This is a genomic window from Vibrio litoralis DSM 17657 (genome assembly GCF_000426765.1).
Classification (GTDB): domain Bacteria; phylum Pseudomonadota; class Gammaproteobacteria; order Enterobacterales; family Vibrionaceae; genus Vibrio; species Vibrio litoralis.
On record NZ_AUFZ01000005.1, the window covers coordinates 1 to 57,671 of the forward strand.

At 40.0% G+C, this 57,671-nt stretch carries 61 protein-coding genes and 1 pseudogene (1 of these 62 running past the window's edge); 39 read left to right on the forward strand and 23 right to left on the reverse strand.

Translation table 11 applies throughout. The annotated features are described in order from the left end of the window. Positions 1–256 (reverse strand): annotated as a pseudogene (locus tag K358_RS0101995) (IS110 family transposase); the annotation flags it as partial. 90 nt (positions 257–346) lie between these two features. Between K358_RS0101995 and K358_RS17900 the strand changes: the two are divergent. From K358_RS17900 to K358_RS0102015, 4 genes are all read left to right on the forward strand, one after another. Continuing rightward, a complete protein-coding gene (locus tag K358_RS17900; RefSeq protein WP_051241136.1) occupies positions 347–1,039 on the forward strand; it encodes a hypothetical protein in 693 nt (230 codons plus the stop codon). A 73-nt stretch (positions 1,040–1,112) separates the two neighbouring features. After that, complete coding sequence (locus K358_RS0102005; RefSeq protein ID WP_027695259.1) at positions 1,113–1,604, forward strand: gamma-glutamylcyclotransferase family protein; 492 nt, start codon at positions 1,113–1,115, stop codon at positions 1,602–1,604. A 123-nt stretch (positions 1,605–1,727) separates the two neighbouring features. Then, positions 1,728–2,555, forward strand: coding sequence for a restriction endonuclease (locus tag K358_RS0102010; protein WP_027695260.1), 828 nt, complete (start codon positions 1,728–1,730; stop codon positions 2,553–2,555). Between the two features lie 273 nt (positions 2,556–2,828). Then, complete coding sequence (locus tag K358_RS0102015; protein ID WP_027695261.1) at positions 2,829–3,230, forward strand: hypothetical protein; 402 nt, start codon at positions 2,829–2,831, stop codon at positions 3,228–3,230. A 391-nt stretch (positions 3,231–3,621) separates the two neighbouring features. Here the strand turns inward: K358_RS0102015 and K358_RS0102020 are convergent, their stop codons facing one another. Continuing rightward, a complete protein-coding gene (locus tag K358_RS0102020; protein WP_027695262.1) occupies positions 3,622–4,773 on the reverse strand; it encodes an IS110 family RNA-guided transposase in 1,152 nt (383 codons plus the stop codon). Between the two features lie 118 nt (positions 4,774–4,891). Between K358_RS0102020 and K358_RS0102025 the strand changes: the two genes are divergently transcribed. From K358_RS0102025 to K358_RS19170, 3 genes are all read left to right on the forward strand, one after another. Continuing rightward, positions 4,892–5,356, forward strand: a complete 465-nt coding sequence (locus K358_RS0102025; protein WP_027695263.1) for a GNAT family N-acetyltransferase — start codon at positions 4,892–4,894, stop codon at positions 5,354–5,356. Between the two features lie 200 nt (positions 5,357–5,556). Further along, positions 5,557–6,552: an endonuclease/exonuclease/phosphatase family protein gene (locus tag K358_RS0102030; RefSeq protein WP_211232224.1), complete on the forward strand. Its 996-nt coding sequence runs from the start codon at positions 5,557–5,559 to the stop codon at positions 6,550–6,552. Positions 6,553–6,645: 93 nt separating this feature from the next. After that, complete coding sequence (locus tag K358_RS19170) at positions 6,646–6,819, forward strand: membrane lipoprotein lipid attachment site-containing protein (protein ID WP_156888671.1); 174 nt, start codon at positions 6,646–6,648, stop codon at positions 6,817–6,819. A 125-nt stretch (positions 6,820–6,944) separates the two neighbouring features. Here K358_RS19170 and K358_RS17905 read toward each other — a convergent pair whose 3' ends face one another. Then, a complete protein-coding gene (locus K358_RS17905; protein ID WP_051241137.1) occupies positions 6,945–9,566 on the reverse strand; it encodes an MMPL family transporter in 2,622 nt (873 codons plus the stop codon). 139 nt (positions 9,567–9,705) lie between these two features. Here K358_RS17905 and K358_RS0102045 point away from each other — a divergent pair, with 139 nt between their 5' ends. Then, positions 9,706–10,398: an aspartate/glutamate racemase family protein gene (locus K358_RS0102045; protein WP_027695265.1), complete on the forward strand. Its 693-nt coding sequence runs from the start codon at positions 9,706–9,708 to the stop codon at positions 10,396–10,398. A gap of 133 nt (positions 10,399–10,531) precedes the next feature. On the opposite strand, the gene K358_RS0102050 is transcribed toward K358_RS0102045, so the two are convergent. Continuing rightward, positions 10,532–10,990, reverse strand: a complete 459-nt coding sequence (locus tag K358_RS0102050; RefSeq protein WP_027695266.1) for a DUF3069 domain-containing protein — start codon at positions 10,988–10,990, stop codon at positions 10,532–10,534. Positions 10,991–11,051: 61 nt separating this feature from the next. Then, the gene (locus tag K358_RS0102055) at positions 11,052–12,503 is read right to left on the reverse strand and encodes a protein adenylyltransferase SelO (protein WP_027695267.1); all 1,452 of its coding nucleotides are present in this window, start codon (positions 12,501–12,503) and stop codon (positions 11,052–11,054) included. Between the two features lie 124 nt (positions 12,504–12,627). Between K358_RS0102055 and K358_RS17910 the strand changes: the two genes are divergently transcribed. From K358_RS17910 to K358_RS0102085, 6 genes are all read left to right on the forward strand, one after another. Beyond that, on the forward strand, positions 12,628–13,614 hold the full coding sequence (locus tag K358_RS17910) for a Solitary outer membrane autotransporter beta-barrel domain (protein ID WP_051241138.1): 987 nt from the start codon (positions 12,628–12,630) through the stop codon (positions 13,612–13,614). Positions 13,615–13,718: 104 nt separating this feature from the next. Continuing rightward, positions 13,719–13,994, forward strand: a complete 276-nt coding sequence (locus K358_RS0102065) for an HlyU family transcriptional regulator (protein WP_027695268.1) — start codon at positions 13,719–13,721, stop codon at positions 13,992–13,994. A 310-nt stretch (positions 13,995–14,304) separates the two neighbouring features. Then, entirely contained in the window at positions 14,305–15,858 is a 1,554-nt protein-coding gene (pntA, locus tag K358_RS0102070) for a Re/Si-specific NAD(P)(+) transhydrogenase subunit alpha (RefSeq protein WP_027695269.1), read from the forward strand. A gap of 9 nt (positions 15,859–15,867) precedes the next feature. After that, positions 15,868–17,250 carry a Re/Si-specific NAD(P)(+) transhydrogenase subunit beta gene (pntB, locus tag K358_RS0102075; protein WP_027695270.1) on the forward strand — a complete coding sequence of 461 codons (1,383 nt, stop codon included), beginning with the start codon at positions 15,868–15,870 and terminating at the stop codon, positions 17,248–17,250. Positions 17,251–17,524: 274 nt separating this feature from the next. Continuing rightward, positions 17,525–19,168, forward strand: a complete 1,644-nt coding sequence (locus K358_RS17915; protein WP_051241146.1) for an ATP-binding protein — start codon at positions 17,525–17,527, stop codon at positions 19,166–19,168. A gap of 9 nt (positions 19,169–19,177) precedes the next feature. Then, on the forward strand, positions 19,178–19,879 hold the full coding sequence (locus tag K358_RS0102085) for a response regulator (RefSeq protein ID WP_027695271.1): 702 nt from the start codon (positions 19,178–19,180) through the stop codon (positions 19,877–19,879). A 118-nt stretch (positions 19,880–19,997) separates the two neighbouring features. Here K358_RS0102085 and K358_RS0102090 read toward each other — a convergent pair whose 3' ends face one another. The 3 genes from K358_RS0102090 to K358_RS0102100 form a co-directional block, all read right to left on the reverse strand. Continuing rightward, positions 19,998–21,527, reverse strand: coding sequence for a tripartite tricarboxylate transporter permease (locus K358_RS0102090; RefSeq protein ID WP_027695272.1), 1,530 nt, complete (start codon positions 21,525–21,527; stop codon positions 19,998–20,000). A gap of 10 nt (positions 21,528–21,537) precedes the next feature. Beyond that, on the reverse strand, positions 21,538–22,008 hold the full coding sequence (locus K358_RS0102095) for a tripartite tricarboxylate transporter TctB family protein (protein ID WP_027695273.1): 471 nt from the start codon (positions 22,006–22,008) through the stop codon (positions 21,538–21,540). A 169-nt stretch (positions 22,009–22,177) separates the two neighbouring features. Then, positions 22,178–23,146, reverse strand: coding sequence for a tripartite tricarboxylate transporter substrate binding protein (locus K358_RS0102100; protein WP_027695274.1), 969 nt, complete (start codon positions 23,144–23,146; stop codon positions 22,178–22,180). Positions 23,147–23,510: 364 nt separating this feature from the next. Between K358_RS0102100 and vxrA the strand changes: the two genes are divergently transcribed. The 4 genes from vxrA to K358_RS18935 are packed head-to-tail and all read left to right on the forward strand — an operon-like array spanning position 23,511 to position 26,633. After that, positions 23,511–24,926 (forward strand): sensor histidine kinase VxrA, encoded by a 1,416-nt coding sequence (gene vxrA / locus K358_RS0102105; protein ID WP_038149535.1) that lies wholly within the window; start codon positions 23,511–23,513, stop codon positions 24,924–24,926. Continuing rightward, a complete protein-coding gene (gene vxrB, locus K358_RS0102110) occupies positions 24,901–25,557 on the forward strand; it encodes a response regulator transcription factor VxrB (protein WP_027695276.1) in 657 nt (218 codons plus the stop codon). Before vxrA ends, vxrB begins: the two co-directional genes overlap by 26 nt. 28 nt (positions 25,558–25,585) lie before the next feature. After that, positions 25,586–26,446, forward strand: coding sequence for a DUF2861 family protein (locus tag K358_RS0102115; protein ID WP_038149515.1), 861 nt, complete (start codon positions 25,586–25,588; stop codon positions 26,444–26,446). A 34-nt stretch (positions 26,447–26,480) separates the two neighbouring features. Beyond that, complete coding sequence (locus K358_RS18935; protein WP_083962729.1) at positions 26,481–26,633, forward strand: YoaH family protein; 153 nt, start codon at positions 26,481–26,483, stop codon at positions 26,631–26,633. An 83-nt stretch (positions 26,634–26,716) separates the two neighbouring features. Here K358_RS18935 and K358_RS19175 read toward each other — a convergent pair whose 3' ends face one another. Together K358_RS19175 and hdfR are read right to left on the reverse strand one after the other, a co-directional pair. Then, positions 26,717–26,893, reverse strand: coding sequence for a hypothetical protein (locus K358_RS19175; protein ID WP_156888673.1), 177 nt, complete (start codon positions 26,891–26,893; stop codon positions 26,717–26,719). 109 nt (positions 26,894–27,002) lie between these two features. Beyond that, entirely contained in the window at positions 27,003–27,866 is an 864-nt protein-coding gene (hdfR, locus tag K358_RS0102130; protein WP_027695278.1) for an HTH-type transcriptional regulator HdfR, read from the reverse strand. A 173-nt stretch (positions 27,867–28,039) separates the two neighbouring features. Here hdfR and K358_RS0102135 point away from each other — a divergent pair, with 173 nt between their 5' ends. Continuing rightward, entirely contained in the window at positions 28,040–28,390 is a 351-nt protein-coding gene (locus K358_RS0102135) for a MaoP family protein (RefSeq protein ID WP_027695279.1), read from the forward strand. Between the two features lie 430 nt (positions 28,391–28,820). Here K358_RS0102135 and K358_RS0102140 read toward each other — a convergent pair whose 3' ends face one another. Then, positions 28,821–29,582: a DsbA family protein gene (locus K358_RS0102140; RefSeq protein ID WP_027695280.1), complete on the reverse strand. Its 762-nt coding sequence runs from the start codon at positions 29,580–29,582 to the stop codon at positions 28,821–28,823. 211 nt (positions 29,583–29,793) lie between these two features. Here K358_RS0102140 and K358_RS0102145 point away from each other — a divergent pair, with 211 nt between their 5' ends. The 3 genes from K358_RS0102145 (at position 29,794) to K358_RS0102160 (ending at position 31,328) form a co-directional block, all read left to right on the forward strand. Then, positions 29,794–30,129: a hypothetical protein gene (locus K358_RS0102145; protein ID WP_027695281.1), complete on the forward strand. Its 336-nt coding sequence runs from the start codon at positions 29,794–29,796 to the stop codon at positions 30,127–30,129. A 438-nt stretch (positions 30,130–30,567) separates the two neighbouring features. Next, complete coding sequence (locus K358_RS0102155) at positions 30,568–30,945, forward strand: DUF3653 domain-containing protein (protein ID WP_027695282.1); 378 nt, start codon at positions 30,568–30,570, stop codon at positions 30,943–30,945. Continuing rightward, entirely contained in the window at positions 30,942–31,328 is a 387-nt protein-coding gene (locus K358_RS0102160; protein ID WP_027695283.1) for a hypothetical protein, read from the forward strand. The genes K358_RS0102155 and K358_RS0102160 overlap by 4 nt, the downstream gene beginning before the upstream one ends. A 238-nt stretch (positions 31,329–31,566) precedes the next feature. Here K358_RS0102160 and K358_RS17920 read toward each other — a convergent pair whose 3' ends face one another. The 7 genes from K358_RS17920 to K358_RS0102195 all read right to left on the reverse strand — a co-directional run bounded on the left by K358_RS17920 (position 31,567) and on the right by K358_RS0102195 (position 37,526). Then, positions 31,567–32,898: a zonular occludens toxin domain-containing protein gene (locus K358_RS17920; RefSeq protein WP_038149537.1), complete on the reverse strand. Its 1,332-nt coding sequence runs from the start codon at positions 32,896–32,898 to the stop codon at positions 31,567–31,569. Then, positions 32,898–33,257, reverse strand: coding sequence for a DUF2523 family protein (locus tag K358_RS0102170; RefSeq protein ID WP_027695284.1), 360 nt, complete (start codon positions 33,255–33,257; stop codon positions 32,898–32,900). The genes K358_RS17920 and K358_RS0102170 overlap by 1 nt, the downstream gene beginning before the upstream one ends. Positions 33,258–33,322: 65 nt before the next feature. Continuing rightward, on the reverse strand, positions 33,323–34,690 hold the full coding sequence (locus tag K358_RS0102175; protein ID WP_027695285.1) for a virulence factor TspB C-terminal domain-related protein: 1,368 nt from the start codon (positions 34,688–34,690) through the stop codon (positions 33,323–33,325). A 146-nt stretch (positions 34,691–34,836) separates the two neighbouring features. After that, positions 34,837–35,049, reverse strand: coding sequence for a major capsid protein (locus K358_RS0102180; RefSeq protein ID WP_027695286.1), 213 nt, complete (start codon positions 35,047–35,049; stop codon positions 34,837–34,839). Positions 35,050–35,359: 310 nt separating this feature from the next. Further along, complete coding sequence (locus K358_RS17925; RefSeq protein ID WP_051241139.1) at positions 35,360–35,638, reverse strand: hypothetical protein; 279 nt, start codon at positions 35,636–35,638, stop codon at positions 35,360–35,362. A gap of 11 nt (positions 35,639–35,649) precedes the next feature. Beyond that, entirely contained in the window at positions 35,650–37,203 is a 1,554-nt protein-coding gene (locus K358_RS17930; RefSeq protein ID WP_038149516.1) for a phage/plasmid replication protein, II/X family, read from the reverse strand. A gap of 2 nt (positions 37,204–37,205) precedes the next feature. Next, positions 37,206–37,526: a hypothetical protein gene (locus K358_RS0102195; protein ID WP_027695287.1), complete on the reverse strand. Its 321-nt coding sequence runs from the start codon at positions 37,524–37,526 to the stop codon at positions 37,206–37,208. Between the two features lie 191 nt (positions 37,527–37,717). On the opposite strand from K358_RS0102195, the gene K358_RS0102200 reads away from it, so the two are divergent. Beyond that, on the forward strand, positions 37,718–38,086 hold the full coding sequence (locus K358_RS0102200; protein WP_027695288.1) for a DUF3693 domain-containing protein: 369 nt from the start codon (positions 37,718–37,720) through the stop codon (positions 38,084–38,086). Between the two features lie 115 nt (positions 38,087–38,201). On the opposite strand, the gene K358_RS18755 is transcribed toward K358_RS0102200, so the two are convergent. Beyond that, a complete protein-coding gene (locus K358_RS18755) occupies positions 38,202–38,612 on the reverse strand; it encodes a hypothetical protein (protein WP_051241140.1) in 411 nt (136 codons plus the stop codon). A 219-nt stretch (positions 38,613–38,831) separates the two neighbouring features. On the opposite strand from K358_RS18755, the gene ccoN reads away from it, so the two are divergent. The 11 genes from ccoN to ttcA all read left to right on the forward strand — a co-directional run bounded on the left by ccoN (position 38,832) and on the right by ttcA (position 49,091). After that, positions 38,832–40,262: a cytochrome-c oxidase, cbb3-type subunit I gene (gene ccoN, locus K358_RS0102210; protein WP_027695289.1), complete on the forward strand. Its 1,431-nt coding sequence runs from the start codon at positions 38,832–38,834 to the stop codon at positions 40,260–40,262. Between the two features lie 12 nt (positions 40,263–40,274). Further along, complete coding sequence (gene ccoO, locus K358_RS0102215; RefSeq protein ID WP_027695290.1) at positions 40,275–40,892, forward strand: cytochrome-c oxidase, cbb3-type subunit II; 618 nt, start codon at positions 40,275–40,277, stop codon at positions 40,890–40,892. A gap of 10 nt (positions 40,893–40,902) precedes the next feature. Continuing rightward, positions 40,903–41,079 carry a cbb3-type cytochrome oxidase subunit 3 gene (locus tag K358_RS0102220; RefSeq protein ID WP_027695291.1) on the forward strand — a complete coding sequence of 59 codons (177 nt, stop codon included), beginning with the start codon at positions 40,903–40,905 and terminating at the stop codon, positions 41,077–41,079. Then, positions 41,079–42,071, forward strand: a complete 993-nt coding sequence (gene ccoP / locus K358_RS0102225; RefSeq protein ID WP_027695292.1) for a cytochrome-c oxidase, cbb3-type subunit III — start codon at positions 41,079–41,081, stop codon at positions 42,069–42,071. The genes K358_RS0102220 and ccoP overlap by 1 nt, the downstream gene beginning before the upstream one ends. 76 nt (positions 42,072–42,147) lie before the next feature. Continuing rightward, on the forward strand, positions 42,148–42,627 hold the full coding sequence (locus K358_RS0102230) for a FixH family protein (RefSeq protein ID WP_027695293.1): 480 nt from the start codon (positions 42,148–42,150) through the stop codon (positions 42,625–42,627). 9 nt (positions 42,628–42,636) lie between these two features. Beyond that, positions 42,637–45,027, forward strand: coding sequence for a heavy metal translocating P-type ATPase (locus K358_RS0102235; protein ID WP_027695294.1), 2,391 nt, complete (start codon positions 42,637–42,639; stop codon positions 45,025–45,027). A gap of 12 nt (positions 45,028–45,039) precedes the next feature. Next, entirely contained in the window at positions 45,040–45,225 is a 186-nt protein-coding gene (gene ccoS, locus K358_RS0102240) for a cbb3-type cytochrome oxidase assembly protein CcoS (RefSeq protein ID WP_027695295.1), read from the forward strand. Continuing rightward, positions 45,222–45,893, forward strand: a complete 672-nt coding sequence (locus K358_RS0102245) for a sulfite exporter TauE/SafE family protein (protein ID WP_027695296.1) — start codon at positions 45,222–45,224, stop codon at positions 45,891–45,893. The genes ccoS and K358_RS0102245 overlap by 4 nt, the downstream gene beginning before the upstream one ends. Positions 45,894–45,986: 93 nt before the next feature. Next, the gene (locus K358_RS0102250; RefSeq protein WP_027695297.1) at positions 45,987–46,733 is read left to right on the forward strand and encodes a fumarate/nitrate reduction transcriptional regulator Fnr; all 747 of its coding nucleotides are present in this window, start codon (positions 45,987–45,989) and stop codon (positions 46,731–46,733) included. 228 nt (positions 46,734–46,961) lie between these two features. Continuing rightward, positions 46,962–47,903 (forward strand): universal stress protein UspE, encoded by a 942-nt coding sequence (uspE, locus tag K358_RS0102255; protein WP_027695298.1) that lies wholly within the window; start codon positions 46,962–46,964, stop codon positions 47,901–47,903. 234 nt (positions 47,904–48,137) lie between these two features. Further along, the gene (gene ttcA / locus K358_RS0102260) at positions 48,138–49,091 is read left to right on the forward strand and encodes a tRNA 2-thiocytidine(32) synthetase TtcA (RefSeq protein ID WP_027695299.1); all 954 of its coding nucleotides are present in this window, start codon (positions 48,138–48,140) and stop codon (positions 49,089–49,091) included. Positions 49,092–49,190: 99 nt separating this feature from the next. Here the strand turns inward: ttcA and K358_RS0102265 are convergent, their stop codons facing one another. From K358_RS0102265 to K358_RS0102275, 3 genes are read right to left on the reverse strand one after another with little or no spacing between them, the layout of a single operon-like run. Further along, a complete protein-coding gene (locus K358_RS0102265) occupies positions 49,191–49,847 on the reverse strand; it encodes a DUF2987 domain-containing protein (RefSeq protein WP_051241141.1) in 657 nt (218 codons plus the stop codon). Further along, positions 49,847–50,638, reverse strand: a complete 792-nt coding sequence (locus tag K358_RS0102270) for a glucosaminidase domain-containing protein (RefSeq protein WP_027695301.1) — start codon at positions 50,636–50,638, stop codon at positions 49,847–49,849. The genes K358_RS0102265 and K358_RS0102270 overlap by 1 nt, the downstream gene beginning before the upstream one ends. Continuing rightward, the gene (locus K358_RS0102275) at positions 50,635–51,447 is read right to left on the reverse strand and encodes a DUF2189 domain-containing protein (protein WP_027695302.1); all 813 of its coding nucleotides are present in this window, start codon (positions 51,445–51,447) and stop codon (positions 50,635–50,637) included. The genes K358_RS0102270 and K358_RS0102275 overlap by 4 nt, the downstream gene beginning before the upstream one ends. A gap of 267 nt (positions 51,448–51,714) precedes the next feature. Between K358_RS0102275 and potA the strand changes: the two genes are divergently transcribed. The 4 genes from potA (at position 51,715) to K358_RS0102295 (ending at position 55,691) form a co-directional block, all read left to right on the forward strand. Further along, positions 51,715–52,854, forward strand: coding sequence for a spermidine/putrescine ABC transporter ATP-binding protein PotA (potA, locus tag K358_RS0102280; RefSeq protein ID WP_027695303.1), 1,140 nt, complete (start codon positions 51,715–51,717; stop codon positions 52,852–52,854). Positions 52,855–52,860: 6 nt separating this feature from the next. Beyond that, positions 52,861–53,715: a spermidine/putrescine ABC transporter permease PotB gene (potB, locus tag K358_RS0102285; protein WP_038149517.1), complete on the forward strand. Its 855-nt coding sequence runs from the start codon at positions 52,861–52,863 to the stop codon at positions 53,713–53,715. Then, positions 53,715–54,500: a spermidine/putrescine ABC transporter permease PotC gene (gene potC / locus K358_RS0102290; RefSeq protein WP_051241142.1), complete on the forward strand. Its 786-nt coding sequence runs from the start codon at positions 53,715–53,717 to the stop codon at positions 54,498–54,500. Before potB ends, potC begins: the two co-directional genes overlap by 1 nt. Before the next feature lie 144 nt (positions 54,501–54,644). Next, positions 54,645–55,691, forward strand: a complete 1,047-nt coding sequence (locus K358_RS0102295) for an extracellular solute-binding protein (RefSeq protein WP_027695306.1) — start codon at positions 54,645–54,647, stop codon at positions 55,689–55,691. Positions 55,692–55,789: 98 nt separating this feature from the next. On the opposite strand, the gene cobB is transcribed toward K358_RS0102295, so the two are convergent. Further along, positions 55,790–56,503 (reverse strand): Sir2 family NAD+-dependent deacetylase, encoded by a 714-nt coding sequence (gene cobB, locus K358_RS0102300; RefSeq protein WP_027695307.1) that lies wholly within the window; start codon positions 56,501–56,503, stop codon positions 55,790–55,792. Positions 56,504–56,904: 401 nt separating this feature from the next. On the opposite strand from cobB, the gene K358_RS0102305 reads away from it, so the two are divergent. Then, positions 56,905–57,671 carry the 5' portion of an ATP-binding protein gene (locus K358_RS0102305; protein ID WP_027695308.1) on the forward strand. Its footprint extends 1,585 nt past the window's final position, so the window shows 767 of its 2,352 coding nt (coding positions 1–767); the start codon lies at positions 56,905–56,907; its stop codon lies off the right edge, out of view.

Consider the following 57,671-nt stretch of genomic DNA (forward strand, 5'->3'; position numbering starts at 1 on the left):
GATGCTGACGTATTCTAGAAACTAATTGAGGGCTTATTAGTCGAGCTTCATGACCAAACTGTGATACAAGGCGCTTCCAGTAATTAGATGTCGCACAGGCTTCAAATATCACGATAGTAGGTGTTTGATTGGCAATCCAAGATGTGAATGCTTGCGGCGTCATTTCATTGTTTGAAAGCACTTTATTGTTTGTGTACACACAAACTTGAAACACATCTTTTGCTAAATCAACACCAATAATAGTAGAATTATTCATAACTGTTTGACTCCCAATAAAAATTTATTAGCAGGTTAAGTTTAGCTGAGGAGAGGGAGTCTAATTATCTGTTAAATTGCTAATGGAGTTTTGACCATCCGCGACATTTTAGTAACTGATCGTTCAGTAGCAGAGTTCTGCTCAATATTCGATTCAGAGATAACTGAGATAACTAATTTACTTGAGCAAAGCGAGTCATGCTTTGAGCACTACTTTAGTGAACCTGAAAAACAGAAGTACAAATGGGTTCAGGAATTCACTTTTATGACCATAGAGTCCCTTGTCACAGCAACAAGGCTTTTGATTGAAGGTCATATTAATGCTTCAGGTAATACGATGAGAATTTCATATGAATCTCTTTGTTTAGCAATACTACTTAGTGCAGAGAATAATGTATTAATTAGTAAGAGTAAAAAAGCAAAACCTATCAATTTTTATAAGTCTTATTTACAAGGAAATAAAAGTACAAAAGCTCATAAAGCCATAGATAATGTTTTATTAAACGCTGATACTTTAGGTTTAATCGAAGGCTATGAGTGGCTCGAACAAGCAAAGAATTTTTATAATGGTTATAGCCACGCATCAATAATGACAATGGGTTCATTGATGTTACCTTCGGGCAAGCCAATTATTGCAGGTGGTTTTTATAAGGAGAAATTAGGCTTATATAAAGACCATTTAAACTTCGTACTCAGGTTTGCAAAACATCTACCCAAGCTTATTGAGGCAGTAGCTTTACGCAATTTAACAAGCGCTTTAAACGTAACAAAAACAGTTTGTTAGGTTCCGCTTCGCTCCACATTATAACCAACAATTTTTGTCCGCTTAAGCGGGCGTTAACTGTACAGGAGTTTCTATGAACTATTTTGCTTATGGCTCAAATATGTCACTTATTAGACTGAAAGAACGAGTACCAAGCGCAGAACTTATAGGTGTGTTCTCTTTAAAATCGCATCAATTGAAATTTCATAAAAGCAGTAAAGATGGCTCCGGAAAGTGCGATACTTTTGAAACTAATAATGATAGCGATATAGTTTTTGGTGCTCTATTTGAAATTGACTCAAGCGAAAAAACTGCACTCGATATAGCTGAAGGTTTAGGTTACGGTTATAACGAAAAAACAGTAAAAGTTTATAGTGACTCTCTGGGCGAGTTGGAAGCGGTCACATATTATGCAACCAATATAGATGCATCATTAAAACCTTATTCTTGGTATTTGAACCATGTAGTTGTAGGTGCAAAGGAAATTAAAGTCCCTTTTAATTACTTATCAATGATTGAGTCAACAGGAAGTATTGAAGATCCCGATAAAGAAAGAGATGCGAAGCAACGAGCAATGTACAGTTAACAAGGCGCTTAATCGGATGCATAAAGTTTGGGCGTTTTTATTTGGAAGTTAAGTGGTCGTTGTATGTTTATCAATTTGCACCGCTTAGCTTAGCGTTAGGAATCTAGGAGTTGAACCTTATCCATGATTGATGACCCGTATCCAGCAAACTGGCAGGATCTACAAACAGGTGTGAAACGACTATTTCGCAACGTAGGGCTGGCGGCTGATGTTGAGGTTGATCTTCATACGCCGCGCGGCACCGTGAATGTAGATGTTTGCGCTGTAGATCGTCGTAGTTTGGATAAAATCAAATATATTGTGGAATGCAAGAACTGGAATACCACAGTGCCTCAATCGGTCGTTCATTCATTCACCACGGTTATGCATGAGACTGGGGCTAATATTGGGTTTATCGTATCGAAGTGTGGCCTGCAATCTGGGGCGAAGCAGTATACCCGTAATACAAATATTACTGGATTAACTTATCTAGAACTTCAGCAGCGATACTTTGAGGCTTGGTGGAGAAGATACTTCTGCCCTCGGATAGGTGATGCAGCTGATCGTGTTTTGCAGTACACAGAGGAATTTAATGGTCAACGAGATAAAGCCTACGAAAACCTGTCAGAGGAAAAGAAGAAAAAATTTGATCAGTTACGATCACGTTACACTGTTCATTCTTGGATGTTTTCGATGTTTAACCTCGAGACCGTTAGCCCACGCATGAACACCGGTACCTTGCTGAATGTTCCGGCCGACTTAGATAGCTTTAAAAAAGATGTCTTATCTCATATCTCACCCGGTGTTGAATGGCACTGTATGACTTTTCGTGACCTTTTAGATTTAATCTTGCGGTTCCTCAAAGATGTAGAAGAGGAATTTAACTCACTTTTTGGCGGATATATTTTCGAAATTGGGCCGATAAGTGGTGTAGGGCCCGAGGGGCCGCCAATAGATGGTACCTTCCGATGAGGTTTGGAAATAAACTGCTGCTATGGACTGTATGTCTATTCCTAACAAGCAAAGGCAGGCGACGCGGTAAAGCGCGCGCCTGCTTTTGGCGTTAGGTAATAAGGAGAGTACTTGTGAAAATCGTTAAATTTGTGTGTCATTCTTGCCAAAAAGAATCGGAGTTTGATGCTTCAAAGACACCAATTATGTTTCTAGATGATGTAACACCTAGATCTGTTACCTATGTACCAAAATGTACGCACTGCGGAACTCAATGTTCGGTGACACCCAATAATGGCTGATCCCATTCAATCTACACCTCCTAGTGAAGAAGACTTATTTTATCTTCGGTGGGGAGAAGAAACTATTAAAAAGAACATTGAGAATGCTCATGGTGTTTTAACTCAGTTTCTAACATTAAATACTACTCTAATGGGTGGTGGTATAGCATTTATGAAACCAGAAAGCATAAGTGCAACTTGGTTGGGTGTCTCTTTATTCTTGTTCTTTTGGGGCTTGGTCTTTTCGTTTCTCGGTGTACTTCCTCATGAAACAAAAGTTAACCCGATTTCTCCGACTCAAATCAAGGAGCATAAAGAATTGGCGTTGCTAAAAAAGAGACGGTTAATGTGGTGTTGCGCCGTGGCAACTGGTGGAGGATTGGCTACATTAGCAATTGGTGTAATTATTACCTAACAAACTGTTAAACAAGGACAAAAAACAGTTGGTTTTGCTCCTTCGTCGCCAATTTTAACCAACTATTTTTTGCCTGTTAACAGGGCGTTGGTATGACTCCCACTGTCAAGTAGAGCGCAAAAATTCTACCCATTTATTTTGGGCATTCTTTCTTTAAAAAAGAGATAGTGTTAACGCATTGCTCAAGCAAGCACATTCGTCGGTTATCATGCTGGTATTCGTAGGTTACTTATCCGAAAATGAGCAGAGCTTACCGTACTTATTCCGTCGTGGCACCTGTCTGCAGTCTATGCTCGTGGTTCAATAGCCGTTAGGCTATTGCCATCCTAACGCCGTCGGAGTTTATGCCACACCCGATGCTTGATGCGTTGCGTTAACACTAATTCATAATTCATGAGGGTAACCTTGAAATACGTTGACGAGGATCGATCGGTTGGATCCCAACTTCTCGTGTGATTGCCCAAGTGAAGGCTACCATTTCTCTCGCAATTGCCGTAACAACACTGCGGTGTTTGCCTAAAAACATCAGCCGTTGATAACGTCGGCACAACCTGAGTTGTGCTGGCCAAGCAATGTCGATAATTTCTTTCGAAAGACCTTCTTGCCGAATTTGTAATTCTGATGAAATGTTGGCTTTATGTTGATAAGAGTGCGCCCCTTCAATCAATAATCGCCTTGCGCGAGAGTTACCACATTTAGTGATGCTGCCTTGTCGCCGCTTTTGTCCACTTGAGCTTTCAGAAGGGACTAATCCAAGATACGACATCAGTTTTCTTGGATGGTCAAACCGTCGTAAATCACCAAGTTCGGCAATCGTTCCTAAGGCCACCAATAAGCGAATGCCTCGAATGGCTTGGATTGCTTTGACTACAGGATAATAACGCCAATTTTTAACTTGGTGGATAAGCTCATTATCCAGTCGTTGTAGGCGCTGCATTCGTTCAGAGATGATTTGAATCATCTCTTGCAGCACAATTTGTTGGCTATGATGCGGAAGGACAAGTTCGGTGAGCCAGCGTAAATGCTTTTTAGACCAATTATCTTTCACGACAGTATTGATGTTGTTGCGGAGAAAGAAGCCTTTTAGTTGAAGTTTGGCATCTTTTAAATCTTTCATTGCGGTTTCACGGGCACGCGATAAATCGCGAATAGCTTCATCCTCGGCTTCAGGCACATAAATCGTGCTTAACTCATCAGCTCTAAATAATCTTGCCAACTTTGCCGCATCCCGTTTGTCGGTTTTCACTCTATCACCAGGCTTTTTAGGAATGAGCGAAGGGGCCACAATATAGCAGTGGTAACCAAGGCTGGTTAACAGTCGATAAATCCAATATCCACATGGTCCTGCTTCATAAATAAAATGAAGAGTGGCTTTAGGGAACAGTGATTGAATTTTTTGAGCCAGTTTAATCAGCGCGGATTTTGAAGTATCAATACGACCATAAGAAATCGGGGTTTCACCCCGATTATCTTTTAAAAGTGCGACTTGAGTGAAGGATTTATGGGTATCTAACCCAATAAAAAGAGTGGTATCGTTATTCATGCTAGCCTCCTAATTTAGTTCTTTAGCAAACTAATTATGGCTCTGGCTTCGCTAACCCACGAAACTGGAGGCTAGCACCTTCGTGGGAGTCATTATGTCTATGTGCTAGGAGGGCAGTTTGGGGGAAATTGTTATTTCACGATTACTTGATAGTGACCGTAGTGCAGTGTTTGATTTGCTTCAAAACGATCATGCTATGAGATTTCTTGGTCCTAGAAGGTCTTTGACTGATGAAGAAGCTGACGCTTGGTTTTCTAATGAGCAACAGGCAGAAACTAGGTTTGCCTTCAGGTCTATTGAAACTAACGAAATTGTTGGTTTTTGCGGAATTACACTACTTGATGACGAACTAGATTTTGGGTATTTCATTCGTCAGAAGTTTTGGGGGCAAGGGTTAGCATCTTTAATGTGCAAATTAGCAATATTCGAACTGGCTCAAACCATCGACTTAACTCAAGTGAAAGTGTTCATTGCGTCAGATAATATAGGTAGTCAAAAAGTGGCGCAGAAACTTGGCTGGCAAATAAAGTGCGCAGCTGAGAATAAATTTGAGTCAGGGCACTTGTATCAAATTCGCACATAACAAAACCTTGGCTTTCAAGGTTTGGTATTTTTTGTTTTATAGTAGGTGTTTGACTACGGTTTAGCTTTAACTTTAGGTATAGATACTTGGGATATTTGGATATAGTGATTTATATAGTGACGGGATTGATTGTTGGAGCGACTCTGCTTCCTATATACCGTCATCCACATTGGATTGTTAGGGGAATGGACTTTCCTCGGATGCAGTTCGCAATCTGTGCTGCGTTACTGATCTTGCTACAACTGATTATTCTTAATCTTTCTGAGCCTCAAACTTGGTTTATTGTTATCACAACAACACTATGCTTGATTTGGCAGCTTTGGTGGATTTTACCCTATACCAAACTATGGCGAGTCGAAGTTCATGCAAACCAAAATGTCGATGAGACTCGTCAACTTAGTATCTTAACCGCCAATGTGCTGACTCCGAATCGAGATGCTCATAAACTGGTTGATCTGGTTAATAAATATCAGCCAGATGTACTGGTTACGCTTGAATCGGATCAATGGTGGGAAAACCAATTAGAATGCCTTGAAGTGGATATGCCAGAAACCATGAAGTGTCCGTTAGATAATCTTTATGGCATGCATGTGTATTCGCGACTGCCGTTGCATGAGAAAGAAATTGCTTACCTAGTTGAAGATTATATTCCATCTATGCATACACTTGTCGAGTTACCGACCGGTGATTTAGTTCGAATGCATTTTCTACATCCTGCGCCGCCAAGCCCTACAGAAAATCCAGAATCAGCCGAACGTGATACCGAATTAATCATCGTCGCGCGTAGTGTGGGAGAGAGCGATCAGCCAATCATCGTTACCGGTGACTTAAATGATGTCGCATGGTCTCGAACTACTCGTTTATTTCGTAAATTGAGTGGTTTACTGGATCCTAGGGTAGGTAGAGGGATGTTTAATACCTTCCATGTAGACTATCCGCTACTTCGCTGGCCGCTAGATCATCTTTTCCACAGTGGGCACTTTACCGTCCAGAGTATCCAACGATTACCATCCATTGGCTCCGATCACTTCCCACTATTTTCTCGTTTGGCCTTCACACCAGTAAAAGGCAAAGGGCAAGATGGCTTGGAGCCCGATCAAGATGATAAAGCGTTCGCGACTTCTATTACTCGCTCTCAGAATGTTAGCAAGGAAGATGTTCCATTAAAAACTAACCTCCCTCAGTCATCAATTTGACATATCAATCTTTATAAACAGGCAATTTATCGCACCTAACTTATCCCATTAATTAAGGTGGGAATTTTGTATTTCATAATAAAAGGATAGTTTGTGAATAAATTGATTGTAGTCTTGAGTGCGTTGTTCATATTAAGTGGTTGTCAACTTACTCGCGTAGAGGGCGAACTGCATAATGTCGATGTTAAAGTCGGTACGAGAGACGATAGCCGTAATAATAATGGTAAATTTTGCCCGCCAGGACAGGCTAAGAAAGGGAACTGCTAATATTGAGCACTAGGCAGTCTCTTTTGCCTAGTGCTGGTTAAATCTATTCTCCAAATTAAATTCTAATTTCTTACACCTTTCTTCACACTAAGCCCTTTTCTTCACACTAAACCCTTTTCTTTGTACTAAACTGCTTTCTTTGTACTAAACAACAACGCGGGTAGAACCGTTAGGCTGTAAACCAGCAAGAAGCCAATCGCAATAGTCAGTAAGAAACCAATGCTGAACATACCGCGGTGATCGGCCAGTAATAATGAACCGAAAGTCACTATGGTCGTGAGTGAGCTTAATATGGCGGCTTTGGGTGTTGAAGATTGGTAGAAGGCTTTTACTGAACCTACTTCGCGGAAACGTTCCACAATATGAATGCCGTTATCTACGCCTAATCCAAAGATCAATGGGATCACGATGATATTCGCCATGTTAAGTGAAAAGCCACTCCAATGGGCGACCGCCATGGTTGATAGGGTTGTCAGCAGTAGTGGAATAAAGCTCAGCATCACATCTCTCTTATGCTTCAGAGCAAACAATAACACTAAAGCAATTAAGGCTAATGAATAGCAAGTGGCTTGCATGAAAGCTTGGGTAATAATCTTGCCCACTTGTTGCTCGGCGACTGGGCGTCCGGTGGCATTAGGCGCAACCGCCTGTACCGCATCAATAAACTCATTTAACTGTTTTACATCCCGCATATCACCAGATGGATAAGCAACCACCAATGCGTAATCTTGGTTGTAATAACGCTGTGCAAGTTGCGTTGGAATGTCATTAATAGTGGCGGGTGGTGCTTGCATCATTTGTTTAAAATTTTGCTGTATTTGAGCTAAAGGTTGCAGGGCTTGCAGCGAAATTGCCTGATAAATTTCAGTTTGATTAGCGGTTTTTAACCAATGTAATGTGTGGCTTGAAAGGGCATCTTTATAAGGTGATGTTTCTAGTTTTTCCGCAAGCTGAATTGGCGTGATGCCTTTAGCTTCAGGCGATGCCGGCTGATTTATGGTTTGTGACAATGTCACTATTTTTTTGTTGCGATCTTGTGGTAAGAACGAATTAATCGAAAGTGCATTGCTAACTTCAGGGAGTTTGGCGAGTTGTTGCTGCCACTGTTGTGCTTGCTCTGGCGTTTTTGCCAACATCATCATTTGATAGCTTGAAGTTAAGCCTTGTTGCTGGATTTCTTCTAGGGTGTTTACCGATTCTGATTTTGGTGATTTAAGCACTAAGGTTGAGAAATCGAATTTCATTTGGCTAGCACCAATGCCTGCGACGATGAGCAACACTACTGCGATACCAATCACCAGTTTATGATGCTCAACTAACCAATAACCTTCATCACTATGTTCTTGTTCAATGGCTTGTTGTTTCTTTCTCGGGTAACCAAATAGGAAGAAAAACACAGGGATCACGCTGAAAGTCGCGACTAGTCCCATCAACATACCCGCGGCTGAAATAATGCCGAGTTCAGCAAGCCCAGTATAAGCGGTAGGGTAAAAGCCTAAAAAGCCGATTGCAGAAGTCAGGGCGCATAAGCTGAGGGGCGTTAATGTTCCGCGAATAGAAGTTAGTAAAGTGGCTTGATTATTGGCATGTAAGCCTTGTTCTTCACGAATACGTAAACAAAAGTGAATTGAGAAGTCGACACCTAGGCCGATGAACATTACTAAGAACACAATTGAAATCGTGTTGTAGTTACCAACCAGCCATAAACCTAGAGCAAGCGTCCAGACTAGGCCGACAATCACCGCAACATAACTCGCCGCGATAATGCGCAGTGAGCGAATACCAAAGCCTAAAACCACGATTAAGCCAATTAGAGACATAGTACCGGCTAATTTTACGCTATGGTTTGCATCTTTAATTTCATCAAAATCTAAAGCGGTTTGTCCTGTTAATCGGATTTGAACGCCCGACACATCACTATATTGGCTAATAATGTTCTGTGCGGTTTCCATGATGAAGCGGTTAGGTTCTTTTTGAGAACGATCGGGTTCGGCATTAATCGAAATGATTTGGTAGCTTGTTTGTTTCGTTTCAGGAAAGAGCAGTGAAAACCAGTTTACACCTTGAGTGGCTGTGTTTTTCTGAGTAGCCGTTTTTTGCTGACTAATCGCTTTTTGCTGATGATCCGCAGATTGGTTTGATTCTGACACTTGATTCAATGCTTGTATTAATAAGCGTGCAGCATTGTCATCTTTTGACTCTACCGCTTGATTAAGTTGAGCAAGAAGCTGCTTGGCCGGCAAAGTAGGATCGGCTTGAGATTGGCTCATACTGGCACGTTGCAGTCTTGGCATTAACGAGGCTAGATTTTGCGAGAAGTCGTTAAACTCTTGGTCGGATAAAAACCACAGCGCTTGTTGTTTTAGCCAAGGTAGTGTCGATGGTGCGAACACATCTTTAAAGCTTGGTTGCTGAGTAAAGTCGTTGGTTAAGTTCTCGGTAACTTGCTGAACCTGTTGGCGATCATCGCCAGACACTACTATTACAAGGGAGCTTTCTGAGTCGCTAAACGTTTGAGTAGTTTTATCTAGGTTATCTCGCCAAGGAGCATCTTGTTTGACTAAATGATTGAGATCCGAATCGACGGAAAAGTGCTTTTGGCTGTATATCACACTGATATAGGTGGTAATGCAGATGAGTAGTAGGCCAAGCCAATAAGGCCAAGATTGGCGTGTAAATCTAGAGTGCTTTGTTGATGTGTCAGGTAGTTCTTGAGAGTCCGATTTGGAATGCTGAGAAAGAGTCATGGGCTTCACTAGATGGTCTTCATTGAGAATGAAAGAGTATACCGTCTATTCTCAGAAGAGAAAAATGCGTGATCATTATGAACTTCTATAAGTTATTGATATGGTGATAGGGTCATCAATGGGGATTATGGAGGCAAATGTGAAAACAGTTGGAATGATAGGCGGCATGAGTTGGGAGTCGACGGTTAGTTATTATAAAGCGCTAAATGAAGGTATTAAGGCAGAACTAGGAGGATTACATTCTGCCAAGATCTGCTTATACAGTGTCGATTTTTCTGAGATAGAGGCTTTGCAGCACCAAGGGAAATGGGATGAAACGGCGGTGATTTTGTCTAAGGCGGCTCAATCGGTAGAAGCTGGTGGTGCCGATTGTCTGCTTATTTGTACCAATACAATGCATAAAGTTGCGCCTCAAATTGAAGCTAACATTACAATTCCTATTTTACATATTGCGGATGCGACCGCTGAACAATTACTGAGTGATGGCGTTACTAAAGTAGGCTTGCTTGGAACTCGCTTTACCATGGAGCAGGATTTTTATAAGCGTCGCTTAGTTGATAAGTTCGGTATTGAAGTCTTGGTACCAAACGAAGACGATCGCGACGTGATCCACTCGGTGATCTATGAAGAACTGTGCCAAGGTGTGGTGGATGCTGAATCGAGGAAAAGTTACCTTGAAGTGGTTGACCGTTTAGCATCACAAGGTGCGCAAGCGGTGATACTAGGCTGTACTGAAATTGCATTGCTCATTAATCAAAACCACACAAATGTGCCGTTATACGATACGACTAAAATTCATGCTGACTATGCCGTGAAGTGGGCGATTAGCTAATTTATACCTAGGTGGCTTCAAGATGCAGAATTCAGAGCTATCATCCAAACCTTTAGGCAATAAAAAACGCTGACATCAGTCAGCGTTATTTTTATTTACTTACTTATACTGGAATACTTGGCTCTAGCGGCGATTAAGCTTGCTCTGCAAAGATTTCCATAAAGTCTTTTTTCAAGATAGGGTCACGGCGTGCTTTTTTAAGCTGCTTAACCATATCTTTTACGCAATTTTGTAGTACTTTGTCTAGTAGGCTTGCGCGATATTCTTGTTGCTCTTCTTCGCTCATATCGTCACGCATTTTTAGCGTTTCGAACTCTTGCATGAAATCGATAGCAGCAAAAGTTTGGCCTACCGAGATCAAAGCATGGAATTGTTCGAAGTTATCTAAAATATTTTGCGCGCTGCCTGGTAGATCATCCCATACATCACGAACGGCTTCTTCTGAAACTTCATGAATTGAAGTAACCATAGGTACAGCTTGCTCTGGTACTTGTTCGAACTCGATAAGGTGGCGAAGTTCTGGCGAATAAGTGCTTAGATCAATGGCTTCCACTGACTCTTCTGTAACGTTTACTTCTTGTTGTTCTGACATAAGGAAACCTCATTTAATTCTGCACAATGGTGCTGCTCAGCCTGCATTATGGATAAGCTTGCTACGAAGAGCAACTGATCTCAAGTTCATGTGCCCAAGAAGGCGGCAGATTTGAATATTGATCATACTCTGGCTGCTCATCATAAGGGTTTTGTAGCAAGGTAAATAATGTTTCTACTTCAGAGTAGTCGCCATCTTCCGCTTTATCGATAGCGATTTGAGCAAGGTGATTACGCAGAATGTATTTAGGGTTGTGAGTTCTCATTGCTTCGCAGCGCTCAGTATCGCTTTGTGTTTCTAAAGTTAGCCGCTGTTGGTATTGCTCTAGCCAGGTTTTCGCGGCTTCACGATCTAGAACCAAATCAATCACAGGCTGAATGCCTTGACTATCGAGCATAGAAAGCTGACGGAAAAAGCGAGTGTAGTCGACTTTGTTTTTGGCTAGTAGAGCAAACATTTCACCAAATAACTCAGGATCTTGCTCTTGCTTGGTTTGCAATCCAATTTTCTGACGCATCAAACGACTGAATTCACGGTTAAGTTCCGGTTCGTAGAGTGCGAGAGCGTCATCTAAATCACTACGCTCAATTAATGGTGACAAAGAGTGAGCGAGGGCGGTTAAGTTCCATAATCCAATATTCGGCTGATTGGCGAAGGAGTAACGGCCTTGGTAATCAGAATGGTTGCAGATAAAACTTGGATCGTAGTTATCTAAAAAGCCAAATGGCCCAAAATCGAAGGTTTGTCCTAGTATCGACATGTTATCGGTATTGAGCACCCCATGAGCAAAACCAAAGGCATTCCATTTGGCAAATAATTGAGCGGTAGAAATGACCACTTGCTGTAGCATGGCAGCGTAAGGTTTTTCTTGTTGTTGGCATTCAGGAAAGTGATTGCTTAAGGTATGTTCAGCCAGCTCTTTAAGTTGTTCGTGTTGACCTGTATAAAAGCAGTGCTCGAAATGACCAAAGCGGATATGGCTTTCTGCAAGGCGAATACAAATTGCACCCGTTTCGGTTTTTTCACGATAAACCAGAGTCTCGCTATTGATTAATCCTAGTGCGCGAGTCGTGGGAATACCTAAGTGATGCAAGGCTTCAGAGCATAGATACTCACGGATACTAGAACGAAGAACGGCTCGACCATCACCTTGGCGAGAAAAGGGCGTTAAGCCAGCACCTTTAACATGAATATCGTAACGTCTCCCATCGTTTGCTTTGATCTCTGCCATCAATAAGCCGCGACCATCACCTAAGTCTGGGTTGTAATAGCCAAACTGATGGCCAGCGTATTTCATGGCGATCGGTTTAAATTCTTCAGGAAGAGTAATTCCGGAAAAAGCATTGAGCATTTCTGTATTATGCTCTGTAGGGAGTTGGAGTGATTCAGCAAACTCATGGTTCCAATGAACCCAATGAGGGCGACTTAATGGTGACGGCGTAACACCTTGGTAGAAGGACTCTGATAATCCATGAAAATGATAACTAAACTGTGCGCTAGACCAAGACGACATAACGTAACCCCCTTTATTTTGTCTAGATAAATTAGCATACTAACAAGCAATGGAATACTTAGGCAAAATAAGGTTAATGGCGGTGGATGCCGTATAACTACTTTATTATAGATAAGGGAATTGAATGGCTTCATCTTTAACGACAAACTTTTCCATTAACCTTTTATTCGTCTTCTTTTTTTCGTCTTACTCATTAGCTGCACAGAAAGCGCCTTCACGTGCTCAGGAAAGTTTTTCGACTGCGATTGTATTAACCGATAGTGAAGCAATCACATTTGGTATTCAAAATTTTAATCCTAATTCATTTCGTGTTTTTGAAAATGATGACATTGGAGATGATGCCTCGCTAGACCTTCGTAACCGAGTTTCTGTTACGACATTGCCTTATTCTTGGGTTATTGATAGTCCGAGTCCTTATTTTCAACATGAGTTTTCGGTGCGGGCAGGCTATGTCAATTTTGAAAATGAAATTAGCTTAGATGAGCGTCCTGACTTGCCAGCAGATCATGATCAAAATGAGGTGTTTGATGGCTTTTTTCAATACAGATTAATTTGGAATATCACGGATACTTGGAATATAAAATATGGCCTAGGTAATCATTTGATGTACTTTAAAAATGATCACAGCTATAACAGTGCAGAGAGTCAGCAGTTACAATCTCAGTTGGATGGTTATGTTTATAATGTGTCGAGCCGAGCGTATATCGCCGAGCCAAATATTGAATTGAATTATGAACTTTACCGTAAATGGGGTTATTGGAAGTACACCTCTTCTTTTAACTACTTCTACGGTAAAGTGTGGGATCAAAACCGAGAGTATGAGTTTGGTAACCCTAAAGGTTGGTATATGGTCAATGGCTTGAAGGCGAATTATAGGCTTGCCAATTGGTTTGGTTATATACCTTCAGCATATACCAGTGTAAAACGTATCGATTTAAGCGGCGATCCTGAGGCTTCTTTAGGTACGGATAAATATTATGAGTTATCTTTGGGGGTACTCTTAACGCCACCTATATTGAGAGATTTTGTTGATAATGTCGGTATAGGTATAAGCATAAATTATGGTAGTGCGTTGAAAGGCGGAAGTTTAGTTTTATTTTTTAATGAATAAAGTTTTATTCTTGCTGAAACTCGCATCTGGAAGTTACTTAGGTATAAGTTACTTGGGTAGATAAGTTTCATTAGGTTGATAGGTTGAATAGAGAGGATAGAGCATTGGGATTTTTGTCGAAGTTATTTGGTGGTAGCAAAGCGTCAGTAAAGAAAGAAGTAGAACCAATTGAGTACAATGGCTTTTTAATTTACCCAGAACCTATCGCGGAAGGCGGTCAATTTCGAATTGCTGGACAAATAACCAAAGAAATTGATGGTGAAGTTAAAAGTCATCGGTTTATACGCTCAGATGTATTGTCTTCTGAATCAGATGCTTGTGAATTAATGGTCAAGAAATCAAAGATGTTTATTGACCAATCATCCGGCAAGATTTTTTGATTCAATTGAATGTTTAATCAGCATTTTATGACTTATCACATGGAGATTTTCTACACAAATGTATGGCGTGCATATCAGGTATGACCTGTTATTGTGATCAATCTGTTGTTTTTTTACGTCATAAGAGTGAGAATCGTCAAACTTAGAGTTATATGTCATATAAAAATGTTTTTTTATTACATTGAACTTACGGTTACTATCTTTAACTGTTATCTCTTAGATTAAGTTGATCTTAATTAAAGGGCGATGCCCAGAGATGAGTTTAAATAGTAGACTACAAATTTATTGTGCCAATGTTCAAGGAATAGCTATGCAGATTGGTGTACCAAAAGAAATACTCGCGGGTGAAGCGCGAGTTGCTGCCACGCCGAAAACGGTTGAGCAGCTTTTAAAACTAGGCTTTACCGTCGCAGTTGAGTCAGGAGCGGGTGCTCTTGCCAGCTTTGACGATGCAGCCTTCGAAGCCGCAGGTGCTTCAATTGTTAATACTGAAGAAGTGTGGAAGTCAGGCTTGATCCTGAAAGTAAATGCGCCACGTATTAACGATGAAACAGGTGTGGATGAATTTGATCTTATTCAAGAAGGTGCGAGCCTAGTTAGCTTTATTTGGCCAGCTCAAAATGAAGAGCTACTGAATAAACTGGCGACCAAAAACATTAATGTTATGGCGATGGATTCTGTGCCGCGTATTTCTCGCGCGCAATCGCTAGACGCATTGAGTTCAATGGCTAACATTGCAGGTTACCGAGCGGTAGTTGAAGCAGCTCATCAGTTTGGTCGTTTTTTTACTGGTCAAATTACCGCTGCAGGTAAAGTGCCACCAGCGAAAGTATTAGTTGCAGGTGCGGGCGTTGCCGGTCTTGCTGCAATCGGTGCTGCCGGTAGCCTAGGCGCTATCGTTCGTGCATTTGATGTACGCCCTGAAGTAAAAGAGCAAGTCCAGTCAATGGGTGCCGAATTCTTAGAAGTTGATTTCAAAGAAGAGTCTGGCTCTGGTGATGGTTACGCGAAAGAAATGTCTGAAGCGTTCAACAAAAAAGCTGAAGAGCTTTATGCTGAACAAGCGAAAGATGTTGATATCATCATTACAACGGCATTGATCCCTGGTCGTCCAGCGCCGAAGCTTATCACCAAAGAAATGGTTGATAGCATGAAAGCGGGTAGCGTGATTGTTGACCTTGCTGCTGCGAATGGCGGTAACTGTGCATACACTGAAGCCGATAAAGTAATCACGACACCAAATGGTGTAACGATTATTGGTTACACAGACATGGTAGGTCGTTTGCCGACTCAATCTTCTCAGTTGTACGGTACAAACCTTGTAAACCTTCTTAAACTGCTTTGCAAAGAGAAAGATGGCAACATCAATATCGATTTTGATGATGTAGTACTTCGTGGCGTGACAGTAGTAAAAGAAGGCGAAGTAACATGGCCTGCGCCACCAATTAAGGTATCAGCGCAACCACAAGCCGCTGCAAAACCTCAAGCAGCACCAGAACCTAAAGTTGAAGAGCCTAAGTCACCCGCTAAGAAAGTGGTGGGTATGGTTGTTGCTGCCGGTGCGTTTGCTTGGGTTGCAAGTGTTGCGCCAGCTGCATTCCTTTCACACTTTACTGTGTTTGTATTGGCCTGTGTGGTCGGTTACTACGTAGTTTGGAATGTTTCGCATTCACTGCATACTCCATTGATGTCGGTAACCAATGCTATTTCTGGCATTATCGTTGTCGGTGCATTGTTGCAAATTGGACAAGGAAATACCTTGGTATCTGTCTTGTCTTTCATCGCTGTATTAATTGCGAGCATTAACATTTTTGGTGGCTTTACCGTGACCAAACGTATGCTTGAAATGTTCCGTAAGAAATAGGAGTAACATATGTCTGCAGGATTAGTACAAGCGGCATACCTGGTTGCTGCTGTTCTTTTTATCATGAGCCTTGCTGGTCTATCTAAGCAAGATTCTGCTCGTGCTGGTAACTACTACGGTATTACTGGTATGGCGATCGCGTTGATCGCAACGATCTTTGGCCCTGATACTGGTAGCATTACTTGGATCATCATTGCGATGGTGATTGGTGGTGCGATTGGTATTTTCTACGCTAAGAAAGTAGAAATGACCGAAATGCCTGAGCTAGTGGCGATGCTGCATAGCTTTGTAGGTATGGCGGCTGTGTTAGTAGGCTACAACAGCTACTTAGACATGGGCACTATGACTTTAAACCATGCTGAACACGTGATTCACCTAGTAGAAGTATTCTTAGGTGTATTCATCGGTACAGTAACCTTTAGTGGTTCGATTGTTGCTTTCTGTAAGCTACGTGGTCTAGTTTCATCTTCTGCGATGAATATTCCTCATAAGCACAAGTGGAACCTATTAGCATTGGTGACCTCAACGTTATTAATGATCTACTTCGTTAATAACGATGGCAGCATGTTAGCGCTAATGGTTATGACAGCGATTGCATTGGTATTTGGTTATCACCTTGTATCATCAATTGGTGGCGCGGATATGCCAGTTGTGGTGTCAATGCTGAACTCATACTCAGGTTGGGCAGCGGCGGCAGCAGGTTTCATGCTAGCAAATGATCTACTTATCGTTACCGGTGCTCTAGTGGGTTCTTCTGGTGCGATTCTGTCTTACATCATGTGTAAAGCCATGAACCGTTCTTTTATCAGTGTTATTGCTGGTGGTTTCGGCGCAGCACCAACCTCTACATCAAGCGATGAAGAGCAAGGTGAGTACCGAGAAACAACCGCTGAAGATGTGGCTGAAATGCTAAAAGACTCTAAGTCTGTGATCATCACTCCGGGATACGGAATGGCGGTTGCACAAGCACAGTACCCAGTTTACGAAATCACTGAAAAACTACGTGCACAAGGTATTGAAGTTCGCTTTGGTATTCACCCTGTAGCAGGTCGTCTACCAGGTCACATGAACGTATTATTAGCTGAAGCGAAAGTACCATACGATATCGTATTAGAAATGGATGAGATCAACGACGATTTCTCTGAAACAGATACGGTTCTAGTTATCGGTGCTAACGATACAGTTAACCCAGCAGCTCAAGAAGATCCAAACAGCCCAATCGCAGGCATGCCTGTACTGGAAGTTTGGAATGCGAAAAACGTGATTGTCTTTAAACGTTCAATGAACACAGGTTATGCCGGTGTACAAAACCCATTGTTCTTTAAAGAAAATACGCAAATGCTGTTTGGTGATGCTAAAGCCAGCGTAGATGCGATTGCGAAAGCGCTGTAATTAATAGTATTCGTTAATTAACACTATTCGTTAATTAGCAAGCTTCACAATAGAAACCAGTTGCTGAAAAGTGACTGGTTTTTCTTATGTCTGAAACCTATTCATCAAAACACATATTTACAACTTGAGCCTTAAAAATGTAACGGCTGCAAGGCTTATCACAAAATCAGGACATTGAATCTCTAGAACACGGCAATTGTTAATAAAAAGTGGTATTTTCTTTGCCATCTTTTGGTTGTAGTCGTGTCCTGTCTTAAATAGGGTTGATGCCGTGATCCAGTGGAATACACTTAATTTTCGTCGACGCTTATTGGTGATCATGACGGTATCTGGCTTATTTGAGCTTTTGGTACTGACTGCTGCAGGCTTTAGCTATATCAAACATACTCAGCAAAATGATTTAGCCCAAAAAGCCAAAGAAGTGTCGGCTTTTCTTTCTCGTTCTCCAGAAATCATTCAATTAATTCAAACTCGACAGGTAGGTGAACAGCAACAGAAACTACGAGATCTCACAAGGTTAATCGGCGCGGCTTATATTGTGGTGGGTGATAAAAACAGCATTCGTCTTATTCACCCATACGACGATAGGCTCGGTAAACGCATGGTGGGTGGCGATAACCAAAAAGCGCTCGAGCAAGGTCTGAGTTATATTTCTTATGCAAAAGGATCGCTTGGTCACGCTGTGCGCGGTAAATCAGCGGTACTTGATAATAGCGGCAACATCATCGGTATTGTTTCAGTTGGCTATTTACTGGATAACTTACAAAACCGTATTGAGCCTTACCTTGCTTTCTTACTTATCACAGCACTACTGGTTTTAACGCTAAATATCACACTCGCCAACTATGCATCAAGACGCTTTCAAAAAGCTATTTTAGGGTTTGAACCTGAAGAAATTGCCCGTTTGTATGTGGAATTAGATGTCACGCTGAGCACGATTAAAGAAGGGGTGCTGAGTATTGATGCTCAGGGGATTTTACGCTCTATCAACCGCAGTGCTTGCGATATTCTAAAACTGAACCGAGATGAAGTATTGAATAAGCCTTTTTCAGCGGTGATGCCAGACAGCGATTTAGAGCGTTTATTGGTACAGCCAAAATCGGATCATAATATTAATTTGTTTTTGAATGGTCAGCGGATTATTGCTAACCGTAGTCCTATTTATATCGATGGGCAAGTGGTGGGTGCGGTATCGAGTTTCCGTCGCCGCGATGAAATTGCCGACCTGACAGAGAAGCTTTCGCAAACTCGTGAATATGCCGATCTACTTCGCTCTCAAACGCATGAACATCACAATAAGCTCAATACTATTAGTGGTTTATTACAACTGAACGAAATTGAAAAAGTACAGAATTTGATTGGTAGAGAAACCGAGCATTACCAGCAGCTTATTGAGTTTTTACGTCAAGCGATTGCCGACCCACTGATTGCGGGCTTGTTACTCGGTAAAACCGAACGAGCAAGAGAACTGGGGATCCGCTTGCATATCGAAGAAGGCTGCCATTTAGAGGCATTACCAGTAGAAATTAATTCTGAAGATCTTGTTACTATTCTAGGTAATTTGATTGATAACGCGTTTGATTCGGTACTTGAAGCGAAAGAGGCTAAACAGTGTAGTGAACCTGCAGTTGTGGTCTCCATTAGTGACTATGGCACCGAAGTGATTTTGGAAGTTGAAGATAATGGCCTCGGTTTACCAAATAAATATAAGCCTGAAGAGTTATTTGAAAAAGGGATTTCAAGTAAAGCGAAAGCTAACCGCGGTGTCGGGTTGTATTTAGTGAATACCATTACCAAAACCTATCATGGTCAGTTCGATATTATAAATGGGCTGCAAGGTGGCGCGCGTGTGACGATTTATTTGCCCAAAGATCAGCATCTTTATCGTAATAGTATGGACTCAGGCGAGATTAAATAGGAAGAAAAAATGACTCAAGAAAGCATTCGAGTGTTGATCATTGAAGATGACATTGCCATTGCCGAAGTAAACCATAAATACCTGAGCCAAATCGATGGGTTTGAAGTTGTGGGTATTGCGACTAGTCAACATGAAGCCGAGATTCAAGTCGATATTCTCAAACCTCAATTGGTATTGCTCGATGTGTATTTACCCGATGGTAATGGATTAGATATTTTGCGTTATTTACGTCAGCAGCAACATCAATGCGATGTTATTTTAATTACCGCTGCTCGTGATGTTGATACCTTGCAACAAGCAATGCGTGGTGGTGTGGTGGACTACTTATTGAAGCCAGTAATTTTTTCTCGCTTGGAGTCGGCTTTAAATAAATACAAACATCGATTAACGGGTTTTGAGCAAGCGTGTAGTCTAGATCAAGGATTAGTGGATAAGATGTTTCAAACGCCTTCAGTTGATGGTGAAGGAAATCAGCATACATTGCGTCTACCAAAAGGTATTGATGGGGTGACGTTAGATAAAATCCGTTGTTTGTTTAAGCAAGAAACCGGTCAGTTAACCGCAGATGAAGCTGGAGAAAAAATCGGCGCGAGTCGAACTACTGCCCGTCGTTATTTGGAGTATTTGATCACAACTGGCGAACTGGTAGCTGATCTAAGCTACGGTACGGTAGGTCGACCAGAGAGAAGCTATAAAAAAGTGGTTCGTTAAGTTTAAGATAGGAATCCAATCAATTGAATAATATAAAGCCACCAGTGATGGTGGCTTTGTTTTATCTATTTATTTATCTATCAACTCAACTCGTTATATCCGTTGATTATTGAGAGGCTTAACTGGAAGACGCATCTACTTTGCGGCCTTTAAAATATTTCCATGCCATTGTGAGTAGTGGCGAGAAAAGAACCAGTACAGCGATAGAGGTAAAGGCCAGCGTAATTGGGCGTTCCCATAGGAAGTTCAATTGCCCGTCACTGATCATTAAAGCTCGTCGCAAGTTTTCTTCCATCATTCCCCCGAGTATAAACCCGAGTAGTAGTGGGGCGAGCGGGAAGTTAGCCAAACGTAATGCAATTGCGACCATGGCAATCATGACCATAATGTACACATCCATGGTATTAAACGAAACCAAATACACGCCTGTGATTGAGAAGAACAAAATCATTGGCAGCAGTACAGTACGTGGCACCATTAGTAGCTTGGAAATATACGGGATCAGCGGCAAGTTCAAAATAACTAACACGATATTGCCGAAGTACATTGAAATGATCACTGACCAAAAGATATCTGGGTTATCGACAAATAAGCGTGGGCCTGGTTGAATGCCATAAGAAATTAAAGCACCAAGCATAATCGCAGTCGTGCCAGAGCCGGGAATGCCAAGCGTTAACAGTGGTACGAAGGAACCACTTGATGCGGCATTATTGGCGGACTCTGGTGCAACTAAACCACGAATGCTGCCTTTACCAAACTCTTCTTTTTTCTCTTTCGGGGCGAGATTACGCTCCATACCATAACTTAAAAACGCAGCAATGGTCGCGCCAGCACCAGGTAATACGCCAGTAAAGAAACCAAGAATCGAAGAACGAATCGAAACTGGAGCGGCTTCTTTAAATTCTTCTTTAGAGATCTTCATGCTACCCAGTTCATTCATTTTTTGGCTTTCTTGCTGGCTAGTATCTTTTGAAGGTTTAAGGATCCCCATTAAGGTTTCACCTAGTGCAAAAGTTGCCATCGCTAACAATAAGAAACTAAAGCCATCGATTAAGTCGGTTGAGCCAAAAGTGAAGCGTTCAACACCAATGCCTTTGTCGATACCCACGGTAGACAACATTAAACCGAAGATAGTCATCATCCAGGCTTTTATGACTTGTCCCTTACCAGCAAAGGCAGCAACCGCCGATAACCCCATTAACATTAATGCGAAATAATCGGATGATTGAAAGCTAAGTGACACGGTAGCTAAAGCGGGAGCCGCAACCAGTAACATGATTGCTGATAAAGTACCGCCAGTAAAAGAAGAATAGGCGGCAAGCGCCAATGCTTTACCTGCTTGGCCTTTCTGCGCCATTGGGTAACCATCAAAAGCGGTTACAACCGTAGAAGAACAACCCGGTGCATTAATTAATATTGAAGAGGTCGATCCACCAAATACCGCCCCATAATAAACCCCTGCCATTAAAATTAGGCCAGAAGAAGGGTCTAATCCATAACTAATTGGTATCATTAGAGCAATCGCTGAAATTGGCCCAAGCCCAGGTAACATGCCGATAAAGGTACCGACAAAGCAGCCCACGATAACCATGAAGATATTCATTGGCATAATGGCCGTGGATAAACCGATCAAAATTCCATCTAACATGATTTCTATCCTAGAAAAGGTTGAAGATGTACCCAGGCTCTAGATAAATATCTAATCCCTGAGTGAGTAATAAATAAAACGCAAAAGCGAATGGGAACGACGCGCCAAATAAAATCGACTTTTTACGTTCACCGAGTAGATAAAAACCGCCAAGTAAGAAACCACCAGTGGCAAGGACAAAACCTAACCAAGTTAAGCCAAGCCCATAAAGAGCCATTAAAATTAGAAATGAAATGAGTAGCTTCCAATCAAAATGGCTAGCCAGTCCGCGTTTTTCATCGGGTTGTGCAGTGACAAGCAGTAATAGAGATAAAATCGAGCCGATTATTGCTAATGCAAAGGGTAAGGTTCGAGCGGTAAAGGGTTCATATTCATCACCAGGAAAAAGCATAATTTCGGTTGTTTGATAGCCATAGCCTAAGCAAAACAAGAGAAATAATAGGGCGCTAATTCGGTCGGTCGAGATAAATTTGGAGAACATAACTCAGCTCCAATAGAGAAGGAAATAAGAAAGCCGCATTCAACCAGTTAACCATCTACATGAGTAGCGATGCACAATAGTCATCTGTTAGTTAACCAAAGTGTACAAAGGAGAACGTTATAAAAATCAAATGCGGCAAATTGTGATTGTGCCTAATATGGAGACAATATTATTTTAAAAAGCCCAGTTCACGCATCAGATCACCGATCTGCTTCTCCTGTTCTTCAAGAAAGGCGGTAAATTCAGGACCAGCTTTGTATTCATCAATCCAACCGTTACGGTCACGAACTTCTTGCCACTCTTTAGTTGAGTACATCTTGTTTAAAGCTACATTCCATTGCTCTACTTTTTCTTTGCTCACACCAGGAGAAGCAAAGAAACCGCGCCAGTTAGCAAATACAGTAGGGTTGCCCATTTCTTTGAGTGTTGGAATATCAGGCGCGGTATCTAGACGTTTAGGGGCTGTGATTGCAATAATTCGAACTTGGCCACTTTTAGACAGTTCAAGTACTTCACCTAAACCCGTTGAAAGCATTTGGGTTTCACCGGAAAGTAGGGCTGCCATCGCTTTTCCACCTGCATCATAAGCAATGTAGCGAACCTTGCGCGGATCTTGGTCTTCCCCTTTAAAGGCTGCCGCAGCAACAAGGTGATCCATACTACCGCGAGCAGATCCGCCAGCGATTTTTAATGAACGCGGATCTTGCTTAAACAAATCTACTGCTTGCTCCCACGTCTTGATGTCAGAGTCAGAGGCAACCACAAAAGCAGCATAATCGGCAATGGTTTCAGCGACAGGAGTCAGATCTCGAAAAGATTGTGGGAAAATACCGGATAAAGAACGAACTACAATAGGTGTTGAGTTAACCATTAGAGTATCTTGTTGGCGATCGGCAGTTTCGATCATATGAGCAATTGCCTTACCGCCACCGCCACCAGATAAATTCTGATAAGAGACATTTTCAACTATGCCTGACTTTCGTAATGCGTCACCCGTACTACGAGCCGTCATATCCCAGCCACCACCTGCGCCACCAGGAACAATAAAATGAATTTCTTTTATATCATTGGCAAATGCAGAGGTTGCAAATGCAGCGGATAGTAATGTAGCTGTAATTGAAGCGGTTAGCTTTTTCATGTTTCACGTCCTTATGTTCTTATAGTTATCTATTTCTATAATTGACTACCCAGTAATGCCGGGTTATTCGATCACGTGAATGAATTTAGAAGCTAGAAACGAGTTTTCCTATAATGGAGACTTAAAAAGGATATTGTTACTTATGACCATTTTGTTCATAAAAATCACAGTACAGTCTTTTTACTGAGTAAGGTATGCTCAGCTTTGAGGTAACTTTTAACCAAAGGTTACATAAACGTTAATAATGACTTAAAAATGACATGACAACTGGTTAGAACTGTTTTTTTGTGTAGTATGATACGCTCAGATATTTGTCAGATAGGATGATTACCCTTTGAAATTAACGCGATTTTTAATTTTGTCGATGACGGTGGTGGCAGGGGCAGCAAACGCCAATACGCTACCTGATCGTATCGAGCAATTTAAAAAATCGTTTGATAATAACCAGGCTACGGCTGTCTATGATTTACGGGTGATTCAAACGGACTTTCCTACCAGTTTATTATCACCAGATTCATTAATTCCTCAGACCGCAAAATATCCGCTGCAGGATATGCAACGCTTGTACAAATTGGCGACGACATGTAAGGGGAAATACCCTTTAAGTCCTTTAGTGACAGAGCCTTTAGTTTTTTCTAGAGCCTTGTGTAATGGTACTAACTTACCGATTAAATGGTTTATTCGTTCTGGAATGATCCATCCTGGTGGCGGAACTTATGCCGCACGCTATGCAGAAGCTCATCCTGAACGATATAAACAGTTATTGCCTTTTATGCATATTAAAGAAAGGCCAATTGCGGATGAGAATACTTTACTAGGTCGTTTACAAATAATGCCTTATGATTCGGTTTCTGCGTTGATTTCAGGATCAGAAAGCATTATCGCGGGAAATGAATTTTGGTTACGTAAAGGCATGCAATATTATGTCTTTGATCAAAAGGTGTTAAATACAAGGTTGCAAGAAGCAGAATTGATCGCGACACCTATTGGTCAAAGTGAACATTGTTACGTAAAAAGCGGCAATGTATGCTGGGACATGAAAAGTAACTCAGATACTTTATTTTACAGTATCTTAGCCTTAGGTATCGTTAATGTTATTCTAATTTGTGGGTGGGGTTATTCTCGTTGGCGAAATAAACGTAAAGAGCTGCGTAGTCGAATGCTGGTACTACAAATTTTAACTCATGAGCTTAGAACGCCTATTGCAAGTTTATCGCTTACCGTAGAAGGCTTTCGCCGTGAGTTCGAGCACTTACCGGATACTGTATACGATGAGTTTCGCCGACTATGTGAAGATACCCGTCGATTAAGACAGTTGGCCGAAGCGAGTAAAGACTACTTGCAATCGGATACTCAAACACTTGCGACAGAGTGGATTCCATCACTTGATGAGTGGTTAGAATATCGCTATGCGCAAGGTGAATTTAACATTGCTATTGAATTAAATCAGGATCTAGCCGTCAAAGTTAACATCTATTGGCTAGGGACCTGTGTTGATAACTTAGTAAGAAACGCATGTAAATATGGTGTTGACCCTGTGGTATTAAAGGCAACAACGTATTCAAATAAATTAGTTCTTGAGATAATTGACCAAGGACAGTTGACTAAAAAGGACTGGGCTAAACTACGTAAACCATTCGTGAGCAAAAGCGGATTAGGCTTAGGATTAACTATCGTTGAGTCGATGGTTGCACGAATGGGTTGCTCTTTGAGCTTAAGTGGCCCGCCGACTACATTTAAATTGGAGATTCCCTGTGAAACAGACACTGCTACTCGTTGAAGATGATCGCAATCTTGCTGATGGCCTATTGGTCAGTCTAGAGCAAGCTGGTTATGAGTGTTTGCATGTTGAACGTGCAGCCGATGTTGCATCCGTATGGGGTAAGGCAGACTTAGTGATTTTAGACCGTCAATTACCCGATGGTGATTCTGTTACCTTCCTAAATGATTGGAGAAATATTAAATCGGTACCCGTTATTTTGTTAACGGCGTTAGTTTCGGTTAAAGATAAAGTTTCAGGACTTGACGCTGGTGCAAATGATTACCTGACGAAACCATTCGCTGAAGCGGAACTGTTTGCGCGAATTCGTGCGCAATTACGTTCACCAGATGCAGAGGAAGATGGCAATACTATTACTGTAGGTGACATTTTTATCGATAAAACGACTCGTGATGTGAAATTTGGCGAGGAAATGATAGTGATGACTCGTACAGAGTTTGATCTGCTCGTTTTTCTGGCAAGTAATTTAGGTCGTGTGTTTACGCGAGATGAGCTTTTAGATCATGTATGGGGCTATAACCATTTTCCAACAACTCGTACCGTGGATACACATATTTTACAGCTACGCCAGAAGATACCTAGTATCAAAATAGAAACTCTACGTGGTGTCGGCTACAAGATGAAAGCTTAATAGAATAGATAACTGAGAGCGAACCGTTTTGAAGTTAAAGTACTCATTAATTACCCTGTCACTTTTTGCCGCTCCGATCTGGGCGGCAAATGACTGGTTTCTGGAGCAAACTTCGCTAACCAATGCTCATAAGTTTTTATTAGAAGGTCATCTTGAAGAAAGCTTTGATGCAATGATTCAAACTTGGCAACAAGAACCACAACAGCACATTGAAAGCCACCTTGATCAACTGTTATTAAAAGCACTTGATAAAGATTGTGGCCGCTCTTTTGATAATTCAAAATTGCCAACGTGGTTGAATAAACTTGCTATCCAACGTCAAGTGATACAAAGCCCTGGACGCTTAAGTTATCGATTAGAAATTGATGCTCAAACGGATAGAGATCTCGAACAAATTCTTTTTGTTCAATGGCCGGAACAGGTATTGATGTCTAATGTTGATACGCCCGAAAAAATTGATGATAAACATTGGCAATATCGCCAGCAGGCGGATTTAAATGCACAGTTAGATACCGGGTTATATAAAGTCAAAATCAAAACCAGCTTGGACGAAGAGTGGGAAAGTTGGATTTTACTTACTCACCCGAATAATAAACAGACAGTAAGATGGAGCTCCAAGGAATCTTGGGTGGTCGATAAAACTGCTTTACTGAATCGATATTGCCCACTACCGGTTATGGATGTTTCGCTTTATGGTGATGTGGATGGTGACTATACAGAGGTTTGGAATAAACAGTATGAATCTGATTATCCGAACCAAGTTCCTGATACTAAGCTTCCGATCGACCGCTATTTACTCGGGGTCTCTATTACCCATAAACGCTGGCAAGGTGCGATAGCCATTGAAGATAAGCAGGTTATAAATAAAGCTTTTGATATTACTGAATAAAGTAAAGCCCAACTTACTCTAAAAGAGAACTGATATGTTTGATGATTTACCAACACTTAGTCATGCTGAGCAACAAGCGGCAGTAGAAGAAATACAAAAGCTGATGGAGCAAGGGATAAGTACTGCTGAAGCAATTAGAATTGTCGCCCAGCGAATCCGCAGTGAAAAAGCAAAAGAAAGCGAGTGATTCTTACAGACTATAATGCACTATAACTAAATAAGTGGATAAAAATATAAGAGGGCATTCATCGCCCTCTATTTCATTACACATTAGTACAAATGGTCTTCGAAGTCCTCAGATCGTGGGTGGTGCTTATCCCTATGAGATTTACGCTTTGATTTGCTTTTTTCAATCAACTCACCGTCATAATCATCAAAATCTCGTCTGTTCTTCTTACCAGATAAACGAGAGCTATCATTCTTTAACCACTTATCCCAGTCGCTCATGTTCCTATCCAACTATCTAACGTCTTAAAGTATTTTAAGACAACTTAGAGATTATGTAATAACAATGTGACAGTAAAACGAAGTTTTTTTGATGTCAGCATGAAAGTTATTAATCATCAGAAGGTGTTCTCAACTCGAATGGAACCTCGGCTAATTGATTAATTAAATTCACTTTTTCGTTATCTTCATTCCAGCATAAATACAAAGACTGTTCCATAACAGGGGAATCTTCCACGATAAATAATTTTCCAGCATCAATATGTTTAGATACGACAGGCTCTGGTAAATAAGCTAGGCCCGTATTGGCGCTTAAAAACTTAACTATAACGTTACTAGACGCTGCATGTAATAGTGGCGTTCTTTGCAACTCGGCAATTCTCGAATGCTCAATCGAAAAACGAGTGCTCCAATCTAAGTAGGCTAATGGAATCGAAGGCAGTTGATTGAAATTCACATCTGGTTGTGTCGAAACTAATTTAAACTCGAAGCTAGCAACTTGTTTCAGCTTAAAGCCTTCGACTTTAGGTGGATCGCCTAATAGTGCCATATCGATACTTTTTTCCAATAAAGCTCTTACGATATCTTGACGACTGACAGACTCCATTCTGAACGCGACTTCAGGTAAAGCTTGATGAGATTCGTTAATCCAATCTGAAATGCCACCGAGCTCCCAAACACTGGAAGAAGCACCTAAGGAGATCTGCTCCATATAGTTTTCACTCAAAGAGACATCTTGCCTAGCTCGCCCCCAGGTTTGTAAAATAGATTCAGCATAAGGTAATAACCTTTCGCCAGCTGGAGTGAGGTGAACATTACCTCGTTGACGTGAAAAGAGCGGGCTGCCCAGTTGTGACTCTAGTTGGCGGATACGAAAGCTCACCGCTGATTGTGTGAGATACAAACTTTCAGCTGCACGACCAAAATGTCGCGTCTTTCCTACTTCTAAAAATGTCCTTAATAGCTCTGTATCCAAAGTTCACCTCAAAGGATTTGAAAAAAGTTTGATTCTTTGACTAATATGAAGACAAGAATATCGTAAAATGATAAAAAAATTTTATTAAATTGAACAAAATATTTTGTTGTACAGTTAGACAATAAACACCTATTTTCGCTGAAATACAAGTACCACAGTAAAAGAGTTGAAATATGAGAAACCTAGGAAAGTTTTTTGATAATAAACACTTTGCACGAGGCTTTAGCCGCTCTGGTGAGTTTACTATTAATGAAGCACAAATCCTCGAAAATTACGGTCGAACGATGCAAGGGCTATTCGAAGGTAACTTAACTCCTGAAGATGATGATGAGAAAGAATTCATCACTGCTTTTCAGGAAGAAGGAGGTGAGGGGGTTGCTAGTAAATATGTTCAGTGCTGGAAGAAGTATTTAAGCAAAACTCAGCGTAAGCGAACATATACACTCTGCAGCACGGTAAAAGGTAGTGCGTCATCCTATGACGATGATGATACCGATTCGGATGATCTACTGATAGATGATTAGAATCGAATACAGTTAAATTGAATTTCCCTAAGAGCCCACCAGAAATGGTGGGCTTTTTTTGTACTAATTATGCTCATCAGGGCACAACACTGTAACGAACTGGATAATTGTAACTTTTCTTTAACTGGTTGATTTTAAAGCTTCCTTATCGGTACGATTAAGCCTTATCTACGGATGCTTCAATTTAATAACATGTTACCCACAAAGTGTAATTAAAATACACAGTAAAAGATCGTGAAAATGTGGTGTGTAATTTTATTACAGACAGGAGGGCGGCAGTTGTGAGGGAAGCGGAAGCTAAATGGGATGGTTACACTGTAGCGTTCATGCCAAGGCTGGTGTGTGTTTTGGTTACGGCGTAACTTTATCTGTGTGAAAAATAGCGAATATGTTAAATTCGCTATTTCAAATTAGATGGAATGGATGGTAGTTATTTAGATAAGGTTTTTATTGCATTGGTTAATGATGCGACATCGGCGCCATTGATCACGTAGGTATTGTCAGTGGTCGCTCCATCGGTTGGCATTACAACTAAAGCCGGTGTGCCTTTAAATCCAAGTTGAGAAAATAGTTGTAAGTTCTTTTGATAGTTTTCCGTTGGCTTAAACTTATCTAGAGAAGCTCCCGCATTTTTAGCTTGAGTCTCCACAACGGCTCTGGTCAACTTACCTTCGTTTAAACCGCTTGCATAAATTCCATTATGATATTTCTCATATGCCTTAGAGCCTTCTTGAGCAAAAACTTCTAATCCCATTTGCGCTGCATATTTTGATGGTTCCCAACGATTTCCAAAAATTGGCGTTTCTTTAAAGATGAATCGCACATCCGGATATTGCTTCTGTAAGGATTCAATTGTTGAAGAAATTCGATAGCAGTAGACACATTGGTAGTCAAAGAACTCAATGACATTAACTTTAGCGTTTTTCGGGCCAGTAAAGGGGGTCGTTTTGTCGTTAATCAAAGCATTTTTATTTGCTAAGACAGCCGATTTTTGGGCATTGGCTTGTTCTTCTAATTGTTTCTGCTGCAGTTTTTGACTTGCTTTAACTAAAAATTCAGGGTGATCAACGAGGTATTGTGCGGCTATTTCACCAATTCTTGCTTCTTGTTCTGGTGTGAATGTTGCCGTGTTAGCAGCTGTAGCGCTATGTGTCACTGCGGCGATTACAAGAGGTAAAATAAGCTTTTTCATAAAGTTTCCAGTTTAAAAATAAGTGTTAGTTTGTTTAGAACCTTGATTTAACAACAAGTTCCATAATATGAAGGTTTCTCGCAATTACTTCTGTGAAATGTAAGTGCTTCTTAAATCTGAGGTTAGCATAACTAACTATTGAAGTAGACTTGATGAGGTCATTGAAACAGTGAAAACTTTGATTTTGTTAATCAATCAAGGTGTTAGTAGGATGAAATCACTCGTTATATTCTTTTGTATACTTATCATTAGTCCATCAGCCTTTAGTTACGATGACAGCCAACGATATAAAGTTGCGAAATTTTACAAGAAGAAAGCACAAGAAGCCGTAGATGATTCCGCTAAGCATTTAAAAGGTGAATGTAGGATCATGCTTTCAATGAATCATCTAGACCATAAGTATGCCAAGCTCAAACGAGTGAGAACCAATGGAAATAGTCAGGTGTGTAAGGTGGTAAAGAAAGAACTAAAGAAATACCGGAACAAAAAGATAGCTTATGATACACCTGAGAAGTTATTACGATTAACGATCACGACAGGTCATTAACTGATTGATAAATCAATAACTTAAAATAGTAAGTGTTGAATTAATAATCCGCCACATAGCAAAAGGTAACCGGCAAAAATCACCCAGGCTCGTAGTTGGTAAGCTAAAAGTGCTCCACAAAACATCATTGGCGGCATAGCAAAACCGAGTGGTAATAAATAAGAGCTATTCATGATCGGTTGGAAATCAAAATACCAAAGGTAAGCTAGCCATACCCAAAAACGCTAATAAAAAAACGCTACTTAAGATTGCAAATTTATCGCTTAAAGTTCAGGCAATAAAGGTGGAATTTTCAAGTTGTTAAAAGCGGAAACTCTACCTAGCACCTATAAATTAAGTGCGCATTACGTGGTGTTAGGTTAAATAAGTGATTGATATTATTGAAATTATAAGATGTGTGTCGCAAAATGTAAACCTCCTAAAATGGAGGTTTTTTTTATGGATATAAGTCAAAGGTCTAAAAGTAAGTTTTTTATAGAAATAACGTGCGGTTTATCACTCGAAAATGCAGCAAAATTATGTGGAAAAAAACCGAGCGAAATCACGGAATGGTGCAAAAAAGATACAATCCCAAGTGGATATAAGCGACTGATGCGAATGAATAGAAAGTTAGAATTGAGCAATGATGAAAATTGGATAGGCTTTAGAATGGAATCAGGCAGACTCGTTTTGCCCACTGGCGATAGATTAACACCACAACAGATTTTAATAGGTCATGCTTTGTTAGAAATAGGTGCTGAAAATGAACTAAAGACAATAACAAAAATGGCTAAAATCGCTAGAGAGATAGCAAGGATAAGGAACCTAAATAAGTGAAATGGATTTTAATATTGTGCAGTGTATTAAGCTTTAATGCCTTAGCCATATATAGCGATGATGAGATATATAAAGCATTAGGGATCGAACCACCAACACCAGAGATAAAAGAACTTGATCGACTTGGTAGTGAACTACTAAAAGGATCTTCGGAGTTCCTAAAAAAGTCAGAGTCCACAGGTAGTTGTAAGATAAATTTAAAATTAGTGAATGGTAGGTATAAAGGTAAAGCTATAGAGGGTTCAAAAGCCACATGCGATAGAGTGAAGTTCTACTTTGAGAATCTTGAGCTTGACGATGACATACTCAATAACAAACAAATGGGTAATATAAAAATAATAGTATCGGGTGAAGAGCCCAAGAGCCGAGTTTATATAAAGTAATCAAAATGGAACCATAAGCCGCTGTTAGAGATAGCGGCTTTTTTGCATCTCACGCTATAAATTATGAGGGTTGCAGTAGCATAAAGCGCCACTATTTAGGAAAGTCTCTGCGAGGCTCGATTCTTAAGTGAAAGGGGATGTTTTTTTGAGTGCATGAAGAATGCAGGTTTCCGCCCATTGGGAGTTAGGGCGGATGCAGTAAATTTAGTGGGTGGGCTTGGATGGCTTCGCCATGAATTTAATTACTAGCTAATAAAGTATCAGACTCAGTTAGTCTTTCTTCTTTTTCTTCAACTGGTACCCGTTTGTAAAATGGATTACAAGTAAGTGTGTATGTCATATCTCCAAGTTTGAGTAATGCAGAGCATCGAGTAACCGGTTCTATTCTTCCCCCAAGGTTTTCAGGATAAAAAACACTGTCTGATTCCACATTAGCAAAACTGTAATAGTAGGTTGCTCGTTTATCAGAATACTTAACGACTGAACCAGTTATATAAACATCTTTAAGTAATTGGCCAATAGCAGAATCTAGATTATTAACTGTTTTAGTCGATTTGGGTTTTGTGGGTATGGTGTCATCAATAGCATGCTCAGGAACTGGAGCATGTTGTTTATCTTTTGGTGAATCATCATGCTTACTTAAAAAATTAAAATAAAAGTGGTAGCCAAGAAAACAAAGAAGTAAAAGCAATGCGATTAGTAAAAATACAAACTTAGGTATCTGTAATTTATGAGTGTGTATCTCAGCTGACCAATAAACACCATAAAAATTTTTATTTCTCTTAACTAACGATTTACTACAACTCTTTGTAGCAAAGTAATCATCAGGGTCAAATTGTTTAGACTCTTGATAACGGGTAACACGTTCACCGCCAAAAGGGTTGTGATAGTGAACATGGCGACCAGTTAATCTACGAATATTAACATCCATAAGTTTAGGATCTTGTGTAACAAGATGAACGTCATATCCCTTATGTCTATGAGTTTCAAATTCTGAAATATGTTTAGGAACAGTAGGGTTTTTAGAATTGACTCCACGAGGAGGGAAAAACTGCTGACATTCATCAATAAATATTACTGAACGCTTAGGCAGTTCATACCAAAGCTTTGGATCTTCAAATTTAGTGAAATGAAGATTAAAAGTTTTAAGAGTTTCAAAGCTATAAGCGTCAGAACCTTTAAGGTTCTTAACCATTTCATTGAATTCAGATAATTGAGATTTTGAATAGCAACGACGAACCCAATAAAGCCAAGTTTCAAGATGATCATGATTTTCATAAAATTGAGAAAGGAAAGGTACATCATCAATAGTTAAGAATTCATCATCATCATGAACTTTACGCATAATTTTTAGGAGACGATTTTTTGCTTTTGAATTTTTCTTATTTAAGCGTGGGAAGTACCAACCATAAAACCAACCTGAGAAACTAGAAACAACGTCATAATCCAACATCAATAGAGGGACATTGTTGTAATAAAAAGGGCGGTCTTTATCCCAAGTCTTACAAAGTTCAACAAGAGAATTTAAAGTCTTACTTGCACCAGGTTTACCAGTTCTAAGATAAATCATTATGCACCCCAATCCATTTCTGAATTATCGCCGGGCTTTCTCCAAATGCGTTTACGAATATTCGCACGGCCAGAGATTGCAGACATACCTTTAAAAGTCAGTAGAGCAAAACCAGAAGATAGTGCAATGTTGATACCAGTAGGAATACCAACTAAACGAATCATTGTAACAATATCAGAGGGAAGACCTGAAAGGCTGTCAGTAACAGTAGATAGAACATTATCAAATAGAATATCAAAGCCGACATAAGAAGCCGTACCGAAACCAACAGCAAGAGCAGCACGAGTAACAACGGCGGTAATCAATTGAGGAAGTAAGGGAATAACAGTTAAAAACAAAAAAGCAATAATTCGAGCCATAGTAAGATCCTTTTGTAATCATCATACGCGGGCGCATTCGCTTTATCCCTGCGCATGATGATTGATTACATGTATTTAGAAATTAATAAGATGGAAGTAACAGAAGAAAAAATAATGATTAACGCTTTAATGATTACCGCCATATCACAAAAAGGTGTGTAATCAATTTCAAAGGTTGCGATGCCGGCATTAACAGACTTAGGAGCTGGGCAAGTAGCTGAAGTAGATAAACCCTCGCCTTTGGTGTATTTATTCATAACATTGGAAACATCAAGAGAACCTGCTTCTAATAGTTCATTAGGGTTTTCATCGATAAAGTTTTGAAGACCATCAGCAATTTGAGAACCGTCACCACCAGAAGATAAGAAGTCGTCCACTTCACAACGTTTTAACCAATCCTCTTTTGCGAGTTGGCAAATAACAGGGTGTGAAGAACAAGCGAAAGATTCACAAGAATCAGATGTAATTGAGTCACCAGAACCAGACCAATCACCACCGTCACCCGAAGAACTGCCGCCACCTCCACCGCCAGAAATGTTTTTAGTGTTTTCACTGATTTGTTTAAGGTAGCCAGTTTTAACTTGGTCGTAATCAATAGAGTGATTTAATGACTTGTTAATGTCAGTTAGTAAAGTGGCTTGATCATCAATAAGGCGTTTTAAATTTTCATTAGTGATTTGTTGTTCATAAAGATTTGTAGATTCAGCACCCGAAACAGGATTACCAGAACCATCAAGAGAACCAGAATCGATTCCTCCACCTGATAAATCATTTGATGGTGTATATTCACCACTATTTTCAAGAGGAAGATCATCGACCCATTGAGGATTAGAAGCATTGAATTCACAAGATTGACCAGAAGAGACCAAGTTAAATTGACAGTTATCAATTCCATTTTCATCAACAGTGCAAACAGTAACGCTGTCACTTGGACGAATAGTGGCAGAACAAGAATCTGAAAAACAAGATGATTTATTTTTAATTGAACTAGGACCATAAACATTATCAATAATGGTGCCAGAAGGATAACAACCATTTTCTTGTTTTTCCGGTAAGGGTTCATTGGGGATAGTATCGGCTATTTCATCGGAACATTGACCGTTTTGTGTTTCAAAGCTATGTGGAGATAAACAAACCTTAGAAAAATCTATTTTTACAAGCAGATAATGATTAGAGTTATTGGGAGTACAAGAAAAGCCTGAACCCGTACGAACAATAAAGAACGAGTCACCATAATTAGTTTCACATAGAGGATAGCTAGAAGAAGATTCAGCAAATTGTTTGCATTCATCACTATCTAAAGCCGTTCCAAGAACTTGACCAGTAGGATAATCTTCACATAAAACGCCATTTAATTTATCAACAATCTCAGCTTGAGAAACAAAAGAAACAAAACCCTGTATAGAGAATAGAAAAAATAAAATCCATTTCATAAATAACAACCCTAAAACATGCGTCTGACAGCATCAGTTAAAACGAAAAGGGTAAAAAACATTACAAGATCGTTGGGCGTGAGAAGCATGAGAAAATCCGTTTAAAAAAGGGCGATAAATCCTGATTCGCCCTAGTGAATGGAGTATTAGCCGAAAATTGCAGCTTTAGCCCATTTAAATACAATTGCCACACCTGCAAGAGCGATCATTGTTGTACCGATAGTTGTAATAGCAGTAGTGCCGTCAGTTTCAATCGCTGTGGTTGTAGCGGTTAAATCAATTGCTGCAAAAGTTGGAGTAGAAGCAACAGCAGCAACAGCACCAAATGCTAAAGCTTTCACGATAGTTTGTTTTTTCATGGTAAATTTTCCTTAATAACCAAGTTGTTTTAATGCCAGTCTAAAAACAAAAGACACAGCATAGACGGATGCAGCCGCACCAAATAAAAGAAATACATCATTTATTTCAAGTGTTGACTGCAAATCTGTTTCAGATAGCAAGTAATACCCATCACACGGAACGGAGCTACTAGAAACAAGATTCTTTGTGGTTTCATCAACTGTTACGCAAATACTCATTGATTAGCCCACCAATAAAGAAGACACCCTAGAACAAGTGCAGCTAACAAAGTTAGTTGTAAATAGGTTGATAGGGCATCTAAAGACATAATTAAGCAAGACCTATACAAATGTTACGAGTAGGATCTTCTGGATTTGGAGTTACCTTAAGCTCAACAGGTGTACCAAGTTCAATACCATCAAACTCATTGATTACATGATTAGCTAGCGGAATCTCTTTAATTTCAAAGCCAACACCAGATTGATTGAAAGATTCAGAATTAATCTCACGTAAAGGAACAGCGTAAGAGAGTTGGGCAAAGTCATAGGCGCGATTATTTTTTTTAGAAACACCGGAACGACGATAAGCGGCAAAAAATTGTACTTTCATAATTTAATCCTTTAAAAATAAGTTACAGGGTAGTGTTGTTTAAGGTTCATGTTTTGAAGTAATGGATTGAGTTTAAACAATTGGCTTTTGTGTCGTGTAAGCGACATTTCACCATCCGGCCAAACAATCAAAGACATTGATTCACGTGGACAGATAGGAATTTCTTTAAATTCTAATAATTGATCTAGTAATGGGTTATCTACCGAAATACCCAAGTTATCAGCAACAATTTGTGCAGGGTCTGAAGAAAGACCTACTTGATGAGCAAGACGATAAGCAACACCAAACTTATTGGCTAAATAGTTAGGCTGATTTGCGTAAGGTGAGACAGGTTCCTGATAAGAAGCAGGGCGTTGATTGTCGAAATCAAATTTAATAAGGGTAGATAATGGCATACGTTCACCTTGGTCTAAGTTTTGTAAGTCGCTTTTAGATAGGCCGATAGCTTTAAGTTCTTTGATATTTCTAGATAGAGTGGCCTTTGATGTATGTGCTTTAATTTCTTTATAACCACGGTCACAGAGAGACATGTAAAAGCGAAATATACGATCCGCTTTTGCGTAGCTGATATTCCCTGTTTTAGTGAAAGTAAAATAAGTTGTTCTTAATAAGTTCTTAATTTTTAAATCATTGTGAAGTTCAATTTCAGTGCCTTCAATGCATTCAAGCATGTCTTGAAACAGGTCTTTAAACATGAATTCACAGAAAGAATAACCGTTTAATTGTTCGAATTTTTCAGCGTGTCGAATACAAGCCCAAACACTACTAGTACCAAATAACCGTTTGATGTAACGCTTTTTACCGCGACCCTCAAAACGTAAACGATTCGCTGCAAAATCTTGAAGTTCATGGGTAGAAAGCTCATTGATGACACGATTAAAACGACCAGTGCGATCACGTTTAGCCAGTTGTTTTAGTTCTTTAAGTTGGTTTTGAATCTCATCATCTTTCGAATAGATAACTAGAGTCTTAGCCCGTCCAACGTCTGAATTTTCTTTAGTGCCACGGGAGAAATAAACGGAGGTTTTGAAATCAGATTGGTTAGACGGGCGAAGATATTTATGTGAGATGTTAGAGAAAGATTGAATAGCTTGGCGAAGTGCATCACGGCTAGGCATTTGAATAGAATAAGTAGAATCTATTCGTGCATACTCAGCGTTTGGAAGATCTAATGCGTGAAATAATTGAGGATTAGATTCTTCAATAGACTTTAGAAAGTGTTCAGTGCAAACACGGAGATTATCAGAGCCGTATACGTTGTGACCTTGCATAACTTTAGCAGGTGAAGCTTTAACACGAACGTAAGCCCAAGGAACATTAGACATGAAATTAGCATCAAACACTTTAACAGCAATGTTAGTGTAAGAACTAGGAAGTGAAGCCCAAGGAGCGTAGAGCTGATTGAGTGACATTGTATTACCATCAATATCAAACTCTACATCACCAGAAGATACTTTGAAGCCAGTAATAGATTGAAGTTTCTTGAAATCAACAAAGCCCAAACCATCAGATTCAGTTACGAATTCCGGTTTTAGTGGGATTGTGAGTTCAAGAAAGTCGTACATAATTAACCTTTTGAATTAAGTAAAAAGTCAAAAGGAAATACAGAATTGAACAAATTTACTTCACGATTTTCTAACCAAAAAAAGTTTTTATCGATACGAAGTAAAAAGGTTCTTTTAGATGGAGGTAAACGATCACCGAACTTATTGAAATTTTCTAATAATTGAATATCTGAATATCTAAATACTGGAGTGTAAATAGGTTCTCTATTATTAAAAGTCCTAAAGGTAACGGCACCTACTTTTCCATCATAAGTAGTAATAAAAAGAGAAAAATGAGAAAAAGTTCCGACAATTTTTGTTTCTATAACGATATCGCTTTTCATAATTAACACCCCTGAAATGTAATTTATTAAGCATGGAGGCGACCGCTAAAAGGAAGATTCAGGGTCGACCTCGTAGCGGTCTAATTGCAATAAGCTGCAACTAAAGCGAATCTTAGAACCAAAAAAATGCAACTGCAAGTACCATTTTTTCGCAACTTTTAAGCTAAAATAAGAAAAAAGAGGGTTTAAATATGTATCAAAAACAACTGTTAGAAGCCTATAAAAAGGCAAAAAAATACACACAAGATAAGCAAATAGCCCATGACTTGAACCTGAATAAGTCTAGAATCACTGAATTAAAGAAAGGACAACGCTATCTAACTGATAATGAAGCTGTTTTTTTAGCGGAAGAAGCAGGAATAGAACCAGAAGTGGCATTGTTAGCATGTCATGCGGATAGAAATGAAAATGAAAAGATAAAAGCACTATGGGAACATATTGCAAAAAAGTTTAATAGTGTCGAATTTGCAAAGTTATCAATGGTTTGCGGTTCATTCGTGGCACTGTTAAATACTGTTAATCAAGGAATGAATGAGTGCGCATTACGTATATTATGTTAAATGGTGTGTGGCTTTACGTGGAATCTCCCTCATTTATTAATATGAATACCCTATTTTTGTATTAATAGAAGCCATTCAAAATGGCTTCTATTGCCATATATTACCGTGCTCAACTTTAATCAATATTACTGTTTAAAGTTATCCAGTACATATTTCCAGTCGGTGTTGAAATCGACCAACGCGAGTTATCTATGCTTGATGTTATTTTGATGTTGATCTGTTGTTCTAGTTGATGGCTTTTATTATCAAATGTGACTGAAGAGTTTAAAGTCAGACCCTGTAATTTAGTCTTACTATCAAATGGTTGAGCCAATATCGTAAGTGAATTATCGGTTTCTCTTTCAAAGAGCATTGAAAGCTCTATATCATCGACTTTTATTGTACAATTTTGATCTATTTGGCATACCGTATCAGTATGTTTATGTGGTTGGTGTTGAAATGTTCTCCACGTAAATGCTGTGGCTAATACGCTGAATATGATGAGTATTTGTACAAGTCTTGCTCTGGTGAGTTTCTCGGCTGCCATTACACTTTTATCCTATGCCACTTACTTCAAATTTTTACTAATTTACCTATATAACCTATTCTCATGTCAGGTATAGTAGGCAACGAAAATGTTACTTTTATTGAAAACCATTGTTATCGACTTATTTTTAATCAGTTGATGATGTGTGTTTGGGTGACATTACAACACTATTTTCGTGTTGATGCTATGTAGTTAATTATAATATTGGAAGCATTCAAGATGAGCCAAGAACATCAGCTTGAGCATAATTATAACTACACAGTCGTACGTCAATTCGCCCTAGTTACCATACTTTGGGGTATTGTTGGTATGAGTGTGGGGGTGTTAATTGCCGCTCAATTAGTTTGGCCACAGCTTAACTTTGATACGCCGTGGTTGACGTACAGCCGTTTACGTCCATTACATACAAATGCGGTAATATTTGCGTTTGGCACAAGTGCCCTATTCGCTGCATCATATTACGTTGTTCAGAGAACCTGTAAGACCCGCTTATTTGGTGGTTTATTAGTTCCGTTTACATTTTGGGGTTGGCAAGCCATTATTTTGGCTGCAGTGATCTCACTACCTCTAGGCTATACAACCAGTAAAGAATATGCAGAGCTAGAGTGGCCTATTGATATCGCTATTGCGATCGTTTGGGTTGCTTATGCAATTGTTTTCTTTGGTACTTTAATCAAAAGAAATACATCTCATATTTACGTGGCTAACTGGTTCTTTGGCGGTTTTATACTGACTGTTGCGGTACTACATATCGTAAATAGCATGGCAATCCCAGTTTCATTAGGTAAGTCTTATTCGATTTATTCTGGTGCTGTCGATGCGATGGTTCAATGGTGGTATGGACACAATGCAGTTGGTTTCTTATTGACTGCGGGCTTCTTAGGTATGATGTATTACTTTGTACCAAAACAAGCTGAACGACCAGTCTATTCTTACCGTTTATCTATTGTGCACTTCTGGGGTCTAATTTCTCTTTATATTTGGGCCGGTCCGCACCACCTTCATTACACCGCTTTACCCGACTGGACTCAGTCATTAGGTATGGTGATGTCTATTATCTTATTCGTTCCTTCTTGGGGCGGTATGATCAACGGTATTATGACGCTATCTGGTGCTTGGCATAAACTTCGTTACGATCCTATTCTACGTTTCTTGATTGTTTCTCTGTCTTTCTATGGTATGTCTACCTTTGAAGGCCCAATGATGGCAATTAAGACGGTTAATGCTCTATCTCATTACACTGACTGGACAATTGGTCACGTGCATTCGGGTGCTTTAGGTTGGGTTGCAATGGTTACCATTGGTTCTCTATATCACTTGATTCCTAAGTTATTTGGTCAAGAGCGAATGTACTCTATCAAACTGATCAATGTTCACTTCTGGCTTGCGACTATCGGCACTGTGCTGTACATCGTTGCGATGTGGATTTCAGGTGTGATGCAAGGTCTGATGTGGCGTGCAGTTAACGCTGATGGCACATTGACTTATAGCTTTGTTGAAACCGTTGAAGCTTCTCACCCATTCTACTTAGTTCGCTTTATTGGTGGTGTGATTATCGTGTCTGGTATGTTGTTGATGGCTTATAACACATACAAAACTATTTCTGCGCCAAAGGAAAGCTTGAAAGCTATTCCTCAACCGGCTTTATAGGAGGCTATGAGTATGAGTTCGAATAAGAATCGCCATTCAATAGTCGAAAAGAACGTCGGTCTATTGGCAATTTTGATGGTTTTCGGTATTAGCTTAGGCGCATTAGTTGAGATCACTCCTCTAATATTCCAAAAGCAAACGACTGAACCAGTTGAAGATTTAAAGCCTTATACTGCGCTTGAAATGGAAGGTCGCGATATCTATATCCGTGAAGGTTGTAGTGTTTGTCACAGCCAGATGATTCGTCCATTCCGTTCGGAAACAGAGCGTTATGGTCACTACTCTGTTGCTGGTGAATCAGTTTGGGAACACCCTTTCTTATGGGGTTCTAAGCGTACTGGCCCTGACCTTGCTCGCGTAGGTGGACGTTATTCTGATGAATGGCATCGTGTTCATTTAATCGATCCTCGTGAAGTTGTGCCAGAGTCTATCATGCCTGGCTATCCGTGGTTGGCGGAAAACACACTAACAGGTGAATATACTAAGCAAAAACTTGAGTTATTCCGTGATGATTTCGGCGTACCGTACACTGATGAGCAAATTGCTAATGCGAAAAAAGATGTTGAAGGGAAAACTGAGTTAGATGCTTTAGTTGCCTATCTTCAATCGCTTGGCCACTCGATGAAATAAGGAGAGAGATATGGATATCGTAACCGTTCATAGCATCTGGACCCTAGTTTTATTCATCAGTTTTTGTGGTGTTGTATGGTGGGCTTATGGAAGCAAAAGCCGCCAGTCTCGTTTTGATGAAGCTGCGAATCTTATCTTTGATGATGAGCCAGTTGAATCAGATAAAAAACAGGGAGGAATGCAGTAATGACTACATTCTGGAGTGTTTGGATTACCGTAATTACACTAGGTACAATTTTTGGTATTGCGGCCATTTTAATCTGGTGTCTAAAAGATAAAATGGGCGTAGAAGAAGGTGCGGATATGGGGCATGAATACGATGGTATTCGTGAACTTAATAACCCACTTCCTAAATGGTGGACCTACTTATTCTTCTCTACATTTTTATTTTCAGCTATTTATCTCGCACTATACCCTGGTTTAGGTAACTTTCCTGGTCTATTAGGTTGGACAAGTTCTCCTCAACAAGTTAAGTCTGTCGAAGAAATGAATGCTGCAATTAAAAATGCTCAAGAAAATAAACAATTGGATGAGTATTCCAAAGAGTTAGATGATGCCGATAAATTTTACGGTGAGTCGTTTAAGCGCTTAGCTTATAACTCTGAAGGTACCGCATACCGTACATTACCTGAAATTGCTGCAGATCCAGATGCCTTACGTGTAGGACAGAACTTGTTTTTACAAAACTGTTCTCAGTGTCATGGCTCTGATGCGCGTGGTTTCAAAGGTTTCCCTAACTTAACCGATGATGCTTGGTTATACGGTGGTGAACCTGAAGCTATCTTGACCACTATTCGTCATGGCCGTGTAGGTGCGATGCCTGCATGGGGAGAAACATTTGGCGATGATGGTGTACGTGAAGTGGTAAGTTATGTCTTGAGCTTATCAGGACGTAAAGTTAACTCACGTGAAGCGGCGGCTGGTAAAGTGCGCTTTGCGGCGTGTGCGGCTTGTCATGGTACCGATGGTAAAGGTAACCCAGCATTTGGTGCACCAGATCTAACGGATAAAGATTGGTTATTTGGCGATTCTCGCGCTGATGTGACTGAATCTGTTGAGTATGGTCGTCAAGGTGTGATGCCTGCTTGGAGCAATATCTTAGGTGATGATAAAGTTCACCTTGTTGGTGCTTATGTCTGGAGTTTGAGTAACCAACCTCAGCCAGCATCTGCCCAATAATACATTAAGTGGTTTAACAGCCCCGCTCTGGGGCTGTTTTTTCTTGTATCTATTTCGTTTTATTTGTGAGCACACTATGCAACAGCCCTGGTATAAACAATTCTGGCCTTGGTTTCTAATTTTCCTTCCTATGTGCGCAGTCACCGGTGGTTTCATTACCCTTGGTCTATTTACGAAAAATAGTGTCGATTTGGTTTCTGAAAATTACTATAAAGAAGGCAAAGGGATTAATGTCGATCTGACTAGAATACATGTCGCAAAAGGCTTCAAACTTAATGCTAGTGTTGTTTCAACTCCTAGAGGCGTAAGTTTTAAGTTAGACAAAGGTAAGCTCGAGCTTTACCCTGCTTTAAAAGTCTCATTTACTCACCGAACCTTACCTGATCGTGATTTCGAACGTACTCTTAGCTCTGATGCTAATGGCAATTATCGACTTAGTTTAGATACGCCGTTACAAGGCCCTTGGTTCATTAAACTAGAGCCACATAACAAAGAATGGATTATCCAAGGGAAAGTCGCGTTTCCTAGCAAAACACCAACCGTTTTACTTGATTAAGGCGTAAAAATGTCTGCTCGTTCGACGCATCAAGTGTGTTATCACTGTAATGATGATGTACCTGCTAATACTAACTGTAACGTTGAAATACTTGGGCAGATTCGCCCTATGTGCTGCCCTGGTTGCCAATCAGTTGCACAAACTATCGTAGAAAGTGGTTTAGTTTCTTATTATCAATATCGCACCACTTCTGCTGAAAAAGTTGAGCTGGTTCCTGAGCAGCTGCAAAAGCTCATTCATTACGATAATGAAGATGTTCAGAAAGAGTTTGTGCGACACACTGAAGATATGTCAGAAGTTACCTTGTCACTTGATGGTGTGTCTTGTGCTGCTTGCGCATGGCTTATCGAAAAGCAGTTAATGGCCTACTCCGGTGTTATTTTAATTCGTGTGAACATCACTACCAACCGAGCCATATTACGTTGGGATGACTCTAAGATTCATTTAAGTGAGCTATTAAAAAATATCCATCAATTAGGATATAAAGCTGCACCGTTTGAGCCTAATCAGCATGAAGAAAGCTACCATCAAATGATGAAGCAATACCTTTATCGCTTGGGGGTTGCAGGCTTAGCAACAATGCAAGTTATGATGCTTGCTATTGCACTTTATTTTGAAGTGTTCTCTGATCTCGATAGTGAGTTTAAACAGTTTTTAAGAGTGGTCAGTTTGATCTTCGCAACACCTGTACTGCTCTATTCTGCTCAGCCTTTCTATATTAATGCTTGGCGTAGTTTAAAGGCCAAGACGCTAGGTATGGATGTTCCCGTATCTATCGCACTTATCTTTGCTTATATCTCAAGCTTATGGGCCACCGTGGCGGGCAAAGGTGAAGTGTTTTTCGAATCAATTTCCATGTTCACCTTCTTTTTATTAGTAGGTCGTTTCTTAGAAATGCGAGCACGCCGTAAAGCAGCCACCGCCAGCGCAAATTTATTGAAACTAGTGCCAGCAATGGCAAGGAAGTTAGATGGAAGTCAGATCCCAGTCCGAAGCTTAGCGATTGGCGATGTAATTCGAGTGTTACCCGGAGAGCATATTCCTGCCGATGGACAGATTGTAGTTGGTACCACACAAGTCGATGAGTCCATGCTCACGGGTGAATCGATCCCCGTTTTAAAACAGCACCATGATTTTGTTTATGCCGGCACTATGAATGTTGGCGAATCTTTTAAGTTGGAAGTCACTTGCCACAAAGCCGATTCTGTTATTTCCAATATTGTAAGGTTGCAAGATGAGGCCCAGTTATCAAAGCCTAAAATCGCAGAAATTGCCGATCATGTTGCTAAGTATTTTGTTGCGGTCATTCTTGTCATTGCTGGTGCTACTTGGTTTTATTGGTATCAACACCGACCAGATGAAGCATTTTGGATTATGTTGTCGGTACTCGTGGCAACCTGTCCATGCGCTTTATCTCTTGCGACCCCAACAGCTGTGACATGCTCAACTTCAAAGCTGGGAAGCCTTGGTATTTTATTGCGTAAAGGTCATGTATTTGAAACCTTATGCCGAGTAGATCATATCGTATTGGATAAAACCGGCACCCTGACGGAAGGTAATATTGAGATTAGTGATACGGAGCTTTTAGATAGTCAGTATACGAACTATCAAGTACTCGCGATTGCTGCTGCGTTAGAGCAACATGCTAACCACCCAATCTCAAAGGCATTCCAGAAATATTCATCCGAAGAAGTCACGATAGAAAATGTCTCTAACGTTATTGGCTCTGGTGTGTCAGGACAGTATTTAAATGATGTTTGGCATATTGGAACTTTACCTTTTGCCTTAAATACAGATGGACGAGAGTTAGAGCAGTCACAAGCGTCTTCGGTTTATTTATCTTGTAATCACCGTTTAGTTGCACGTTTTGAGTATACCGACCCTATACGTAAAGAAAGCCTCAGTTTTGTGAAGCAATTACAAAATGCCAATATCGACATCACGCTACTGACGGGAGACTCAAAGTTAAATACTCAAAAAGTCGCTTCAGCGTTGGGCATTACCCAATATCAATGCTCTGCCAAACCTGAAGACAAATTAGCTTATCTACAGTCTCTTAATGAGAATAGCGTTACCTTAATGATTGGTGATGGTATTAATGATGCTCCAACTTTAGCGGGAGCCCACCTTTCCGTTGCCATGGGAAGTGGTTCAGATGTGGCAAAATCGTCTGCGGATATGGTCTTACTTGGCGATAGACTGGATAAAGTACTTGAAGCTAGAGAGCTTGCCATTCAAACTCGTGGTATTATTCGACAAAATTTAGCTTGGGCACTAGGCTATAATGCCTTAATTCTTCCATTGGCTGTTATGGGGTTCATTGCTCCTTATTTTGCCGTTATTGGTATGTCCGCAAGTTCTATTATTGTGGTAACCAACTCACTTAGACTGCTGAAGTAATAAGGTTCTGAAATGGCCAGTTTGTATTTGTTAATTCCTATCGCCATCATATTTGTCTGTATCGCCGTTGCTTTATTTATGTGGGCAGTAAAATCGGATCAATTTGATGATCTCGATCGCCAAGGTCATAGCATTTTGTTCGATGACAATGATGAGGTAAAAGCGGAACTCGCAGAGAAAAAAGATAAAGCACAATGAATACAGATTGGGTAGCAGCGTTTCTAATCGGCTTATTAGGCGCCGGTCACTGTATGGGTATGTGTGGTGGTATCGCTTCTTTAATGAACCTAGGGAAAGTTTCAACTAAAAGACAATGGTTGAATCCCCTTTTTTATAATATTGGCCGTTTATCTAGTTATGCTCTAATTGGAGCAATAATAGGCGGCTCCATTTCAACTATTTCGTCCTACTCTGGAATTAACTCTCCACTCAATTGGTTACGCCTTTTATCTGCTGTATTTATGCTACTACTGGCTTTATATATAGGACAATGGTGGAATGGCCTGATATGGATAGAAAAACTAGGTCAAAGCCTTTGGAAGCACATCGCGCCATTCGGTCAAAAGCTACTTCCTATTAAGCGCCCTATCTATGCGATTCCATTTGGTTTCATTTGGGGATGGCTTCCATGTGGCTTAGTCTATTCTATGTTGACTTGGGCGGCAGCGGCTGGAAATTCGATTAATGGCGCTTTGATCATGCTGGCATTCGGCTTGGGTACCTTGCCATTGATGCTAGCGGTTGGCGTGAGTGCGACTCAGTTTAATCAATTGGTGAAATCCTTACTCTTTAGACGCCTTGGCGCCTTTATTTTATTGGCCTACGCTTTATTTCAGTTGTATCAAGGGGTTGTCCGTTTACTGTAATATAACGGTTACATCCGATGATTTTCTACTGTCCTTTAGTGGTATGAGGTGCTAAAATATTGATGTATATCAATTTAAACTGCTCGGTATTTTATGATTTCAGATAACGCAAAAACGAAACGAGTCCAATCAGGTGGCTGTGCCATTCATTGTCAGGACTGCAGTATCAGTCAATTATGTATTCCGTTTTCATTAAATGAAACGGAGCTGGATCAACTTGATGAAATTATCGAGCGTAAAAAACCGGTCCAAAAAGGACAAGAAATTTTCAAAGCAGGTGATGAATTAAAATCACTTTATGCGATTCGTTCAGGTACAATAAAAAGTTACACCATCACAGAACAAGGCGATGAACAAATCACCGCGTTCCATCTTGCTGGTGACTTAGTTGGCTTTGACGCAATTAATAACAATGCTCACCCTAGTTTTGCGCAGGCGTTAGAAACTTCAATGATCTGTGAAATACCTTATGAAACTTTGGACGATCTTTCTGGTCAAATGCCAAAATTACGTCAGCAAATCATGCGTTTAATGAGCAATGAAATCAAAGGCGACCAAGATATGATCTTGCTGTTGTCTAAGAAGAATGCTGAAGAACGTTTAGCTGCATTCCTATATAGCTTATCGACTCGATTCTCACAACGTGGCTTCTCCCCTCGTGAATTCCGATTAACCATGACTCGTGGAGATATTGGTAATTACCTAGGGTTAACGGTTGAAACCATCAGTCGCCTACTCGGCCGTTTCCAGAAAAGTGATATCCTGAGCGTTAAAGGTAAGTACATTACGATCATCGACCATGATGCATTACAAAAACTTGCCGGTTTTTCTGAAGAATAGAAATTAGATATATAAACAATGATTAAGCCGCTAAGTTTTCATACTTAGCGGCTTTTTTCTTTCCAAAATCAAGGTTATGTCACTAATAATTATCTGCAAATTCAGCTAAAGTTAAACCAGTACCAACGGATTTCTTTTGCTGAAAGAATCAAAATCTAGGCATGTTGTACCCTTGGTATACTTTGATCTGTTGTTAGGTCATATGAGTTAAGGAAGGGAGAGCTTATTATGAATTCATACAAAAACATTTTGGTGGTGGCTGATGTTAATAATGTTGAACAATCAGCATTAGCGCGTGCATTTCAGATTGTGCGAGATCTACCGAACCCCGCTCCAATTACTTTTTTTCTATCTATTTATGATTTTTCATACGATATGACATCCATGTTGTCTTCTGAAGAGCGCGATGCAATGAGACGTGGTGTTATTCAACAACGTGAAGGTTGGATGAAAGAAGTTGCCCAACCTTATTTGAAAGATGGTGTGGAATTTAACGTTAAAGTTGTTTGGCACCATCGTCCATATGAAGCCATTATTGGTGAAGTGTTCTCTGGTAGTCATGATATCGTCTTAAAAGCGACTCGTCAGCATGATGCTCTTGAGTCCGTGTTCTTTACACCAACAGATTGGCATTTATTGCGTAAGTGCCCATGTCCTGTATTACTTGTTAAAAACCACGATTGGCCGGTTAATGGAAATATCATTGCATCGGTTCATGTGGGTTCGGAAAACACCACCCACATTGCGCTTAATGAAAGCATGGTAGAGCAAGGTTTAAAATTTTCGAAACAACTGAATGCCGAACTATTTCTTGTTAACTCCTACCCCGTGACACCAGCGAATATTACGGTAGAGCTACCGGAGTTTGATCCGACTTCCTATACTGACGCTGTTCGTGGTTTTCACTTAACGGCGATGAAGGCACTACGTCAAAAGTATGGTATTGATGAAGAGCACACTAGAGTCAATGAAGGCTTGCCAGAAGATGTCATTCCAAAAGCTGCCAAAGAACTTGATGTTGGTTTAGTGATTTTAGGAACCACGGGTAGAACCGGTCTGTCTGCTGTGTTTATTGGTAATACAGCAGAGAATGTCATTGATAAGATAAACTGTGATGTTTTGGCACTGAAACCAGAAGGCTTTATTAGCCCACTCGATCCCAATTCATAGTTAATAGTAGGCTATTAAATTGGATATCAAACGGCAAGAGCAACCCTTTCGAGTGTTGCTCTTTTGTCATTTGTGAGTATTATACTGCCTTTATTTATGCAGCACCTATAACCTTTAAAAAACGCTATGATTTTTGAAGATCTCAACGATCTTTAAAAGCTCCATAATTTTAAAAACTATAGGTACTTGGCAACACCGTCAAGCATAGCTTGAGATCAGTAAAGGCAAATCACCATGAATTCAGATCAAAATACTGTTGAAGAACTTGAGCAAGCAGCAAAGAAGCAAGCTGAGCAGTATAATTTCAATAAGTTACAGAAGCGTATTCGTCGTAATACAGGTCAAGCTATTGCTGACTTTAATATGATTGAAGATGGTGATCGTATCATGGTGTGTCTCTCTGGCGGTAAAGACAGCTTTACCATGTTAGAGATTTTGATGAGCCTACAAAAAAGTGCACCCGTTAATTTTGAGCTCGTAGCAGTCAATTTAGACCAAAAGCAGCCAGGTTTTCCTGCTCATATATTACCGGCCTATCTTGAGTCATTAGGTATCGAATATAAGATTGTTGAAGAAGATACTTACTCAATCGTTCAAGATAAGATCCCTGAAGGTAAGACGACCTGCTCTCTTTGTTCTCGTTTACGTCGTGGTATTTTATACCGCACCGCTAATGAAATTGGTGCAACCAAAATTGCATTGGGTCATCACCGTGATGATATTTTGGAAACGTTATTTTTAAATATGTTTCATGGCGGAAAAATGAAAGCAATGCCACCTAAATTGGTATCGGATAATGGTGAACATGTAGTGATTCGCCCTCTTGCTTACTGCCGCGAAAAAGACATCATTAAGTTCTCTGCAATACGTGACTACCCAATTATTCCTTGTAACCTATGTGGCTCGCAACCTAACTTGCAGCGCCAAAACATTAAGCAAATGCTTAACGAATGGGATAAGCGTTTTCCAGGCCGTATTGAGACAATGTTCAAAGCTGTACAAAACGTGGTACCTAGCCATTTGGCCGATCACAATTTATTTGATTTTAAATCGATTGATCGTGATTCAGGCGTAATCAATGGTGGTGATATTGGTTTTGATAAAGAAGCATTACCTGAAAGTTCAGTAGTGTCAGAAGATGCTGTCGAGTTTGATCCTAGTTTACAGCTTGATGTAACGAATATTTAATTTCGACCATACTTAGCCTAAGCTGCGGATAACTAGAAAAAGAGCCGAACAATTCGATATTGTTCGGCTCTTTTTTTATCTTATAAACTATTCTACTAGTTACTTTTCAAGTAAAGGCAATGCCCTGAACGTGGCCTGTGGCAGTAATAACGATTCACCTTTAGAGAGTTCAGTTAAGCTTACTTTGGCTTTTCCGTCATCGATTGGGAACGTATTGCCTTTAGAGGTTTGGATGACGCCTTGTTTTAGCCCATCAAACTCTAATGTTAGGCCAATCACTTTTGGCGCAAACCAACTTGAAAACATCCCACCTAGGTCATCGAGCATCTTGCTCATTTGAGGAAGCAGTGTCTCAATATCTTGATAAGAAACCTCTCCGGAAAGTGGCTGCTTAGTCATAACTACCATAGAGAAATCACAGGTCTTACCTTGCTCTGCATTGACATAGACTAAAGGGCCAACCTGTCGCAAGTTGTCATCAAGTGGCACGATAAGCTCTTGAGATGGTGGGATCACAAACTCTTCGTAATGTTTGTCTTTTTCCATCCAGGCTTTATCAATTTTACATAAACGAGAAGTTTGATGTTCTTGAAAAAAGAATGCGACTTTTACATCGGGATGGCCTTCTTCAAGGTTATTTTTCATCTGTGTATAAAGCTTAGAATAATTAAAACGGTACTGCTGAGCATGCGCAGGTAGTGCTAAAATGGAAGCACATAACGCTGCGACCAACCCAATACGACGAATGTTAACCATTATTTGTCCGTCCAAAATTCAGAGTTATGTTTAATCATCGATTGAAGATCATCAACGTAATCTTGTCCACGCTCAGAGTAACTCAGTAAGCCGTTGGTTAACTCTAATGCCGTTGCTTGAGATTTTAAATCTTGCTCATTAGCGGCTAATTTCGCTCTGATATCACGAAGTTCTTTATAAGCGTTATTACGGTTCACATTCATAAAGTACGCGTGAATAGATTGTTGTGGAGAATCAAATTTTGCTACTTCATGAGTTGCCCCTTCAACACGGTGTAAGGGAACTAATCCACAACCTTCTACATAACACCATTGTCCAAAGAAGTTATTGCCTTCTTTAGCAAACCTTGAAGTACCCCATGCAGATTCATTCGCCGCTTGAGTTAAAACTAGTGACTGCGGCAAAACATTAACGCGATTAAGCATTGTATCTAACCATGCTTCGTTAATTCCCGTTTCAGGGATGGCTAATTCATAATCTTCAGCCAATTGTTTTGCTTTTGATGGCACTGATGAGAGGTCCCCATCTTCAAATTGTTTTTTTATCTCCAATAGATCATGACGCTCTTCCAGTACACGAGCATTCTCTTTTGCAATACCAGGACGAAGCGCGTCAAAGAACTTTTGCTTTTTAAGATGAATATCATCAACCGGCATTGGCGCTTTAGGTTTAGTCGCACTCTCTGCTGCCTGTTCCTTGCTGGTATCAGGTTGTTGATTATAGTGATTTTGAAGATAGTAAACAGCCCAAAACGAAAGGATTGCTAAGGTCATGATGATTTTTTTCTTCATGCGTCAAACACCTGTGATTGTTTATTATTGTGGTTAGGCGGCGTTCCGCTTCCACCTGAATTGATGACTTTCATTTTAATTCCAAACATATCGCGATAGATGATGCCTTTAACATGGAAGAAAAATGGTAGAACAAGGATAAAGCCGATCCCATAGAAAAGAGCCGCGGCAAAAAACATAAAGAGAATCAAAGCATAAACTGCCGCGATGGTTAGAAGTTTCTTATTAACTGCACGAAAAGACAGTAACAATGACTTCATAGGTGTCATTCTCTTTTCACACACCAGAAAAACAGAATTACTGAAAGTCATTGAAATATATAAAGATAGGAAAGGCAAGATCGCCCCTGCCAGACCTTGGAGTACTAATCCCATCAGAGTGACTAGCATGACTGGAATAGTAAAATGTAATCCCTTAAAGATGTGATTCGTCTTGGTTTTAAAGCCTGTAGCATGACTCATCGCCATTAAACAAACGCCCGCATATAATGGCGCACTGATAATTTCGTAGCTAAAATTAGCGACCATGACAGATTGAATGATGTTTTCTATTTGAGTGGAATCTGCACTGCCATCAAGCAGAGTAAAAAGAATGCTAGGATCACCAAGCTGTAATTTTAACGCCACCATAAATATTGCAATTTGCAAAATAATTAGCACGCCGATCGTTGGGGAAAATGACCAGAAATTTTTACGAGTAAGCTGCCATGCTTCTTTAATGATGTTGGCTGCTTTTAGTTCGTATTGCCCTGATAGCGCGGTATCTATATTGCCACCGACATTAAACTCTTTTTCTACATTATCATTCATAAAATGGGGATCCAGGATTTCTAACTAGCATAATTGTGGCTCATTATACTCAAGACACCTTAATATGCGAGTTTGTGTCTATTTCATTTTGTAAAAGCATAGATTGGTAAATCATTGTTATTCTTTTTTGTATATCAGGTATGAATAGATGATAATTAATAACTTCATAGTAAAAAAATGCTATGAATTACACTTAATGGCGACTATGATTCGCCCTCAAATTTTTGTGTCTAACATCGCTGTTCTTTCTTGGGAGAAATACAGAAATTGAACGTTGAATCTACTCAAACTTCTACCGTTATCCAGCTGACTGGTATCAGCAAAAGTTTTGATGGTAAATCCATCATTGAAAATTTCGATCTTAATGTTAACCATGGTGAGTTCTTAACTATTTTAGGACCTTCTGGCTGTGGTAAAACAACGGTATTAAGGATGATTGCAGGGTTTGAAACGGTTGATTCCGGCAAGATTCTACTAGCAAGTGAAGATGTGACTGAACAACCTCCCGAGCAAAGACACGTTAATACTGTATTTCAAAGTTATGCCCTTTTCCCTCACATGACCGTGTTTGAAAATGTTGCCTTCGGTCTACGTATGCAAAAAGTAGCGCAAACGGAAATAGAGGCGAGAGTTGAGGAAGCGCTAAAAATGGTTCGATTAGAATCAATGGCACAACGCAAACCTCATCAACTTTCTGGTGGTCAACAGCAGCGCATTGCGATTGCGCGAGCAGTGGTTAATAAACCTAAAGTACTGCTTCTCGATGAATCATTATCCGCTTTAGATTACAAACTTCGTAAGCAAATGCAGTTAGAGCTGAAACAATTGCAACGTAAGCTTGGTATTACCTTTATTTTTGTTACTCACGATCAAGAAGAAGCGCTTTCAATGTCTGATCGCATTATTGTTATGCGTGATGGTGTTATTGAACAAGATGGCTCACCGCGTGAAATTTACGAAGAGCCAAAAAACCTATTTGTCGCCAGCTTTATCGGTGAGATTAATACCTTTGAAGCCAAGGTAGTGAAGCGTAATGATGAGAAGACAATCACCGCTTTAATTGAAGGTATTGAATGCTCAGTGCATTACAAGCACCCTGTCCAACCCGGCCAACATCTTAATGTTCTTCTTCGTCCTGAAGATATACGCATTGAAGAGATCAAAGAATCTGAAGATATTGGTATTGTTGGTCATGTAACAGAACGTACTTATAAGGGTATGACTTTAGATTCTGTAGTTGAACTTGAGTCAGGGATGCGAGTGATGGTCAGTGAGTTCTTTAATGAAGACGATCCTGATGTCGATCACTCGATTGGCCAAAAAGTTTCGATTACTTGGGTAGAAAGCTGGGAAGTTGTTTTACCACAAGATGGCGATTCTCATACTAACCATGAAGAAATAGAGTAGATACAAATGAAGAAACTCAATCTTCAAAATAGCATAGTACTTGTGATTGTTTCATGGCTGATGCTGTTTGTCTTTATTCCAAATTTGATGATTATCATTACCAGTTTTTTAACACGTGATGAAGCCAATCTAATCGAATTAACCTTTACGCTAAGCAACTATGCTCGCTTGCTTGATCCGCTTTATGCCAAAGTCATGCTGCATTCATTGTACATGGCGGTTGTGGCAACAGGCTTGTGTTTGCTTATTGGTTACCCTTTTGCATATATTGTCGCAAAAATGCCAGTCAAGGTTCGTCCATTTATGCTGTTTATGGTCATTGTGCCATTTTGGACCAACTCATTGATTCGTACTTACGGCTTAAAAATTGTCCTAGGTACTCAAGGTATTGTGAATAAAAGCTTAATGGCGATAGGCGTGATTGAGCATCCAATACGCATTATGTATACCGAAACAGCGGTAATGATAGGTCTAGTCTATATCCTACTCCCTTTCATGATTTTGCCTTTGTATTCAGCGATTGAAAAGTTAGACCGCACCTATATTGAAGCAGCAAGAGATCTTGGAGCCAATAAGCTCCAAACTCTATTAAAGGTTGTCTTACCCCTCACCATGCCAGGTATTATTGGCGGTTGTTTATTAGTATTGTTGCCCGCTTTAGGTATGTTCTACGTTTCTGACCTACTCGGTGGCGCGAAAAACTTACTGATTGGTAACGTAATTAAGAGCCAAGTGCTCAATGCTCGTGATTGGCCATTTGGTGCCGCAACGAGTATCGCATTAACCCTAGTGATGGCATTGATGCTTTATGCCTACTATCGTGCCGGTAAATTATTGAATAAAAAAGTGGAGTTAGACTGATGAAAAAGTCTATTGGTGGAACGGTAGCCAAGTCTAGCTTTATGAGTTTGGTCTACCTGTTTTTATACCTGCCTATTATTGTTTTGATCGTAAACTCATTTAATGCCAGTAAATTTGGCATTAAATGGGGCGGATTTACGACTAAGTGGTATAGCGACTTAATGAATAATGACAGCTTAATCCAAGCTGCTGGTCATTCAATCACGGTGGCAGTCTTTTCCGCTACCGCAGCAACCATTATTGGTAGCTTAGCGGCTGTCGCGCTGTTTCGATATCAGTTTAAAGGTAAAGGCGCGGTTAACGGCCTACTGTTTGTTGTCATGATGTCGCCGGATATTGTGATGGCAATTTCATTACTTGCCTTGTTTTTGGTAGTAGGTTTCCAGTTAGGGCTAATTACCCTGCTTATTTCGCACATTACCTTTTGTTTGCCTTTTGTTGTGGTGACGGTTTACAGCCGCTTAAAAGGCTTCGATGTGAAAATGCTGGAAGCGGCGAAAGATTTAGGTGCCAGTGAATGGATTATTCTAAAACGTATCATTTTACCTTTAGCTAAACCTGCGGTTGCCGCTGGTTGGTTGCTGAGTTTTACCCTATCGCTTGATGATGTCATTATCAGTTCTTTTGTAACGGGGCCAAGCTATGAAATTTTGCCGTTGAAAATTTACTCTATGGTTAAAGTGGGTATCTCTCCAGAAGTGAATGCTCTGGCAACCGTGATGTTAGTCGTCTCTTTAATGTTGGTTATGTGCTCACAGGCTTTAGCTCGAGATAAAGTGAAGTAAAACCAACATAAGTTACCGAAGAAATACTTTAAAAAACAATTTATATGACTATACTCACACTATTTTGAAGCTAATGATAACTCTGAAAAAGATGATCATTAGCTAAAGTGTTAATAAATAAAAATTCCATACTGGGGGAAATCAATGAAGACATGGTCTAAGTTTTTTGTCGGTGCAGCACTAGCGGCTACATTTACCACAGGTTATGCGTATGCTGAAGATAAAGAACTTTATTTTTATAACTGGTCTGAGTATATCCCAAATGAAGTTTTACAAGACTTCACCAAAGAAACTGGAATTAAAGTCATTTACTCTACTTATGAATCCAATGAGTCAATGTACGCCAAGTTAAAAACACAAGGTAAAGGCTACGATTTAGTGGTGCCTTCTACTTACTTTGTATCTAAAATGCGTAAAGAAGGCATGTTGATGAAAATCGACCACGCCAAGCTTTCTCACTTTGTCGATTTGGATCCTAATTATCTAGACAAACCTTTTGACCCAGGTAACAACTACTCTATCCCTTATATTTGGGGCGCAACAGGTATCGGTATCAACACTGATATGTTAGATAAATCATCAATCAAAAAATGGGATGATTTATGGGATCCAAAATGGGTTGGCCAATTAATGATGATGGATGACCCTCGTGAGTTATTCCAAATTGCCTTAACCAAATTAGGCTACTCAGGCAATACCACCGATCCAGAACAGATTAAGCAAGCTTACCTTGAGCTGAAAAAGCTAATGCCAAACGTATTAGTATTTAACTCAGATTTCCCTGCTAACCCTTATTTAGCCGGTGAAACATCACTAGGTATGTTGTGGAATGGTTCGGCTTATATGGCTCGTCAAGAAGGCGCTCCAATTCATATTATTTGGCCAGAAAAAGGAACCATCTTCTGGATGGATAGTTTAGCAATCCCTTCTGGCGCAAAAAATACTGAAGCGGCATATAAAATGATTAACTTCTTATTACGTCCAGAAAATGCGGCAAAAATTGCAATGGAAATAGGTTACCCTACACCGGTTAAAACAGCCTACCCACTGCTGCCGAAAGAATTTGCTAATGACGAGAATGTTTTCCCACCACAGAAAGTATTAGATTCTGGTGAGTGGCAAGATGATGTTGGTGATGCTAACGTGCTATATGAAGAGTATTTCCAAAAGCTTAAAGTAGATATGAACTAGTCTTTACACAAAGATCATAAGTAACCAATGAAAACCACTGGGATGAATAGTCTCAGTGGTTTTTTACATTAACTGGAGCAGAAATTACATGAGTTGGATTAGAGTTTTAGTAGTTGTTCAACAAGCTTAGGCACTTCAATACTTGCTTTTCCATATCGCTTCTCAGCAAACTCGCTTTCTACCGCACTCGGTTCTAGGTTAATTTCGATGGTATGTGCGCCATGCATTTTAGCATCATGAACAAATCCTGCTGCGGGATAAACGACGCCAGACGTACCAATAGAGATAAATAAATCGGCGTCTTCAATGGCTGCATAGATTTCCGCCATTTGTAGCGGCATTTCTCCAAACCATACGATATGTGGCCTCAGTGGATTTGGAATTTGGCAACAATGACATAAGTCATGAACATCTAGATCTTCATAACGTTCAATTACTTGGTTAGACTCTGGGCAGCGAACTTTAAATAGCTCACCATGCATATGAATAATATTGTGACTTCCACCTCTTTCGTGCAAGTTGTCGATATTTTGAGTCACAATCGTTACTTTACCATCAAGTTTGCTCTCAAGTTCAGCTAAAGCTACGTGAGCGAGATTCGGCTCGATATGCTTATCTTGCAGTCCTTTGCGGCGTTGGTTATAAAAGTTTTGTACCAATTCAGGGTTGTAGCTATAACCTTCCGGAGTCGCGACATCTTCAATTCTATGATTTTCCCATAATCCATCTTGAGATCGGAAAGTTTGGATGCCAGATTCTGCTGATATACCAGCCCCTGTCAGGACCACAATGTTTTGATATGGGAAGTTCATTCGAATCCTTTTGAGGTAATGATTTGTCTTAATCTTTATACCCAAGTAACTTCAAGGTGCAAGTTTCAGCATCTTGAAGTCACTTGGGTATATAAGGATAATTTATCTTGTCTATTCATGTAATTGCAACGACAAGATAAAAAGTTTTGTCCTAGATCCCTATTTAATATTAATTGATGCAAATAACAGAAGTTATCATCACTAAAGTTAACTATACAAATACCGCTATTTCTTTGCCGGAGAACAAGCACTTAATGACAATAACTAATAGAATAAGTTATGATTTGCGCCGCTATTGTCCTATCTTTAGTAAGATATATCCAAGTAACTTCAAGGTGCGAGTTTCAGTATCTTGAAGTCACTTGGATATATAAACTATCAACTATTTATAAGTGATATCTATGGGTAAAATTTACCAATTCTGTTTGGCCTTCTTGTTTTTGTTCTCATTAAATGCACATGCAGAATGGGAGCCGACACAACAATCACAAGTCGCAAAAATTACGCCACAAGCACAAAGCATATCGGATAAAGTTTCTAAACTACCCGATCCTTTATTTATGACGGATGCCGATCATGCAATGGTCGATGAACTACTCTCTACTACCCTTTATCAAATCGACAAGACGACGCAAGATTTTGATGCATCATTAAAAGAATATCGAACCCAAGGTGGTCAAAAAGCTTGGCTTTCGGCACAAGAAGATTATTTATCACTTCATAGTTTTAATCGTTCAAAGCAAGACTTACTCAAATTGGTCAATAACCGAGTTTATAATAACTTAACTGGTTTTGGCCCATTTGGGGTGACTCAATTTAAAAACGAAATACATATTACCCAGCTTAACGCTCAATATTTGCTTTTCTTTCAAATTCAGAGTTTTAAGCAATTCATTAAAGACCTAGCAATATCCCCAGTACCGGTTATTGTCACCATCATCAAGCTATTCCTTGTTTATCTAATTTTAAATTGGTGGCTCCGAAATAGCCCTGAAATGATCAAGCAATTTCGCAAAGCAAAGTTAGATTCTCCAGCAAGCGCTCCACCAATATGGGTTCGTTTATTGTGGTACATCAGTAAAGCAAATAAGCCAATTGCGTGGTTAATTGCGATTACGGTTTCCTTAGATATCCTTTCAGGCTTACAAAGCCTACAACACGTCAAGTT

What these genes read in the sequence shown, in the direction of transcription:
- K358_RS0102020 (WP_027695262.1), bottom strand. Translation starts at nt 4,773, where the DNA reads ATGAATAACGATACCACTCTTTTTATTGGGTTAGATACCCATAAATCC.
- K358_RS0102055 (WP_027695267.1), bottom strand. Translation starts at nt 12,503, where the DNA reads ATGTCGTCTTGGTCTAGCGCACAGTTTAGTTATCATTTTCATGGATTA.
- K358_RS0102015 (WP_027695261.1), top strand. Translation starts at nt 2,829, where the DNA reads ATGGCTGATCCCATTCAATCTACACCTCCTAGTGAAGAAGACTTATTT.
- K358_RS0102245 (WP_027695296.1), top strand. Translation starts at nt 45,222, where the DNA reads ATGAATACAGATTGGGTAGCAGCGTTTCTAATCGGCTTATTAGGCGCC.
- K358_RS0102090 (WP_027695272.1), bottom strand. Translation starts at nt 21,527, where the DNA reads ATGTTAGATGGAATTTTGATCGGTTTATCCACGGCCATTATGCCAATG.
- K358_RS0102145 (WP_027695281.1), top strand. Translation starts at nt 29,794, where the DNA reads ATGAAATCACTCGTTATATTCTTTTGTATACTTATCATTAGTCCATCA.
- ccoN (WP_027695289.1), top strand. Translation starts at nt 38,832, where the DNA reads ATGAGCCAAGAACATCAGCTTGAGCATAATTATAACTACACAGTCGTA.
- K358_RS17905 (WP_051241137.1), bottom strand. Translation starts at nt 9,566, where the DNA reads ATGACTCTTTCTCAGCATTCCAAATCGGACTCTCAAGAACTACCTGAC.
- K358_RS0102095 (WP_027695273.1), bottom strand. Translation starts at nt 22,008, where the DNA reads ATGTTCTCCAAATTTATCTCGACCGACCGAATTAGCGCCCTATTATTT.
- ccoP (WP_027695292.1), top strand. Translation starts at nt 41,079, where the DNA reads ATGACTACATTCTGGAGTGTTTGGATTACCGTAATTACACTAGGTACA.
- K358_RS0102085 (WP_027695271.1), top strand. Translation starts at nt 19,178, where the DNA reads ATGACTCAAGAAAGCATTCGAGTGTTGATCATTGAAGATGACATTGCC.
- ttcA (WP_027695299.1), top strand. Translation starts at nt 48,138, where the DNA reads ATGAATTCAGATCAAAATACTGTTGAAGAACTTGAGCAAGCAGCAAAG.
- K358_RS17925 (WP_051241139.1), bottom strand. Translation starts at nt 35,638, where the DNA reads ATGAAAGTACAATTTTTTGCCGCTTATCGTCGTTCCGGTGTTTCTAAA.
- K358_RS0102220 (WP_027695291.1), top strand. Translation starts at nt 40,903, where the DNA reads ATGGATATCGTAACCGTTCATAGCATCTGGACCCTAGTTTTATTCATC.
- K358_RS0102005 (WP_027695259.1), top strand. Translation starts at nt 1,113, where the DNA reads ATGAACTATTTTGCTTATGGCTCAAATATGTCACTTATTAGACTGAAA.
- uspE (WP_027695298.1), top strand. Translation starts at nt 46,962, where the DNA reads ATGAATTCATACAAAAACATTTTGGTGGTGGCTGATGTTAATAATGTT.
- vxrA (WP_038149535.1), top strand. Translation starts at nt 23,511, where the DNA reads ATGACGGTGGTGGCAGGGGCAGCAAACGCCAATACGCTACCTGATCGT.
- K358_RS0102030 (WP_211232224.1), top strand. Translation starts at nt 5,557, where the DNA reads ATGCAGTTCGCAATCTGTGCTGCGTTACTGATCTTGCTACAACTGATT.
- K358_RS0102175 (WP_027695285.1), bottom strand. Translation starts at nt 34,690, where the DNA reads ATGAAATGGATTTTATTTTTTCTATTCTCTATACAGGGTTTTGTTTCT.
- K358_RS0102180 (WP_027695286.1), bottom strand. Translation starts at nt 35,049, where the DNA reads ATGAAAAAACAAACTATCGTGAAAGCTTTAGCATTTGGTGCTGTTGCT.
- K358_RS18935 (WP_083962729.1), top strand. Translation starts at nt 26,481, where the DNA reads ATGTTTGATGATTTACCAACACTTAGTCATGCTGAGCAACAAGCGGCA.
- K358_RS0102235 (WP_027695294.1), top strand. Translation starts at nt 42,637, where the DNA reads ATGTCTGCTCGTTCGACGCATCAAGTGTGTTATCACTGTAATGATGAT.
- potB (WP_038149517.1), top strand. Translation starts at nt 52,861, where the DNA reads ATGAAGAAACTCAATCTTCAAAATAGCATAGTACTTGTGATTGTTTCA.
- K358_RS0102140 (WP_027695280.1), bottom strand. Translation starts at nt 29,582, where the DNA reads ATGAAAAAGCTTATTTTACCTCTTGTAATCGCCGCAGTGACACATAGC.
- ccoO (WP_027695290.1), top strand. Translation starts at nt 40,275, where the DNA reads ATGAGTTCGAATAAGAATCGCCATTCAATAGTCGAAAAGAACGTCGGT.
- K358_RS0102295 (WP_027695306.1), top strand. Translation starts at nt 54,645, where the DNA reads ATGAAGACATGGTCTAAGTTTTTTGTCGGTGCAGCACTAGCGGCTACA.
- K358_RS0102195 (WP_027695287.1), bottom strand. Translation starts at nt 37,526, where the DNA reads ATGAAAAGCGATATCGTTATAGAAACAAAAATTGTCGGAACTTTTTCT.
- K358_RS0102135 (WP_027695279.1), top strand. Translation starts at nt 28,040, where the DNA reads ATGAGAAACCTAGGAAAGTTTTTTGATAATAAACACTTTGCACGAGGC.
- K358_RS0102010 (WP_027695260.1), top strand. Translation starts at nt 1,728, where the DNA reads ATGATTGATGACCCGTATCCAGCAAACTGGCAGGATCTACAAACAGGT.
- K358_RS0102230 (WP_027695293.1), top strand. Translation starts at nt 42,148, where the DNA reads ATGCAACAGCCCTGGTATAAACAATTCTGGCCTTGGTTTCTAATTTTC.
- K358_RS0102275 (WP_027695302.1), bottom strand. Translation starts at nt 51,447, where the DNA reads ATGAATGATAATGTAGAAAAAGAGTTTAATGTCGGTGGCAATATAGAT.
- K358_RS0102050 (WP_027695266.1), bottom strand. Translation starts at nt 10,990, where the DNA reads ATGTCAGAACAACAAGAAGTAAACGTTACAGAAGAGTCAGTGGAAGCC.
- ccoS (WP_027695295.1), top strand. Translation starts at nt 45,040, where the DNA reads ATGGCCAGTTTGTATTTGTTAATTCCTATCGCCATCATATTTGTCTGT.
- K358_RS17930 (WP_038149516.1), bottom strand. Translation starts at nt 37,203, where the DNA reads ATGTACGACTTTCTTGAACTCACAATCCCACTAAAACCGGAATTCGTA.
- K358_RS0102155 (WP_027695282.1), top strand. Translation starts at nt 30,568, where the DNA reads ATGGATATAAGTCAAAGGTCTAAAAGTAAGTTTTTTATAGAAATAACG.
- K358_RS0102265 (WP_051241141.1), bottom strand. Translation starts at nt 49,847, where the DNA reads ATGGTTAACATTCGTCGTATTGGGTTGGTCGCAGCGTTATGTGCTTCC.
- K358_RS17920 (WP_038149537.1), bottom strand. Translation starts at nt 32,898, where the DNA reads ATGATTTATCTTAGAACTGGTAAACCTGGTGCAAGTAAGACTTTAAAT.
- K358_RS18755 (WP_051241140.1), bottom strand. Translation starts at nt 38,612, where the DNA reads ATGGCAGCCGAGAAACTCACCAGAGCAAGACTTGTACAAATACTCATC.
- K358_RS0102100 (WP_027695274.1), bottom strand. Translation starts at nt 23,146, where the DNA reads ATGAAAAAGCTAACCGCTTCAATTACAGCTACATTACTATCCGCTGCA.
- K358_RS0102250 (WP_027695297.1), top strand. Translation starts at nt 45,987, where the DNA reads ATGATTTCAGATAACGCAAAAACGAAACGAGTCCAATCAGGTGGCTGT.
- K358_RS19175 (WP_156888673.1), bottom strand. Translation starts at nt 26,893, where the DNA reads ATGAGCGACTGGGATAAGTGGTTAAAGAATGATAGCTCTCGTTTATCT.
- pntA (WP_027695269.1), top strand. Translation starts at nt 14,305, where the DNA reads ATGCAGATTGGTGTACCAAAAGAAATACTCGCGGGTGAAGCGCGAGTT.
- K358_RS17910 (WP_051241138.1), top strand. Translation starts at nt 12,628, where the DNA reads ATGGCTTCATCTTTAACGACAAACTTTTCCATTAACCTTTTATTCGTC.
- potC (WP_051241142.1), top strand. Translation starts at nt 53,715, where the DNA reads ATGAAAAAGTCTATTGGTGGAACGGTAGCCAAGTCTAGCTTTATGAGT.
- K358_RS0102170 (WP_027695284.1), bottom strand. Translation starts at nt 33,257, where the DNA reads ATGGCTCGAATTATTGCTTTTTTGTTTTTAACTGTTATTCCCTTACTT.
- pntB (WP_027695270.1), top strand. Translation starts at nt 15,868, where the DNA reads ATGTCTGCAGGATTAGTACAAGCGGCATACCTGGTTGCTGCTGTTCTT.
- K358_RS0102270 (WP_027695301.1), bottom strand. Translation starts at nt 50,638, where the DNA reads ATGAAGAAAAAAATCATCATGACCTTAGCAATCCTTTCGTTTTGGGCT.
- cobB (WP_027695307.1), bottom strand. Translation starts at nt 56,503, where the DNA reads ATGAACTTCCCATATCAAAACATTGTGGTCCTGACAGGGGCTGGTATA.
- K358_RS0102200 (WP_027695288.1), top strand. Translation starts at nt 37,718, where the DNA reads ATGTATCAAAAACAACTGTTAGAAGCCTATAAAAAGGCAAAAAAATAC.